Annotated in this window: 51 protein-coding genes and 3 pseudogenes (1 of these 54 only partly in view); 32 read left to right on the top strand and 22 right to left on the bottom strand. The window is 72.1% G+C overall.

What is annotated here, in order from left to right:
* From pcaB to R2S09_RS25825, 6 genes and pseudogenes are all read right to left on the bottom strand, one after another.
* Positions 1-1291, bottom strand: the 5' portion of a protein-coding gene (gene pcaB, locus R2S09_RS25850; protein ID WP_316743532.1) for a 3-carboxy-cis,cis-muconate cycloisomerase. The gene continues 62 nt to the left of window position 1, outside the view; 1291 of the gene's 1353 nt are visible here — the first part of the coding sequence; its start codon is at positions 1289-1291; its stop codon lies off the left edge, out of view.
* Complete coding sequence (pcaG, locus tag R2S09_RS25845; protein WP_316743530.1) at positions 1288-1890, bottom strand: protocatechuate 3,4-dioxygenase subunit alpha; 603 nt, start codon at positions 1888-1890, stop codon at positions 1288-1290. The genes pcaB and pcaG overlap by 4 nt, the downstream gene beginning before the upstream one ends.
* A gap of 5 nt (positions 1891-1895) precedes the next feature.
* The gene (gene pcaH, locus R2S09_RS25840) at positions 1896-2669 is read right to left on the bottom strand and encodes a protocatechuate 3,4-dioxygenase subunit beta (protein ID WP_316743529.1); all 774 of its coding nucleotides are present in this window, start codon (positions 2667-2669) and stop codon (positions 1896-1898) included.
* A gap of 19 nt (positions 2670-2688) precedes the next feature.
* Positions 2689-2870: pseudogene (locus tag R2S09_RS25835) on the bottom strand (3-oxoadipyl-CoA thiolase); the annotation flags it as partial.
* Positions 2871-3013: 143 nt separating this feature from the next.
* A complete protein-coding gene (locus R2S09_RS25830; protein ID WP_316743528.1) occupies positions 3014-3661 on the bottom strand; it encodes a CoA transferase subunit B in 648 nt (215 codons plus the stop codon).
* Positions 3661-4443 carry a CoA transferase subunit A gene (locus tag R2S09_RS25825; protein WP_316743527.1) on the bottom strand — a complete coding sequence of 261 codons (783 nt, stop codon included), beginning with the start codon at positions 4441-4443 and terminating at the stop codon, positions 3661-3663. The genes R2S09_RS25830 and R2S09_RS25825 overlap by 1 nt, the downstream gene beginning before the upstream one ends.
* A gap of 179 nt (positions 4444-4622) precedes the next feature.
* On the opposite strand from R2S09_RS25825, the gene R2S09_RS25820 reads away from it, so the two are divergent.
* Together R2S09_RS25820 and R2S09_RS25815 are read left to right on the top strand one after the other, a co-directional pair.
* Positions 4623-5087, top strand: coding sequence for a MarR family transcriptional regulator (locus R2S09_RS25820; protein ID WP_316743526.1), 465 nt, complete (start codon positions 4623-4625; stop codon positions 5085-5087).
* Positions 5088-5203: 116 nt separating this feature from the next.
* Positions 5204-6394, top strand: a complete 1191-nt coding sequence (locus tag R2S09_RS25815; protein ID WP_316743525.1) for a zinc-dependent alcohol dehydrogenase — start codon at positions 5204-5206, stop codon at positions 6392-6394.
* 15 nt (positions 6395-6409) lie between these two features.
* On the opposite strand, the gene R2S09_RS25810 is transcribed toward R2S09_RS25815, so the two are convergent.
* Positions 6410-7483 carry an ATP-dependent DNA ligase gene (locus R2S09_RS25810; RefSeq protein WP_316743523.1) on the bottom strand — a complete coding sequence of 358 codons (1074 nt, stop codon included), beginning with the start codon at positions 7481-7483 and terminating at the stop codon, positions 6410-6412.
* 74 nt (positions 7484-7557) lie between these two features.
* On the opposite strand from R2S09_RS25810, the gene ligD reads away from it, so the two are divergent.
* Together ligD and R2S09_RS25800 are read left to right on the top strand one after the other, a co-directional pair.
* Positions 7558-8586: a non-homologous end-joining DNA ligase gene (gene ligD, locus R2S09_RS25805; RefSeq protein ID WP_316743521.1), complete on the top strand. Its 1029-nt coding sequence runs from the start codon at positions 7558-7560 to the stop codon at positions 8584-8586.
* 93 nt (positions 8587-8679) lie between these two features.
* Entirely contained in the window at positions 8680-9717 is a 1038-nt protein-coding gene (locus tag R2S09_RS25800; protein WP_316743519.1) for a LacI family DNA-binding transcriptional regulator, read from the top strand.
* Positions 9718-9727: 10 nt separating this feature from the next.
* Here the strand turns inward: R2S09_RS25800 and R2S09_RS25795 are convergent, their stop codons facing one another.
* Positions 9728-10519 (bottom strand): VOC family protein, encoded by a 792-nt coding sequence (locus R2S09_RS25795; RefSeq protein WP_316743518.1) that lies wholly within the window; start codon positions 10517-10519, stop codon positions 9728-9730.
* A gap of 208 nt (positions 10520-10727) precedes the next feature.
* Between R2S09_RS25795 and R2S09_RS25790 the strand changes: the two genes are divergently transcribed.
* Entirely contained in the window at positions 10728-10973 is a 246-nt protein-coding gene (locus tag R2S09_RS25790; RefSeq protein ID WP_316743516.1) for a WhiB family transcriptional regulator, read from the top strand.
* 40 nt (positions 10974-11013) lie between these two features.
* On the opposite strand, the gene R2S09_RS25785 is transcribed toward R2S09_RS25790, so the two are convergent.
* From R2S09_RS25785 to R2S09_RS25770, 4 genes are all read right to left on the bottom strand, one after another.
* Positions 11014-11988: an acyl-ACP desaturase gene (locus R2S09_RS25785; protein ID WP_316743515.1), complete on the bottom strand. Its 975-nt coding sequence runs from the start codon at positions 11986-11988 to the stop codon at positions 11014-11016.
* Positions 11989-12218: 230 nt separating this feature from the next.
* Positions 12219-12995 (bottom strand): dimethylargininase, encoded by a 777-nt coding sequence (gene ddaH, locus R2S09_RS25780; protein ID WP_306192161.1) that lies wholly within the window; start codon positions 12993-12995, stop codon positions 12219-12221.
* Between the two features lie 260 nt (positions 12996-13255).
* Positions 13256-14881 (bottom strand): ABC-F family ATP-binding cassette domain-containing protein, encoded by a 1626-nt coding sequence (locus R2S09_RS25775; protein ID WP_316743513.1) that lies wholly within the window; start codon positions 14879-14881, stop codon positions 13256-13258.
* Between the two features lie 381 nt (positions 14882-15262).
* On the bottom strand, positions 15263-15679 hold the full coding sequence (locus R2S09_RS25770; protein WP_306192163.1) for an SsgA family sporulation/cell division regulator: 417 nt from the start codon (positions 15677-15679) through the stop codon (positions 15263-15265).
* Between the two features lie 433 nt (positions 15680-16112).
* Here R2S09_RS25770 and R2S09_RS25765 point away from each other — a divergent pair, with 433 nt between their 5' ends.
* Together R2S09_RS25765 and R2S09_RS25760 are read left to right on the top strand one after the other, a co-directional pair.
* Entirely contained in the window at positions 16113-16406 is a 294-nt protein-coding gene (locus tag R2S09_RS25765; protein ID WP_306192164.1) for a plasmid stabilization protein, read from the top strand.
* Between the two features lie 59 nt (positions 16407-16465).
* Positions 16466-17188, top strand: coding sequence for an endonuclease V (locus R2S09_RS25760; protein WP_399144651.1), 723 nt, complete (start codon positions 16466-16468; stop codon positions 17186-17188).
* A 39-nt stretch (positions 17189-17227) separates the two neighbouring features.
* Here R2S09_RS25760 and R2S09_RS25755 read toward each other — a convergent pair whose 3' ends face one another.
* Complete coding sequence (locus R2S09_RS25755; RefSeq protein WP_316743510.1) at positions 17228-18406, bottom strand: saccharopine dehydrogenase NADP-binding domain-containing protein; 1179 nt, start codon at positions 18404-18406, stop codon at positions 17228-17230.
* A gap of 247 nt (positions 18407-18653) precedes the next feature.
* On the opposite strand from R2S09_RS25755, the gene R2S09_RS25750 reads away from it, so the two are divergent.
* Genes R2S09_RS25750 through R2S09_RS25740 form a run of 3 tightly spaced genes read left to right on the top strand, consistent with a single transcriptional unit; the run spans position 18654 to position 23262 of the window.
* Entirely contained in the window at positions 18654-19811 is a 1158-nt protein-coding gene (locus tag R2S09_RS25750) for a CaiB/BaiF CoA-transferase family protein (RefSeq protein WP_316743508.1), read from the top strand.
* Positions 19812-19822: 11 nt separating this feature from the next.
* Positions 19823-21037 carry an acetyl-CoA C-acetyltransferase gene (locus R2S09_RS25745; RefSeq protein ID WP_030169164.1) on the top strand — a complete coding sequence of 405 codons (1215 nt, stop codon included), beginning with the start codon at positions 19823-19825 and terminating at the stop codon, positions 21035-21037.
* 44 nt (positions 21038-21081) lie between these two features.
* Complete coding sequence (locus R2S09_RS25740) at positions 21082-23262, top strand: 3-hydroxyacyl-CoA dehydrogenase NAD-binding domain-containing protein (RefSeq protein WP_316743506.1); 2181 nt, start codon at positions 21082-21084, stop codon at positions 23260-23262.
* A gap of 9 nt (positions 23263-23271) precedes the next feature.
* Here R2S09_RS25740 and R2S09_RS25735 read toward each other — a convergent pair whose 3' ends face one another.
* Positions 23272-24036, bottom strand: a complete 765-nt coding sequence (locus R2S09_RS25735) for a MerR family transcriptional regulator (RefSeq protein ID WP_316743504.1) — start codon at positions 24034-24036, stop codon at positions 23272-23274.
* 220 nt (positions 24037-24256) lie between these two features.
* Between R2S09_RS25735 and R2S09_RS25730 the strand changes: the two genes are divergently transcribed.
* Together R2S09_RS25730 and R2S09_RS25725 are read left to right on the top strand one after the other, a co-directional pair.
* On the top strand, positions 24257-25723 hold the full coding sequence (locus R2S09_RS25730; protein ID WP_306192170.1) for an amino acid permease: 1467 nt from the start codon (positions 24257-24259) through the stop codon (positions 25721-25723).
* A gap of 42 nt (positions 25724-25765) precedes the next feature.
* Entirely contained in the window at positions 25766-26245 is a 480-nt protein-coding gene (locus R2S09_RS25725) for a macro domain-containing protein (protein WP_316743502.1), read from the top strand.
* Positions 26246-26314: 69 nt separating this feature from the next.
* Here the strand turns inward: R2S09_RS25725 and R2S09_RS25720 are convergent, their stop codons facing one another.
* Both R2S09_RS25720 and R2S09_RS25715 read right to left on the bottom strand, forming a co-directional pair.
* On the bottom strand, positions 26315-27808 hold the full coding sequence (locus R2S09_RS25720) for a M1 family metallopeptidase (RefSeq protein ID WP_316743500.1): 1494 nt from the start codon (positions 27806-27808) through the stop codon (positions 26315-26317).
* A gap of 188 nt (positions 27809-27996) precedes the next feature.
* A complete protein-coding gene (locus R2S09_RS25715; protein WP_306192173.1) occupies positions 27997-28962 on the bottom strand; it encodes an FAD-dependent oxidoreductase in 966 nt (321 codons plus the stop codon).
* 94 nt (positions 28963-29056) lie between these two features.
* Between R2S09_RS25715 and R2S09_RS25710 the strand changes: the two genes are divergently transcribed.
* Together R2S09_RS25710 and R2S09_RS25705 are read left to right on the top strand one after the other, a co-directional pair.
* Positions 29057-30697 carry an ABC-F family ATP-binding cassette domain-containing protein gene (locus R2S09_RS25710; RefSeq protein ID WP_316743498.1) on the top strand — a complete coding sequence of 547 codons (1641 nt, stop codon included), beginning with the start codon at positions 29057-29059 and terminating at the stop codon, positions 30695-30697.
* Between the two features lie 105 nt (positions 30698-30802).
* Positions 30803-31015: a hypothetical protein gene (locus R2S09_RS25705; protein WP_316743497.1), complete on the top strand. Its 213-nt coding sequence runs from the start codon at positions 30803-30805 to the stop codon at positions 31013-31015.
* A 498-nt stretch (positions 31016-31513) separates the two neighbouring features.
* Here R2S09_RS25705 and R2S09_RS25700 read toward each other — a convergent pair whose 3' ends face one another.
* Positions 31514-33883 (bottom strand): Tex family protein, encoded by a 2370-nt coding sequence (locus tag R2S09_RS25700; protein ID WP_316743496.1) that lies wholly within the window; start codon positions 33881-33883, stop codon positions 31514-31516.
* A gap of 153 nt (positions 33884-34036) precedes the next feature.
* Complete coding sequence (locus R2S09_RS25695) at positions 34037-34168, bottom strand: LPFR motif small protein (RefSeq protein WP_316743538.1); 132 nt, start codon at positions 34166-34168, stop codon at positions 34037-34039.
* Between the two features lie 401 nt (positions 34169-34569).
* Here R2S09_RS25695 and R2S09_RS25690 point away from each other — a divergent pair.
* Positions 34570-34758 (top strand): annotated as a pseudogene (locus tag R2S09_RS25690) (DJ-1/PfpI family protein); the annotation flags it as partial.
* Positions 34759-35022: 264 nt separating this feature from the next.
* On the opposite strand, the gene R2S09_RS25685 reads toward R2S09_RS25690, so the two are convergent.
* Entirely contained in the window at positions 35023-35778 is a 756-nt protein-coding gene (locus tag R2S09_RS25685; RefSeq protein WP_316743494.1) for an enoyl-CoA hydratase/isomerase family protein, read from the bottom strand.
* Between the two features lie 263 nt (positions 35779-36041).
* On the opposite strand from R2S09_RS25685, the gene R2S09_RS25680 reads away from it, so the two are divergent.
* A complete protein-coding gene (locus R2S09_RS25680) occupies positions 36042-36545 on the top strand; it encodes an ATP-binding protein (RefSeq protein WP_316743537.1) in 504 nt (167 codons plus the stop codon).
* A gap of 123 nt (positions 36546-36668) precedes the next feature.
* Here the strand turns inward: R2S09_RS25680 and idi are convergent, their stop codons facing one another.
* The 3 genes from idi to galE form a co-directional block, all read right to left on the bottom strand.
* Complete coding sequence (gene idi / locus R2S09_RS25675) at positions 36669-37259, bottom strand: isopentenyl-diphosphate Delta-isomerase (RefSeq protein WP_030168821.1); 591 nt, start codon at positions 37257-37259, stop codon at positions 36669-36671.
* A gap of 211 nt (positions 37260-37470) precedes the next feature.
* Positions 37471-38403, bottom strand: coding sequence for a cation diffusion facilitator family transporter (locus R2S09_RS25670; RefSeq protein WP_306192179.1), 933 nt, complete (start codon positions 38401-38403; stop codon positions 37471-37473).
* A 139-nt stretch (positions 38404-38542) separates the two neighbouring features.
* Entirely contained in the window at positions 38543-39514 is a 972-nt protein-coding gene (gene galE / locus R2S09_RS25665) for a UDP-glucose 4-epimerase GalE (protein WP_306192180.1), read from the bottom strand.
* Positions 39515-39815: 301 nt separating this feature from the next.
* On the opposite strand from galE, the gene R2S09_RS25660 reads away from it, so the two are divergent.
* The 16 genes and pseudogenes from R2S09_RS25660 (at position 39816) to ispG (ending at position 56887) form a co-directional block, all read left to right on the top strand.
* On the top strand, positions 39816-41624 hold the full coding sequence (locus R2S09_RS25660; protein WP_306192181.1) for a DUF5941 domain-containing protein: 1809 nt from the start codon (positions 39816-39818) through the stop codon (positions 41622-41624).
* Positions 41621-42373: a phosphocholine cytidylyltransferase family protein gene (locus R2S09_RS25655; protein WP_316743492.1), complete on the top strand. Its 753-nt coding sequence runs from the start codon at positions 41621-41623 to the stop codon at positions 42371-42373. Before R2S09_RS25660 ends, R2S09_RS25655 begins: the two co-directional genes overlap by 4 nt.
* A complete protein-coding gene (locus R2S09_RS25650; protein WP_306192183.1) occupies positions 42361-43422 on the top strand; it encodes an iron-containing alcohol dehydrogenase family protein in 1062 nt (353 codons plus the stop codon). Before R2S09_RS25655 ends, R2S09_RS25650 begins: the two co-directional genes overlap by 13 nt.
* Positions 43400-44179: a CDP-alcohol phosphatidyltransferase family protein gene (locus tag R2S09_RS25645; protein ID WP_306192184.1), complete on the top strand. Its 780-nt coding sequence runs from the start codon at positions 43400-43402 to the stop codon at positions 44177-44179. Before R2S09_RS25650 ends, R2S09_RS25645 begins: the two co-directional genes overlap by 23 nt.
* Before the next feature lie 44 nt (positions 44180-44223).
* Entirely contained in the window at positions 44224-45069 is an 846-nt protein-coding gene (locus R2S09_RS25640) for a glycosyltransferase family 2 protein (RefSeq protein WP_372337822.1), read from the top strand.
* A gap of 103 nt (positions 45070-45172) precedes the next feature.
* The gene (locus tag R2S09_RS25635) at positions 45173-46102 is read left to right on the top strand and encodes an ABC transporter permease (RefSeq protein WP_306192186.1); all 930 of its coding nucleotides are present in this window, start codon (positions 45173-45175) and stop codon (positions 46100-46102) included.
* Complete coding sequence (locus tag R2S09_RS25630; RefSeq protein WP_306192187.1) at positions 46095-46907, top strand: ABC transporter ATP-binding protein; 813 nt, start codon at positions 46095-46097, stop codon at positions 46905-46907. The genes R2S09_RS25635 and R2S09_RS25630 overlap by 8 nt, the downstream gene beginning before the upstream one ends.
* Positions 46908-47266: 359 nt before the next feature.
* A complete protein-coding gene (gene hpnC / locus R2S09_RS25625; protein ID WP_306192188.1) occupies positions 47267-48163 on the top strand; it encodes a squalene synthase HpnC in 897 nt (298 codons plus the stop codon).
* Positions 48160-49110, top strand: a complete 951-nt coding sequence (gene hpnD, locus R2S09_RS25620; RefSeq protein WP_306192189.1) for a presqualene diphosphate synthase HpnD — start codon at positions 48160-48162, stop codon at positions 49108-49110. Before hpnC ends, hpnD begins: the two co-directional genes overlap by 4 nt.
* Positions 49110-49250 (top strand): DUF6380 family protein, encoded by a 141-nt coding sequence (locus R2S09_RS40640; RefSeq protein WP_399144640.1) that lies wholly within the window; start codon positions 49110-49112, stop codon positions 49248-49250. The genes hpnD and R2S09_RS40640 overlap by 1 nt, the downstream gene beginning before the upstream one ends.
* Positions 49244-50758 (top strand): annotated as a pseudogene (hpnE, locus tag R2S09_RS25615) (hydroxysqualene dehydroxylase HpnE); the annotation flags it as partial. The gene R2S09_RS40640 and the pseudogene hpnE, both read left to right, overlap by 7 nt.
* Complete coding sequence (locus R2S09_RS25610; RefSeq protein WP_306192191.1) at positions 50755-51894, top strand: polyprenyl synthetase family protein; 1140 nt, start codon at positions 50755-50757, stop codon at positions 51892-51894. The pseudogene hpnE and the gene R2S09_RS25610, both read left to right, overlap by 4 nt.
* A gap of 116 nt (positions 51895-52010) precedes the next feature.
* Positions 52011-54035, top strand: coding sequence for a squalene--hopene cyclase (shc, locus tag R2S09_RS25605; RefSeq protein ID WP_316743490.1), 2025 nt, complete (start codon positions 52011-52013; stop codon positions 54033-54035).
* Positions 54035-54679: a 1-hydroxy-2-methyl-2-butenyl 4-diphosphate reductase gene (locus tag R2S09_RS25600; RefSeq protein WP_306192193.1), complete on the top strand. Its 645-nt coding sequence runs from the start codon at positions 54035-54037 to the stop codon at positions 54677-54679. Before shc ends, R2S09_RS25600 begins: the two co-directional genes overlap by 1 nt.
* A gap of 5 nt (positions 54680-54684) precedes the next feature.
* Entirely contained in the window at positions 54685-55707 is a 1023-nt protein-coding gene (gene hpnH, locus R2S09_RS25595; protein WP_306192196.1) for an adenosyl-hopene transferase HpnH, read from the top strand.
* 4 nt (positions 55708-55711) lie between these two features.
* Entirely contained in the window at positions 55712-56887 is a 1176-nt protein-coding gene (ispG, locus tag R2S09_RS25590) for a flavodoxin-dependent (E)-4-hydroxy-3-methylbut-2-enyl-diphosphate synthase (RefSeq protein ID WP_316743489.1), read from the top strand.
* Position 56888 lies beyond the last annotated feature (1 nt).

Below are 56888 nucleotides of genomic sequence, written 5' to 3'. Positions count from 1 at the left end.
CGGTGGTCCGGCCGGGGTCGATGTCCTTCAACTCCGGCTGTTCGGCGAAGAGTTCATTGAGGTGGCGGCCTTCCGTGTAGGTGCGGCGCGCGAGTTCGGTGAGCAGCTCCTTGGCGCGGGCGCGGCCGAGCAGCGGGGCCAGCTCGGCCGACAGCCGCTCGGAGACGATCAGCCCGTGGGTGAGACCGAGATGGGCGCGCATGGCATCGGAGTCCACCCGCAGCCCCTCCGTCAGCTCCGCCGCGTCGCGGGCCGCGCCGCCGACCAGCCGCAGCAGGTCGCGCAGCGGCTCCCACTCGGCGTGCCAGGCGCCCGCCGGGCGCTCGTCCTCCGCCGCGAGCGAGCCGTACAGCGTGGCCGCGAGCTGCGGGGCGCGCCGGGCGGCCGCCGCGATCAGGGTGGCGCGCACCGGGTTCGCCTTGTGCGGCATGGCCGAGGAGCCGCCGCCGCTGCCCTCCGCCAGCTCCGCGATCTCCGTACGGGAGAGCACCAGCACGTCCGCCGCCGCCTTCCCCAGCGCCCCGGCCGTGAAGGCGAGGCATCCGGCGAGGTCGGCGACGGGGGTGCGCAGCGTGTGCCAGGGCAGCAGCGGTGCGCACAGGCCGAGTTCCCGGGCGTAGGCCGCCGTCAGCGCCGTCGTGTCGTCGGCGCCGTACGCGGCGAAGGCCGCCAGCGTCCCGGCCGCGCCGCCGAGTTGGGCGGGCAGCGTGTCCCGTACCCGGGTGATCCGGTCCCGGGCGTCCAGCACCAGCGACCGCCAGCCGGCCGCCTTCAGGCCGAACGTGGTCGGCACGGCGTGCTGGGTCAGCGTCCGGCCGGGCATCACCGTGCCGCGGTGCTCGCGGGCCAGCCGGGCCAGCGCCGCCTCGGTGCGGGCCAGGTCGGCGAGGACCGGGTCCAGGGTGCGTACGGCCACCAGCATCGTCGCCGTGTCCATGATGTCCTGGCTGGTCGCGCCCCGGTGGACATGGGGGCCGTACTCCTCGCCCACGGCCCGGGTCAGGTCCGCGACCAGCGGGATCACCGGGTTGCCGCCCGCGCGGGCGCGCTCGGCGAGCGCGCGCACGTCGAAGCGGGCCGGGTCGGCCGCCCGGGTCACCGCGTCCGCCGCCTCGGCCGGGGCCAGACCGAGCGCGGCCTGCGCCCGGGTGAGGGCGGCCTCCGCGTCGAGCAGCGCCCGCAGGAAGGCGGTGTCGCTCGTCGCGGACGCGGCGGGGGAGCCGGCCCAGCCGGGCCCGAGCAGTCCCGCATCGGCCTCGGCGGACGATGCCGGTGATGCCGGTGATGTCACTGGAACTCCAGGAAGACCGTCTCGCCCTCGCCCTGAAGGCGGATGTCGAAACGGTAGGTCCCGTTGCCCTCGTCCCCGGCGATCAGCGTGCCGCGTCGCCGCTCGTCCAGCCGGGAGAGCAGCGGGTCGGCCGCCGCCGTCGCGTCGCCCGGCAGATAGATCCGGGTGAACAGGTGCACGAGCAGGCCGCGCGCGAACACGCACACGCTGAGGTAGGGCGCGTTCTGCCCGCGCGCGCCGGGCCGCAGCGTCCGTACGTACCAGTGGCCGTCGGCGTCGGTCTGGATCCGCCCGAACCCGGTGAACTCCACGCCGTTGCGGCCGAGGAAGCCACCGGACGCCGGGTCGCGCCGCATCGAGCCGTCGACGGCCGGCAGCCTGCCGTCCGGGCCGGGGCCCCACACCTCCAGCAGCGCGTCGGGCAGGGGGCGCCCCTCACCGTCGTACACGTACCCGTGCACGGTGATCGTGTCCGGATGGCCCAGGGGCGCGATCTCCTCGCCGCCGCGGAACGGGAGCGCGTAGCCGTAGAAGGGGCCCACCGTGTGCGACGGAGTGGGCAGCACGTCCTCCGGGCCGCTGGTGTCGATCTTCGTCATGGCAGTCAGCGTCCTTCTTCGATCCAGGTGGCGTGCGGGCCGTCCAGCACGATGTCCCAGTGGTAGCCGAGCGAGAACTCCGGCACCGACAGGCTGTGGTCGTAGGTGGCGACCAGCCGCTGCCGGGCGGCGTCGTCCGTGACGGACTGCAGGATCGGGTCGTAGGGGAAGAGCGGGTCGTTCGGGAAGTACATCTGCGTCACCAGCCGCTGGGTGAACGCCGAGCCGAAGACCGAGAAGTGGATGTGCGCCGGACGCCAGGCGTTGACGTGGTTGCGCCACGGGTACGGGCCCGGCTGGACGGTGGTGAAGCGGTAGCAGCCGTCCGCGTCGGTCAGGGTGCGGCCCACGCCGCTGAAGTTGGGGTCGAGCGGGGCGTCGTGCTGCTCGCGCTGGTGGGCGTAGCGGCCGGCGGAGTTGGCCTGCCAGATCTCGACGAGCTGGCCGCGCACCGGGCGCCCGGCGCGGTCCAGCAGCCGCCCGGAGACGGTGATCCGCTCGCCGACCGGCTCCCCGGTGTGCTGCCGGGTGAGGTCGTTGTCGATCCCGGTGATGTCCCGCTCGCCGAAGGCGGGCGAGGACAGCTCGACCAGCTCGGGGTCCTTGCTGACGTCGATGGCGACCGGCGGCTGCTCGGGGTGGCGGAGCACGGAGGAGCGGTAGGGCGCGTAGTCGCGGCGCGGGTGGTGCTCGACCGGCGCGCCTTCGGCGAGGCGCTTGTCGTACGCGGCGTGCTCGGCCGCGATCTCCTGGTCGATGTCGTGCTGCGTGAGAGCCATGGGGGTACCTGACGCTTCCTTAGCGTTCGAGGACGAGGGCCAGGCCCTGGCCGACGCCGATGCGGAGGGTGGCGACGCCGGTTCCGGAGCCCTTGCGGGCGATCTGGTGGCGACGGTGCCGGCGAGCCGGGCGCCGGAGGCGCCGAGGGGGTGGCCGAGGGCGATCGCGCCGCCCCGCGGGTTGAGGATCGCCGGGTCGAAGATCCGCGCCGGGTCCAGCCGTGGGCTGCCGGCGAGGAGTTCGCGGACGGCGTGGGCGGCCAGGCCGTCCGGGCGCACACTCGCCAGGCCGCCGTTGTAGCGGCCGATCGGGGTGCGGACCGCGTCGACGAGACAGACGTCCTTCATCGCTGGAGCTCCTGCGGGACACGGACCTTGGCGTGGGTCCTGGCGGTGATCTCCTCGACGGAGACGCCCGGCGCGGTCTCGACGAGGACGAGTCCGTCGGCGGTGACGTCCAGGACGCCGAGGTCGGTGATGATCCGGTCGACGCAGGCCTTGCCGGTCAGGGGCAGGAGGCATCGCTCGAGAATCTTCGGTGAGCCGTCCTTCGCGGTGTGCGTCATGACGACGATGACGGTACGGGCGCCGTGGACCAGGTCCATCGCACCGCCGATCCCGGTGATCATCTTGCCGGGGACGGCCCAGTTCGCCAGGTCGCCGGTGGCGGAGACCTGCATGGCGCCCAGCACGGCGACGTCGATGTGCCCGCCCCGGATCATCGCGAAGGACAGCGCGGAGTCGAAGAACGAGGCCCCCGGCAGGACCGTGACGGTCTCCTTGCCCGCGTTGATCAGATCGGGGTCGACTTGCTCCTCGGTGGGGTACGGGCCGGTGCCCAGGATGCCGTTCTCCGACTCCAGGATCACCTCGACGCCCTCGGGCAGGTGGTTGGGGATCAGGGTGGGCAGTCCGATGCCCAGGTTGACGTACTGGCCGTCGCGCAGCTCGCGCGCCGCACGGGCGGCCATCTCCTCACGCGTCCAGGCCATCACGCACTCACCGTCCCTCGCGCCTCGGGCGCGGAAACCGTCCGCTTCTCGATCTGCTTCTCCGCCGCCTGCTCCGGGGTCAGCGCGACCACGCGCTGCACGAAGACGCCCGGCAGATGCACCGCGTCCGGGTCCAGCTCGCCGGGTTCGACCAGTTCCTCCACCTCGGCGATCGTGACCTTGCCGGCCATCGCGGCCAGCGGGTTGAAGTTGCGGGAGGACTTGTTGAAGACCAGGTTGCCGTGACGGTCGCCCCTCGCCGCCCGGACCAGGGCGAAGTCGGTGCGGATGCCGCGCTCCAGCACGTACTGGACGCCGTCGAACTCGCGCACCTCCTTGGGCGGCGAGGCGAGCGCCACCCCGCCCTGTCCGTCGTAGCGCCAGGGCAGTCCGCCGTCGGCGACCTGGGTGCCGACGCCGGCCGGGGTGAAGAAGGCGGGGATGCCCGCGCCGCCGGCCCGCAGCCGCTCGGCCAGCGTGCCCTGCGGGATCATCTCCACCTCCAGTTCACCGGCCAGGTACTGGCGGGCGAACTCCTTGTTCGCGCCGATGTAGGAGCCGGTCACCCGGGCGATCCGCCCGGCCGCGAGCAGCACCGCGAGACCGGAGTCCAGGGCACCGCAGTTGTTGGAGACGACCGACAGGCCGCCGATCCCGCGCTCGTACAGCGCCTGGATCAGCACGTTCGGCACGCCGCTCAGCCCGAATCCGCCCACCGCCAGCGACGCGCCGTCCGGCACGTCGGCCACCGCCTCCACGGCCGTGGCGACCACCTTGTCCATCCGTGAAGCCCATCTCTCCGCGATTAATCAGGGCACTGAGTAATTCAGCGATATGGCCTCACGTTGCCACCGGAGGTCAGCACCGTCAAGACGTTGAAGAATCTCTGATCCAGGTGCACGACAGGAGGGGGATCGCCGAGTATTGTTCAGTGCACCGATGAATCGATCAGGGAGTGCATATGGCCGCGGTGGACCTGACCACCCACCCCGGGCACCTGGCCCGGCGGCTCCAGCAGGCCCACTACCTGCTGTGGAACACGATGGTCTCCGAGGAGATCACCTCGCCGCAGTTCGCGGTCCTGAACGCGCTCGTCGCCGAGCCCGGGCTCGACCAGCGCACGGTGGGGGAGCGGGTGGGCCTCGACCGGTCCACCATCGCCGAGCTCATCAGCAGGCTCTGCCGCCGGGGACTGCTCGACAAGGTCCGCGACCCGCAGGACGGCCGCCGCTTCCTGCTGCGGTTGACCGAGGAGGGCGAGCGGACCCACCGCAAGCTCACCGTCCGCACGGCCCGGATGAACCAGGTCTTCCTGGCCCCGCTCAGCGCCGAGGAGCAGACCCGGTTCTTCGACCTCATCCGCAGGGTCGCGGACGCGGCCGAGGAACTGCGCAACCCGGGGGAACGCACGGCCGCGCCGTTCTGACTCCGTCGCCGCCCGTCCCGGACTCCTCCCCACCCCTCTCGCCGGTTCGCCCGTCTCCGCCCGGGTACCCGGGCGTGCGCGAAGGCGACGGACCACGGCGGAAAGGGGCGCCACACATGAAGGCAGTGACCTGGCAGGGCAAGCGCGACGTCCGGGTGGACGACGTTCCCGATCCGAAGATCCAGGAGCCGACGGACGCCGTCATCCGGATCACCTCGACCGGCCTGTGCGGCTCGGACCTGCACCTGTACGAGGTGCTCACCCCGTTCATGACACCGGGCGACGTCCTCGGCCACGAGCCGATGGGCATCGTCGAGGAGGTGGGGCCGGAGGTTCCGAATCTGAAACCCGGCGACCGGGTCGTCGTGCCGTTCCAGATCTCCTGCGGCCACTGCTTCATGTGCTCCGCCGGCCTGCAGACCCAGTGCGAGACCACCCAGGTCACCAGCGAGGGCATGGGCGCCGCATTGTTCGGCTATACCCGTCTGTACGGCGCCGTACCGGGCGCCCAGGCCGAGTATCTGCGTGTCCCGCAGGCGCACTACGGCCCGATCAAGGTTCCCCAGGGGCCGGCCGACGACCGTTTCGTCTACCTCTCCGACGTCCTGCCCACCGCCTGGCAGGCCGTCGCCTACGCCGACGTCCCCAGGGGCGGCACCGTCGCCGTACTGGGCCTCGGCCCGATCGGGGACATGGCCTGCCGGATCGCCAAGGCGCGCGGCGCCGAGCGGGTGTTCGGCGTGGACCTGGTCCCGGAGCGGCTGGCACGGGCGCGCCGGCGCGGAGTGGAGACGTACGACCTGCGCGACTTCGATCACGAGAAGGAACTCGTGGCCGCGATCCACGACGAGACCGGCGGGCGCGGCCCCGACGCCGTGATCGACGCCGTCGGCACCGAGGCGCACGGCAGTCATGTCGCCCGGCTCGTCCAGCAGACGGCGTCCGCCATGCCGCGGGTTCTGAGCGGCCCGCTCTCCGAACGCTTCAGCGTGGACCGGCTCTCCGCCCTCCACATGGCCATCGACCTGGTGCGCCGCGGCGGCACCCTCTCGCTCACCGGTGTCTACGGCGGCTCGGCCGACCCGATGCCGATGCTCACCCTCTTCGACAAGCAGCTCCAGATCCGGATGGGCCAGGCCAACGTACGCCGCTGGATCGACGACATCCTGCCCTACCTCACCGACGAGGACCCGCTCGGTGTCGACGACTTCGCCACGCACCGGCTGCCGCTCGCGGACGCGCCGCACGCGTACGAGATGTTCCAGCGCAAGCAGGACGGCGCGATCAAGGTGCTGATGACACCCTGACGACGACGCCCCGGCTCAGCGGGGCCGGGAGCCGAGGATCTCCGCGAGGTCGTAGCGGACCGGCTCCTCCAGCTGGGCGTAGGTGCAGCTTTCCGGGGTGCGGTCCGGGCGCCAGCGGCGGAAGCGCGCCGTGTGCCGGAACCGCGCCCCGTTCTCCATGTGGTCGTACGCCACCTCCGCCACCCGCTCCGGCCTGAGCGGCACCCAGGACAGGTCCTTCCTGCCCGACCAGCGGCTCGGCGCGCCCGGCAGCCGGGCCGACTCGTGGGCCGCCTCGTCGGACCAGGCCGCCCACGGGTGCCCCGCCACATCGTCCATCCGCAGCGGCGCCAGCTCCTCGATCAGCTCGGCGCGGCGCTTCATCGGGAACGCGGCCGACACGCCCACATGCTGGAGCCTGCCGTGGTCGTCGTACAGGCCGAGCAGCAGCGAACCGACCACGGGACCGCTCTTGTGGAGCCGGTATCCGGCGACCACCACATCCGCCGTGCGCTCGTGCTTGACCTTGAACATGGCCCGCTCGTCCTGGAGGTAGCGCACCTCCGGCGGCTTGGCGATCACCCCGTCCAGACCCGCCCCCTCGTACTCCTCGAACCACCGCCGCGCTACCTCGACGTCGGTCGTCGCGGGTGCCACGTGCACCGGGGCGGTCGCCTCCGCCAGCGCCCTGACCAGCAGCGCCCGCCGGTCCGACAGCGGCACGTCGAGCAGCGACTCGTCGTCCAGCGCGAGCAGGTCGAACGCCACGAAGGACGCGGGGGTCCGCTCGGCCAGCATGCGCACCCGCGAGTCGGCCGGGTGGATGCGCTCGGTCAGCGCGTCGAAGTCCAGATGGCCCTCCCGGGCGATCACGATCTCCCCGTCCAGCACGCAGCGCTCGGGCACACGCTCCTTCAGGGCCTTCACCAGCTCCGGGAAGTACCTGGTCAGCGGCTTTCCGGTGCGGCTGCCCAGCTCGACCTCGGCGCCGTCGCGGAACACGATCGCCCGGAACCCGTCCCACTTAGCCTCGTACTGCATGCCCGCCGGGATCTTCGCCACCGACTTGGCGAGCATCGGCTTCACAGGGGGCATCACGGGCAGATCCATGCTGAGATTGTGCGCGATTGCGATGCCGTTCGCCCGGTGTGCGAGGTGTGCGGCGTACGCCTACCGTGGCTCGCATGGGTGATGCGGTGGAACTTGACGTGGCCGGCCGGACGGTACGGCTGTCCAGCCCGGACAAGGTCTTCTTCCCGGAGCGCGGCTACACCAAGCTGGACGTCGCCCGCTACTACCAGGCGGTCGCCCCCGGCATCCTGCGCGCCCTGCGCGACCGCCCCACCACCCTGGAGCGCTACCCCGACGGCATCACCGGGGAGTGGTTCTTCCAGAAGCGGGCGCCCAAGGGCATGCCCGACTGGATCCCGACCGCCCACATCACCTTCCCCAGCGGCCGCAGCGCCGACGAGATGTGCCCCACCGAGGAGGCCGCCGTGGTGTGGGCCGCCCAGTACGGCACCCTCACCTTCCACCCCTGGCCGGTACGGCGCGACGACGTCGACCACCCCGACGAACTGCGCATCGACCTCGACCCGCAGCCCGGCACCGACTACGACGACGCCGTCCGCGCCGCCCACGAACTGCGCGGAGTGCTGGAGGAGTTCGGCGGCCTGCGCGGCTGGCCCAAGACCTCCGGCGGCCGCGGCCTGCATGTGTTCGTGCCCATCGAACCCCGCTGGACCTTCACCCAGGTGCGGCGGGCCGCCATCGCCCTCGGCCGGGAGATGGAGCGGCGGATGCCGGAGCAGGTGACGATCAAGTGGTGGAAGGAGGAACGCGGGGCCCGCATCTTCGTCGACTACAACCAGACCGCCCGCGACCGCACCATCGCCTCCGCCTACTCCGTACGCCCCCGCCCCGACGCCCCCGTCTCGGCCCCCCTGCGCTGGGACGAGGTGGGCGCCGCCCGCCCCCAGGACTTCGACATCGCGACCATGCCCGCCCGGTACGCCGAACTGGGCGACGTGCACGCCGACATGGACGACCACGCCTTCTCCCTGGAGGCGCTGCTGGAACTGGCCGCGCAGGACGAGCGCGACCACGGCCTCGGCGACCTGCCCTATCCGCCGGAGTACCCGAAGATGCCGGGCGAGCCCAAGCGGGTGCAGCCGAGCCGGGCCCGGCGCGCGAAGGCCTCCCCGGAGCCGTAGGGCCCCTGCCGGTCGCCTGGTGCGAGAGCGCTCTCAGGATCGCCGCGGGCCGGGGCTATCCTGATCCGCAACCGCCGGTGAGGAGAGCCCGAAGTGACCGAGACAGCGTCGCGTCCCACGCTGGAGGCCGTGGCCGCGCGGGCGGGGGTGTCGCGGGCCACCGTCTCCCGGGTGGTGAACGGGTCGGACGGAGTCAGGCAGCCGCTGGCCGAGCGGGTCCGGCGGGCCGTGGAGGAACTGGGATACGTGCCGAACCAGGCGGCCCGCAGCCTGGTGACCAAGCGCCACGACGCCGTCGCCGTCGTCATCGCCGAACCGGAGACCCGCGTCTTCGCCGACCCGTTCTTCGCGCTCCAGCTGCGCGGGATCAGCAAGGAACTGACGGCGCACGACTCCCAGCTCGTGCTCCTGCTCACCGAGGGGCGTGACGACCACACCCGGGTCGGCCGCTACCTCGCGGGCGGCCACGTCGACGGCGCGCTCGTCTTCTCCCTCCACCTCGACGACCCGCTGCCCGGCCTGATCCAGCGCGCCGGGGTGCCGACCGTGTTCGGCGGGCGGCCCGGCTGGAGCGAGGGCACCCGGGACGTGGTGTACGTCGACAGCGACAACCGGGGCGGCGCGCGGCAGGCGGTACGGCACCTCGTCGAGCTCGGCCGGACGCGGATCGGGCACATCTCCGGCGTCCTGGACCAGACCTCGGCGGTGGACCGGCTGGACGGTTACCGGGACGTCACGGCCGGCGCCGACCCTCGGCTGATCGTGGAGAGCGACTTCACGCCCGCCGGAGGCGAGCGCGCCATGCGGGAGCTCCTGGACCGCTGCCCCGACCTCGACGCGGTGTTCGCCGCCAACGACCTGACCGCCGCCGGTGCCCTGCGCGTGCTCCGCGAGCGCGGGCTGCGGGTGCCGGAGGACGTCGCGGTGGTCGGTTTCGACGACATGCTGCCCGTCGCCGAGCAGACCGACCCACCGCTGACGACCGTCCGTCAGGGCATCGAGGAGATGGGCCGGCTGATGGCCCGTCTGCTGCTGCGCGGCCTCGACCGGCAGGGCGCCGGAGAGGCGACGGCGGCCGCGCCCGCCAGTGTCGTCCTGCCGACCACCCTGGTGCGGCGCGCCTCCGCGTAGACCGGGACCCTCATGCCTGCTGCGGGGCGCTCTTGATGACCGCGAAGCGCGCGCCGTAGGGGTCGGCGAGGCGGGCGATGCGGCCGACGCCCGGGACGTCGGCGGCGGCCCGGCGGACCGTGCCGCCCCGCTCCAGGGCCCGGGCGACCGTGGCGTCCGCGTCCTCGACCTCGAAGTACGGCAGCCAGTACGGGCCGGCCTCCGCCTCGGTCGGGTCGTCGGCCAGCGGGACGAGGCCGCCGAACACTGCGTCCTCGCCGCCCTCGGCGGGGTTGACACATGTGTACGTGCCGCCGGGGAAGGGGGCGGCAGAGGTCTCCAGGCGCAGGACCTTGTGGTAGAACGCGGCGGCCGCCGCGATGTCCGGCGTGTACAGCTCGACCCAGCACAGCGAGCCCGGGTCACCGGCCAGGTCCACACCCCTGATCCGCCCCGGCTGCCAGAGACCGAACGGCACGCCCGCCTGGTCGGCGAGGATCGCCATGTGGCCCTCGCCCATCACGTCCATGGGCCGCACCAGCACCCTGCCGTGCGCCTGTTCGGCCGTCTTCGCGGTCGCCTCCGCGTCGGAGCTCTGGAAGTACACGGTCCAGGCGGGCGGACCCTGCTCGGCCGTGGTCTGCATGCCGCCGGCCACGGTCCGGCCGTCCAGCTGGAAGAAGCCGTAGCCGCCAGCCTCGGGCCCCGCGGACCGGAACTGCCAGCCGAACAGCGCGGCGTAGAAGGAGCGGGCGCCGTCGATGTCGGGGGTGCCGACATCGATCCAGTTCGGAGCGCCGTCCACGAAACGGGTGGTGAGCATCGCTGCCCTCCTTGGGAAGAGACCCGTTGTCTGCTCTGCCGAGTCTCGCACCGCCCACTGACGATCGCGTGTCGCCCGCCTTCCTCGGGCGCGCCGCCGTGCGCGGGCCCCGGTCGCGGCGCCATCATCGAGACTGCGGGCGGCCTCTGTTCGCGGTGTTGATCCGGCGTTGATCGAACGTTTTTCGCCGTCCGGCACGATCTCGCTCATGCACATCGAGACCCTCACTCCGGCCGACCCCGCCTGGCAGGCCCAGGCGCTGTGCGCGCAGACCGGGGCCGACTTCTTCTTTCCCGAGCCGGGCAGCTCCGTGCGCGAGGCCAAGCGCATCTGCGGCATGTGCGAGATGCGCTCGGCCTGTCTGGAGTACGCGCTGGCGAACGACGAACGCTTCGGAGTCTGGGGCGGACTGTCCGAAAAGGAACGGCAGAGCCTGCGGCGGGTGACCCCCTAGGGGGCACTGAGCGGTTCGGCCGCGGTTCCGGCCGATTCGCTCAGGCCCCGGCGCGGGCCGCCATGCGCGCCTTGCGGGCGGCCAGCTTCTCGTCGAACCTGGCCGCCTCCGCGTTCAGACCGCCCAGGAACAGGCCGAGTTCCTCCTGTGCCTGCCGCCCCTCGGGGCCGAGACCGTCGATCTCCATGACCTTCAGGAAGCGCAGCACCGGCTGGAGCACGTCGTCGTGGTGGATGCGCAGGTTGTAGACCTCGCCGATGGCCATCTGCGCCGCCGCCCGCTCGAACCCGGGGATGCCGTGGCCCGGCATGCGGAAGTCGACCACCACGTCCCGCACCGCCTGCATGGTCGGGTCGGGGGCGATCTCGAAGGCAGCCTTGAGCAGGTTGCGGTAGAAGACCATGTGCAGGTTCTCGTCGGTCGCGATCCGGGCCAGCATGCGGTCGCAGACCGGATCGCCGGACTGGTGGCCGGTGTTGCGGTGCGAGATGCGGGTGGCGAGCTCCTGGAAGGCGACGTAGGCGACCGAGTGCAGCATCGAGTGCCGGTTGTCGGACTCGAAGCCCTCGCTCATGTGCGCCATGCGGAACTGCTCCAGCTTGTCCGGGTCGACCGCGCGCGAGGTGAGCAGGTAGTCGCGCATCACGATGCCGTGCCGGCCCTCCTCGGCCGTCCAGCGGTGCACCCAGGTGCCCCAGGCGCCGTCGCGCCCGAACAGGGTGGCGATCTCGTGGTGGTAGCTGGGCAGGTTGTCCTCGGTCAGGAGGTTGACGACGAGGGCGATCCGGCCGACCTCCGTGACCTTGGACTGCTCCTTGTCCCAGGCCTCGCCGTCCGCGAACTGCCCGGGGAAGTTGCGGCCCTCGCTCCAGGGCACGTACTCGTGCGGCATCCAGTCCTTGGCGACCTTCAGGTGCCGGTTGAGTTCGTTCTCGACCACTTCCTCCAGTGCGTACAGCAGCCGGGCGTCGGTCCAGGCGGACGGGCTGCCGAGGTGCGGGGAAGTGATCGTCACGGGAACTCCAGGGGGACGCACAAGAAAGGGGGACGTACCGGCGAGCGGTGCCGGAACCTACGGGATCGTAGGCTACGAAGCCGTAGGTTACGAACCCGTAGGTTAAGTTCGCCGTAAAGACCGCTGATCAGGCCGCCGAGCCGGGGGAGTTGGCCCTGCCTGCCGCGCAGGCGGAGCGGCCCCGGGGACCCGCAGGTCCCCGGGGCCGCTCGAGGAATCGGCTCACCCGGTCACGCGTACAACTCCCGAAGCCGCACCGAGAGGCATGTCACACACCCCTCCAGCTTCTCGAACTCGCTGATGTCCACCAGGACCGGTTCGAAGCCGAGGTCGCCCAGCAGTTCGGCCGTCTTCGGCGCGCTCGCGGCCATCAGCAGCCTGCCGCCGCCGAGCAGCACCACATGGCCGCCGGACTCCTCCGGCACAGGCAGGAAGCGCGGGTACAGCGACGGCGTGTCCACCTTCGGGATGTGGCCGATGACGGTGCCGTCCGGGAGCGCCGTCACCGCCGACTTCAGGTGCAGCACCTTGCTGACCGGGACGGCCACGACCCGCGCGCCCAGCGGCTCGAACACGGCCCGCAGCTGCTGCACCCCGGCCGCGTCGGTACGCCCGCCACGGCCCACGTAGATCGTGTCGCCGACCTTCAGCACGTCGCCGCCGTCCAGGGTGCCCGGCTCCCAGACCCAGTTGACCGAGCAGCCCAGCCGTGCCACCGCCTCCTCGACCCCTGGGGTCTCCGCGCGCCGCGACTCGGCGCCGGGACGGGTGATCAGAGCAACGTTCTTGTACATCACGACGGTGTCCTCGACGAACACCGCGTCGGGGCAGTCGTCGGCCGGCTCGACCTCGGTCGTCTCCCAGCCGTTCGCCCGCAGCGCCTCGACGTACGCCTCCCACTGCCGTGCCGCGAGCTCCACGTCGACCGTCTCCCGCTCGATGTGCGTCACCAGCCCTTCGGCGAGGCGCGGGCCGGGGCGGCGGACGAGGGCCTTCTGGCTGGGCACGAGGGTCTCCGTATCGAGCGGGGCGGTACTGGTGTGGTGGTGCCGGTGCCCTGCGGACGCGAGGCGCGGCAGGGCACCGACTGGCCATCATGCGTCACCGGAGCGCGCGGACTGAACCCCCCGTTGCCGGGCTGTGGCCCTCCTGAGACGCGCTCCTTCAGGTGCGCACTCCCGCGCCGGCGGCTCCAGGGGGTGTCTCGCCGATCATGCCGGGCTCGCGGCGCCTGGTGCCTGATCCGGCCCGATCGACGAGACGCTCCCTACGCCGGGTCCCCGACGGCCTCCCGGTCGGTCTCCGTCAGCTCTCCCTCCTCCAGCAGCAGCCAGCGTGTGATGCGGATCGACTCCAGGAACGGCAGGTCGTGGCTGGCCACGATCAGCGCGCCCTCGTAGGACTCCAGGGCGGTCGTCAGCTGCCGCACGCTCGCCATGTCGAGGTTGTTCGTCGGCTCGTCGAGCATCAGCAGCTGCGGCGCGGGCTCGGCCAGCATCAGCGCCGCCAGCGCGGCCCGGAAGCGTTCGCCGCCGGACAGTGTCGCCGCCTTCTGGTCGGCCCGGGCGCCCCGGAACAGGAAGCGGGCGAGGCGGGCCCGGACCCGGTTGTTGGTGGCTTCCGGCGCGAACCGGGCCACGTTCTCCGCGACGCTCAGCTCGCCGTCGAGGACGTCCAGGCGCTGCGGCAGGAACCGCATCGGGACGTGCGCGGCCACCGTGCCCGACTCCGGCACCAGCTCCCCGGCGATCGTGCGCAGCAGGGTCGTCTTGCCCGCGCCGTTGCGCCCGATCAGCGCGACGCGCTCCGGACCGCGCAGGTCGAGACCGCCGTCCACGCGCGCGCCGTAGGCCAGCCGGAGGTCCTGGAGGGTGAGGACGGTACGGCCCGGCGGCACGGCCGTGTAGGGAAGGTCGACGCGGATCTCGTCGTCGTCCCGTACCGCCTCCACCGCCTCGTCGAACCGTTCCCGGGCCTCGGCGAGCCGCTCCTCGTGCATGATGCGGTGCTTGCCCGCGGACTCCTGGGCCGCGCGTTTGCGGGCCCCCATGACGATCTTCGGTTCGCGTTTGCTGTCCCACATCTTCTGGCCGTACCGCTTGCGGCGGGCCAGCTTGACCTGTGCGTCGGCCAGCTCGCGCTTCTGCTTGCGCAGATCGGCCTCGGCGACCCGCACCATCCGCTCGGCGGCCTCCTGCTCGATCGCGAGGACCTCCTCGTACGCCGAGAAGTTGCCGCCGTACCAGGTGACCCCACCGGAGCGCAGATCGGCGATCTGGTCGACCAGCTCCAGCAGTTCGCGGTCGTGGCTGACCACGACCATCACCCCGGGCCAGGCGGCGACGGCCGCGTACAGCCGCCGGCGCGCGTACAGGTCGAGGTTGTTGGTCGGTTCGTCCAGCAGCAGGACGTCGGGGCGGCGCAGCAGCAGCGCGGCCAGGCGCAGCAGCACCGACTCGCCGCCCGACACCTCGCCGATGGTGCGGTCCAGGTCGATGTGGCCGAGTCCGAGCTCGCCGAGCGTGGCCAGGGCGCGTTCTTCCACGTCCCAGTCGTCGCCGACGGTCTCGAAGTGCTCCTCGGCCGCGTCGCCGGCCTCGATGGCGTGCAGCGCGGCCCGCTGCGCGGCGATGCCGAGCGCCTCGTCGACGCGGAGCGCGGTGTCGAGCGTGACGTTCTGCGGCAGGCAGCCGACCTCGCCGGTGACCCGCACGGTGCCGTCGGACGGCGCGAGCTCACCGGCGATCAGCTTGAGCAGGGTGGACTTGCCGGACCCGTTGACGCCGACGAGCCCGGTCCGGCCGGGGCCGAAGGCGATGTCGAGGCCGCTGAAGACGGTGGTGCCGTCGGGCCAGGCGAAGGACAGGGAGGTGCAGGTGATGGATGCGGACATGGGCGCCTCGCGGTTGCTGTGGGTGCGGTGAGGGGGCAAACGCGTGTCGAGACACCGCAAGGCGAAGATCACCGTATGGGGGGGGAGGGCCCACGGGGCATGAGAAAAGCCCTGGCCGGATTCCCGGAGGACGGCTCGGACGCCGAGGTCGCACGCGACGCACACACCTGTTCGGTGTGACGCGGTGTCTCAGGACCTCAGACGAGCAACGTCCTTCTCCAATCGACGGCAACAGGACCGCTGTACACCGTACGAGAGCGTGAGACGGCTGTCAACGTAATACCGGGCCGCGCCGGGCACCCACCGGCGCGAACATCCGAGAGGCCCGGTCCGGGTCCGACGAGCCCGCTCCGGGGCCGGGAACCCGTTGCGGGCCGGACGTCAGCAGGCGTCGCGCATCAGCTCCACCAGGTCGCGGTCCAGGTCGAGCTGGAGGTGCTCCAGGCCCACCGGCACCAGCTCGCTCGTGGCGCGCAGGAACCGCCGTATCTGCTCGCTGCGCACATGCACCACGGCGGTGCCCTCCGGCGCGTGGAACTCCAGGACGGTCCGGTCGTAGCCGTACGGCCGCACGCGTACGTCACCGTGGCCCTCGGGCTCGTGCTGGCCGGCCGCGAGCAGGTCGCGCGCGAAGGTCCAGCAGACCTCCACGCCCTCGAGGGTGGCCGGGGCCGGGAAGGTCATGCGGACGGCGAACGGGTCGCGCCGGTCGTAGTGGAGTGTGGCGGGAATGCTGGGCATCCGCGGTGCGGCGGCGACCAGACGCGCCTCGACGGTCTGCTCGATGACGGTGGACAACGCCTTGCTCCCTTGTGGCATATGACGATCACGATCACACAGGACGATCACATCGGACGGCTGGACGGACGTCCGCACGGACGAGGCCGTGCACTGGGAGAGACGTCGGAACCAGCTGATCCGTGCACACGAAGTGCGAGTGACCTCTGTCACCGCGTTCATTCACAGAAGTCACGAGCGGTGTCTGTCCGGTGGACCGGCGGCACGGCGCTCCGGCCGTGCGCGGCGCGGGAGTTGAGGCCGTGGTCCACGGTCCGGCGCTCCTGCGGTCGGCGCGGGCGCGTACGACGGCGTCGACCGCCCGGGGTCCGTGGGTGCCGGGCATCCGGCGGCAGGGGACGGGTCGCTCGACTGGAGGAGTGGATATCGCCTGAAATGACGAACTGTTTCAGGATGCGGGTATCCGTTCCTTGACAGAGAGGAAGTGAACGGCATGCCACGCGGTTCCAGTTCCAAACGGGAGCGCCAGTACGAGCACATCAAGGAGAGCGCTCAGGACCGGGGGGAGAGCGCAGGCCGTGCCAAGGAGATCGCCGGGCGCACGGTGAACAAGGAGCGCGCCCGCTCGGGCGAGTCCAAGACCTCGAGCCGGTCCGGACAGCGCTCCGGCCGGGGCTCCGAGGGCCCCACCTACGACCAGCTCTACGAGGAGGCCAAGCGGCGCAACATCCACGGCCGCTCGGACATGAACAAGCAGCAGCTGCGGCAGGCCCTGGGCAAGAGCTGACCCGCGCCCGGGGCGGGGCGGGCCGACCCCGCCCCGCCCCGGCGTCCCCGGCGGACACGATGCGCCGTACCCTCGTCGGCACCATGACGACGACCGCAGGCATTCCCGCCGGCTGGCCCGTGACCGAGGAGCAGGCTCGCGCCGTGCAGGACGAGTTGCGCGCCCGCGTGGTGCTGGACGAGCGGGGGCCGGAGCCCGGCGTGGGGCACGTCACGGGCGTCGACGTCGCCTACGACGACGAGCGGGACGTCGTCGCGGCGGCGGCCGTCGTGCTGGAGGCGGCCACACTGCGGGTCGTCGCCGGGGCCACCGCCGTCGGCCGGATCTCCTTCCCCTACGTGCCCGGGCTGCTCGCCTTCCGGGAGATCCCCACGGTGCTCGCCGCGCTCGACGCCCTGGACAGCCCGCCCGGCCTGGTCGTCTGCGACGGCTACGGGCTCGCCCACCCCCGCCGCTTCGGCCTGGCCTGCCACCTCGGCGTGCTCACCGGACTGCCGACGATCGGCGTCGCCAAGAACCCCTTCACCTTCACCTACGACGACCCCGGAACCCCGCGTGGCAGTGCCTCCCCGCTCCTGGCCGGCTCCGACGAGGTCGGCCGCGCCCTTCGCACCCGGGACGGGGTGAAGCCGGTCTTCGTCTCCGTGGGCCACGGGGTGACCCTGGACAACGCCTGCGCCCACACCCTCGCCCTCACCCCGGCCTACCGCCTGCCGGAGACGACCCGCAGGGCCGACGCACTGTGCCGCCGGGCCCTGAGGGAGGCCACGGCGCGCGCATAGCAGGTGTCTCGCGCCGGGGCCGGGACATGGGGCGCCGCGCTAACGGCTCGCCGCCGTGCGGAAGGTGATGCCGGCCGCGCGCAGGCGGTCGATGAGCGCGTTGCCCATGGCCACCGCCGTGGTCACCTGGCCGGCCGTGTGCGGCAGGTCGTCGAAGGCGAGGGACAGCGCCGCCTCGGCGAACATCTTCGCCGTCTCGTCGTACCCGGGGTCGCCGCCCGCGACCTCGGTGAACACCCGCCTGCCGCCTCCCTCGCCGACGAAGCGCAAGGAGAACCAGCTCCGGGCCCGCTTCTGAGCGCTCGGCCCCTCGCCGGGCCTGAGCCGGCCGGACAGCCAGCGGCGGGCGGGCGGCAGTTGGGCCGCCGCCGCGAGCGTGCCGACAGCCGCGACGCCGCCCAGCGCGACCGGCAGGTGCCGTACGGCCGCGTAGTGGCGGTAGCGGAAGTCCGGGCCGTACCGTTCCAGCGCCCGCGCGGAGCGCACCACGATCTGCGGGTCGATGGTCGGCAGTGGCAGCGCCCACGCGCCGATCTCCCCGGCGAACCGCGGCGCGCCCACCGGCGCGGACGCCCGCCGCCCCATCAGCCGCGGCTCGTGGCGTGCGCGGTCCCGGGCCGCCGCCCGCATCCGCAGCGGACGCGCGAACTGGTTGAGCGCCGAGGCGAACGTCCCGCCCGAGAAGGCCGCGTCCGCCCGCACATACCCGTCCACCGCGAGCGGCACGCCCTCCGGCAGCTGCTGCACGGTGAAGTACACGCCCAGGTCGTGCGGCACCGAGTCGAACCCGCACGCGTGCACCAGACGCGATCCGGTCTCCCGCGCGCGCGTGTCGTGCCGGACGTACACCAGGTCGACGAACTCGGGCTCGCCGGTCAGGTCCAGGTAGTCCGTGCCGCTGTCCGCGCAGGAGGCGACCAGTTCCTCCCCGTACGTCACATAGGGACCCACGGTGGTGGCCACCACGCGCGACTGCCGGGCCAGTTCCCGCAGGGAGTCCGGTTCGGCCACGTCCGCCCGCAGCACCCCGACGGACGCACCGCCGGGAAGCCGTTCGCGCAGCTGCCGAAGCCTCTGCTCGCTGCGGCCGGCGATCGCCCAGCGCAGCCCTTCGGGGGCGTGGGCGGCGAGGTACTCCGCGGTGAGCGTCCCCACGAAGCCCGTGGCTCCGAAGAGCACGATGTCGTACGGACGCTCCGACCTTTTCAGCCTGCTCATGACACCCCTCGTTGTCGCTCCCGCAGCCCACATGCCCGCGCCGCTGTCGGTGGCCGAGGCTAGCGTGAAGGACGGCGGAACCCGACGGCGAGGGGTGATGAGCGGTACGGCCACCGCCGTACCGGGTACATCTCGCCATGGCTCGGCTAAGCGCTTGCTCGTTCAGGGCTTGTGCGCGGTGGAACACGTTCTTAGCATCGTCGGTGTGACATCAGTTGTGTCACGTCGGTCGCGGCAAGGGGGCTCGATGGCAACGGCACAGGCACCAGGGCGGCACGGACCGCTCACCGGCGTGCGCGTGGTCGAGCTGGCCGGCATCGGCCCCGGACCGTTCGCCGCGATGCTGCTGGCCGACCTGGGAGCCGACGTGGTGCGGGTGGACCGCCCCGGCGGCGCCGGACTCGGCATCGACCCCGCCCACGACCTCACCAACCGCAACAAGCGCTCGGTGATCGTCGACCTGAAGTCGCCGGACGGCCCCGCCCGCGTCCTCGACCTCGCCGCCCGCGCGGACGTCCTCATCGAGGGCTACCGCCCCGGCGTCGCCGAACGCCTCGGCGTCGGCCCCGAGGACTGCCACGCCCGCAACCCCCGGCTCGTCTACGGCCGGATGACCGGCTGGGGCCAGGACGGACCGCTCGCCCCGCGCGCGGGACACGACATCGCCTACATCGCCGTCACCGGCACCCTCGGCATGATCGGCGAGGCGGACGGGCCCCCGGCCGTGCCCGTCAACCTCCTCGGCGACTACGCGGGCGGTTCCCTGTACCTCGTCATCGGCGTCCTCGCCGCCCTGCACCACGCCCGCGCGACCGGCACGGGCCAGGTGGTGGACGCCGCCATCGTGGACGGCGCCGCCCACCTGTCCACGATGATCCACGGCATGCTCGCCGCCGGCGGCTGGCAGGACCGCCGCGGCTCCAACCTCCTGGACGGCGGCTGCCCGTACTACGGCACGTACGAGACCTCCGACGGCGGACACATGGCGGTCGGGGCGCTGGAACAGCGGTTCTACGACGAGTTCCTCCGCCTCCTCGGCCTGGCGGACCTCGCCGGGGCGCACGGCGACATCACCCGGTGGGAGGAACTGCGCAAGGCGGTCGCCGACCGCTTCAGATCCCGCACCCGCAATGAGTGGACCACCGTCTTCGAGGGCTCCGACGCCTGCGTGGCCCCCGTGCTGTCGCTGCGCGAGGCCCCGCGCCACCCGCACCTCGCCGCCCGCGCCACGTTCACCGAGCACGCCGGCCTCACCCAGCCCGCCCCCGCGCCCCGCTTCTCCGCCACCCCCACCGCCGTCCGCACCGGCCCCGCCCGGCCGGGCGCCGACACGGCGGACGTGGCCCGCGACTGGAACCTGCCGGTCCTCGCCCCCCGACCTCACCGCACCGAGAACCCTCGCTGAAAGGCTTGCCCGTGACCACCGAAGCGTACGTGTACGACGCGATCCGCACCCCGCGCGGGCGCGGCAAGGCAGGCGGCTCCCTGCACGGCACGAAGCCCATCGACCTGGTCGTCGGCCTCATCCACGAGATCCGCGACCGCTTCCCCGGCCTGGACCCGGCCGCCGTCGACGACATCGTCCTCGGCGTCGTCGGCCCCGTGGGCGACCAGGGCTCCGACATCGCGCGCATCGCCGCCGTCGCCGCCGGACTGCCCGACACGGTGGCCGGCGTGCAGGAGAACCGCTTCTGCGCCTCGGGCCTGGAGGCCGTCAACCTGGCCGCCGCCAAGGTGCGTTCCGGCTGGGAGGACCTGGTCCTCGCCGGCGGCGTCGAGTCGATGTCGCGGGTGCCCATGGCCTCCGACGGCGGCGCCTGGTTCAACGACCCGATGACCAACCTCGCCGTCAACTTCGTGCCCCAGGGCATCGGCGCCGACCTGATCGCGACCATCGAGGGGTTCACCCGGCGCGACGTCGACGAGTACGCCGCCCTGTCCCAGGAGCGCGCGGCCACCGCCTGGAAGGAGGGCCGCTTCGACCGCTCGGTCGTCCCCGTCAGGGACCGCAACGGCCTGGTCGTCCTCGACCACGACGAGCACCTGCGCCCCGGCACCACCGCCGACTCCCTCGCCAAGCTGAAGCCGTCCTTCGCGGACATCGGCGACCTGGGCGGCTTCGACGCCGTCGCCCTGCAGAAGTACCACTGGGTCGAGAAGATCGACCACGTCCACCACGCCGGCAACTCCTCCGGCATCGTGGACGGCGCCTCCCTCGCCGCCATCGGCTCCAAGGAGGTCGGCGAGCGCTACGGCCTCACCCCGCGCGCGCGGATCGTCTCCGCCGCCGTCTCCGGCTCCGAGCCCACCATCATGCTCACCGGGCCCGCCCCCGCCACCCGCAAGGCGCTCGCCAAGGCCGGCCTGACCATCGACGACATCGACCTCGTCGAGATCAACGAGGCGTTCGCGGCGGTCGTGCTGCGTTTCGTGAAGGACATGGGCCTGTCCCTGGACAAGGTCAACGTCAACGGCGGCGCCATCGCCATGGGCCACCCGCTCGGCGCCACCGGCGCGATGATCCTCGGCACCCTCGTCGACGAACTGGAGCGCCAGGACAAGCGCTACGGCCTCGCCACGCTCTGCGTGGGCGGCGGCATGGGCATCGCCACGATCGTCGAGCGCGTCTGACCCCCTCCCAACGGATCACCACGGACCATCACGGAGCACCTTCCATGAGCACTGAGCCCACCACCATCCGCTGGGAACAGGACGACACCGGCGTCGTCACCCTCGTCCTCGACGACCCCCACCAGTCCGCGAACACCATGAACCAGGCGTTCCGCGACTCCCTCGCCGCGGTCACCGACCGGCTGGAGACGGAGAAGGACTCGATCCGCGGCGTCATCCTCACCTCCGCCAAGAAGACCTTCTTCGCCGGCGGCGACCTGCGCGACCTGATCCGGGTCACGCCCGAGACCGCCCAGGACCTGTTCGACGGCGGTCTCGCCATCAAGCGGAACCTGCGCCGCATCGAGACCCTCGGCAAGCCGGTCGTCGCGGCCATCAACGGCGCCGCCCTCGGCGGCGGCTACGAACTGGCCCTCGCCTGCCACCACCGGATCGCACTCGACACCCCCGGCACGAAGATCGGCTGCCCCGAGGTGACCCTGGGCCTGCTCCCCGGCGGCGGCGGAGTGGTCCGTACCGTACGGCTGCTGGGCATCACCGACGCCCTGCTGAAGGTGCTCCTCCAGGGCACCCAGTACAACGCCCGCCGCGCCCAGGAGAACGGCCTCGTCCACGAGGTGGCCGAGACCCCCGGGGAACTGCTCGCCAAGGCCCGCGCCTTCATCGACGCCCACCCCGAGTCGCAGCAGCCCTGGGACCGCCCCGGCTACAAGATCCCCGGCGGCACCCCGGCGAACCCCAAGTTCGCCGCCAACCTGCCCGCCTTCCCGGCCAACCTGCGCAAGCAGACGAACGGCGCCCCCTACCCGGCGCCGCGCAACATCCTCGCCGCCGCCGTCGAGGGCGCCCAGGTCGACTTCGAGACCGCCCAGGTCATCGAGGCCCGCTACTTCGTGGAGCTGGCCGCCGGGCAGATCTCGAAGAACATGATCCAGGCGTTCTTCTTCGACCTCCAGGCCGTCAACTCCGGCGCCAACCGGCCCCAGGGCGTCGAGCCCCGCCAGGTCCGCAAGGTGGCCGTCCTCGGCGCCGGGATGATGGGCGCGGGGATCGCCTACGCCTGCGCCCACGGCGGCATGGAGGTCGTCCTGAAGGACGTCTCCCTGGAGGCCGCCGTCCGCGGCAAGGGCTACTCCGAGAAGCTGTGCGCCAAGGCCGTCGCCAGGGGCCGTACGACGCAGGACAAGGCGGACGCGCTGCTCGCCCGCATCACGCCCACCGCCGAGGTCGCCGACCTCGCCGGCTGCGACGCGGTGATCGAGGCCGTCTTCGAGGACCCGGCCCTCAAGCACAAGGTGTTCCAGGAGATCGAGGCCGTCGTCGCGCCGGACGCGCTGCTGTGCTCCAACACCTCCACCCTGCCCATCACCGCGCTCGCCGAGGGCGTCCAGCGCCAGGCCGACTTCATCGGGCTGCACTTCTTCTCGCCCGTCGACAAGATGCCGCTGGTGGAGATCATCAAGGGCGAGCGCACCGGCGAGAAGGCGCTGGCGCGCGCCTTCGACCTGGTCCGGCAGATCAAGAAGACCCCGATCGTGGTCAACGACTCGCGCGGGTTCTTCACCTCCCGGGTGATCGGCCACTTCATCAACGAAGGCGTGGCGATGGTCGGCGAGGGCATCGAGCCCGCGTCGGTGGAGCAGGCCGCGGCCCAGGCGGGCTACCCGGCCAAGGTGCTCTCCCTGATGGACGAGCTGACGCTCACCCTGCCCCGCAAGATCCGCAACGAGTCCAGGCGCGCCGTCGAGGAGGCGGGCGGCACCTGGCCCGCGCATCCGGCGGAGGCGGTCATCGACCGCATGATCGACGAGTTCGGGCGCACCGGCCGCAGCGGCGGCGCGGGCTTCTACGACTACGACGAGAACGGCAAGCGGGCCGGGCTGTGGCCGGGCCTGCGCGAGCACTTCTCCAGGCCGGGGTACGAGATCCCGTTCCGGGACATGCAGGAGCGCATGCTCTTCGCCGAGGCGCTCGACACCGTCAGGCTCCTGGAGGAGGGGGTGCTGACCTCCGTCGCCGACGCCAACATCGGCTCGGTCTTCGGCATCGGCTTCCCCGGCTGGACCGGCGGCGTGCTGCAGTACATCAACGGCTACGACGGCGGGCTGCCCGGTTTCGTGGCCCGCGCACGGGAGCTCGCCGAGCGCTACGGCGAGCGGTTCACCCCGCCCGCCCTGCTGGTGGCCAAGGCGGAGAAGGGGGAGACCTTCACCGACGCGAGCTGAGGCCCGCGCTCAGGCGGACGACGCGCCCCGGGAGGTCCCGTCCCGCGACGCGCCGTCCGCCTCCGTCCCTGTCTCCGCAGAGCCCACCCACTCCCGCAGCTCCTCCCTCAGCGACCGCTGGAAGGTGGTCAGCAGGGCCTGCACCACCAACGGGTGCATATGGGCCGACAGGGACTTCACATCCCGGGTGTCACGCTCGGCGACCGCGTCGCGCAGCAGCCCCGACAGCTCGCGGGCGGCGGCGCGCGCGTGGCCGGTCAGCGCCGTGCGCGCGGCGAGGATCGTCTCCTGGGACAGCGGGACGTCCAGAAGCTCCACCCCGAGCCGGAACAGCCCCGCGTCGACGCGGAACGCGTCCTCCCCCTCCCGAACGACCACGTTCATCGCCGCGAGCCGCTCCACGTCCTCGTCGGACAGCGGCCGCCCGGCCCGGCGTCCGAGCTCGCGGCGGGACACCGTCTCAACGCTCTCCGGCGCCCAGGAGGCGACGACCGCGCGGTGCACGGCCAGGTCGTGCGGGCTGAGGTCCGGCGGCAGCTGCCGCAGATGGCGCTCGATCGCGGCGAGTGTCATGCCCTGGTGCTGCATCTCCTCGATCAGCGCCAGGCGCGCCAGGTGGTCCCCGCCGTAGCGGCCCACCCGGCGCGGACCGATCACGGGCGGCGGCAGCAGACCGCGGCTGCTGTAGAAGCGGACCGTGCGCACGGTGACGCCGGCCCGCGCGGCCAGCTCGTCGATCGTGAGGGCCGGCTCGTCGCTGTCCGTCGTCGTCATGTGCAGCAGTATCGCTGTCGCACCAATGGTGTGAAAGACGGTGACCGATCTGCGTGGGTCGTGTGAGAAGTCCCGCTCTGTGACGTACGCCATCGCATGACGGCCGATCTCCCTGGAAAGGTGCCGTGCTGGTCTGTACCGCGTCACGGGTGGTGCGGGCCGCGACTTGTACGGACGACCGGGCACACCCCGCCCGGCGCACCAGAGAGTGGAACCACCCTTGAGCAAGGACGCCGTGCACACGGCCCAGGTCGCCGACCATCCCCAGGCGGCCGCGATGCCCGCCGACGCGGGCGACGCCGGATACAGCAAGGACCTCAAGCACCGCCACGTCAACATGATCGCCATCGGCGGAGCGATCGGCACCGGACTCTTCCTGGGCGCCGGCGGCCGCCTGCACAGCGCGGGCCCGGCGCTGGCACTGGCCTACCTGGTGTGCGGCGTCTTCGCGTTCTTCGTGGTCCGGGCCCTGGGCGAGCTGGTCCTGTACCGGCCCTCCTCCGGATCCTTCGTGTCGTACGCGCGCGAGTTCCTCGGCGAGAAGGGCGCCTACGTCGCCGGCTGGATGTACTTCCTGAACTGGTCGACGACCGGTATCGCCGACATCACCGCGATCGCGCTGTACACGCACTACTGGAGCCTGTTCACACCCGTCCCGCAGTGGGTGCTGGCGCTGGTCGCACTCGCCGTCGTGGTCGCCGTGAACCTGATCTCGGTGAAGATCTTCGGCGAGATGGAGTTCTGGTTCGCGATCGTCAAGGTGGCCACCCTGGTCGCCTTCATGCTGGTCGGCATCTTCCTGCTGGCCACGCAGCACCCGGTGGACGGCCGGACCCCCGGCCTGAGCGTGATCAACGACCACGGCGGGATCCTGCCGCACGGCGTGATGCCGGTCGTGATCGTCATGCAGGGCGTGATCTTCGCGTACGCCGCGCTGGAGCTGGTCGGTGTCGCCGCCGGCGAGACCGCCGAGCCGGAGAAGGTCGTCCCGCGCGCGGTGAACTCGATCATGTGGCGCGTGGGCCTGTTCTACGTCGGCTCGGTCGTGCTCCTGGCCCTGCTGCTGCCCGGCTCGGTGTACTCGGCCGACGAGAGCCCCTTCGTGACGGTGCTGTCGAAGATCGGCGTCTCCGGGGCGGGCGACGTGATGAACCTCGTGGTCCTCACCGCCGCCATGTCGTCGCTGAACTCCGGCCTGTACTCCACCGGCCGCATCCTGCGCTCCATGGCCGTGGCGGGTTCCGCGCCGAAGTTCACCCGGGTGATGAGCCGCAACCAGGTCCCCTACGGCGGCATCCTGCTGACCTGCGCGATCTGCGTGCTCGGTGTCGGCCTGAACTACCTGATGCCCAGCCAGGCCTTCGAGATCGTGCTGAACGTCGCCTCCCTCGGCATCGTCAGCACCTGGGTGATCATCATGATCTGCCACCTGATCTTCGTCCGTCGCGCCAAGGCGGGCCTGGCCACCCGGCCGCACTTCCGCCTCCCGGGCAGCCCGGTCACCGAGATCGTCACGATCGCCTTCCTCCTGGCCTGCCTGGGCCTGATGTGGAACGACCCCGAGGTGGGCCGCAAGACCCTCCTGCTCATCCCCGTGGTCGCCCTCCTGCTGGTCGCCGGCTGGTTCGGCGTCCGCCGCCGGGTCGACCAGCAGACGGACCAGGAACTGTCCCAGCTCACGAAGTAGCAGCTCACCGCCACTGTCAGTGGCAGCCCGTACGGTGGCGTCATGTCGGAGATCTCCTACATCCGAGGTGACGCCACCGCGCCGTCGGCCAAGGGCGTCAAGGTGATCGCCCATGTCTGCAACGACATCGGGGGCTGGGGGAAGGGCTTCGTCCTGGCCCTCTCCCGGCGCCGGCCCGAGCCGGAGGCGGCCTACCGGGCCTGGCACCGCGACCGCGCGAGCAACGACTTCGGCCTGGGCGCCGTCCAGGTCGTCCCCGTCGACCGGTACCTGTGGGTGGCCAACATGATCGGCCGGCGCGGGATACGCAGAGGCAGCCAGGGCGTGCCCGTGCGGTACGCGGCGATCGATGCGGCGCTGGACCGGCTCCCGGACCGGGCCGTCGAGCTCGAGGCCTCGGTGCACATGCCCCGCATAGGCTGCGGGCTCGCCGGAGGCAGCTGGGAGCGGGTCGAGCCGCTGATCGTGCAGCGGCTGGTGCGGCGGGGGATCGCGGTCACGGTGTACGACCACGACGGCTGAACCGGACCGCCCGAGGCGTGAGCCGGACCGCCCGGGGCGGAGTGGACCGGCGGGCGGTCCGGCCCTCACTCACCTGCCGTGCACGTCGTTCGTCGCCTCGATCTTCTTCCACGACTTCGGCTGCCCCTCGGCCGCAGGCGTCGCGGCGAGGGACGCGGCGCGGGCCGCCGGGGCGGCCGGCTTCAGCGGCTGGAACAGCCAGGTGTCGAAGAGCGCGGCCAGAGGCCGGCCCGAGACCTGTTCCGCGTACTTCTGGAAGTCGGCCACGGAGGCGTTGCCGTAGGCGTGCTGCTGCGGCCAGCCCTTCAGGACGGCGAAGAACGCCTCGTCGCCGATCTCGTTGCGCAGCGCCTGGATGGCGAGGGCGCCCCGGTCGTAGACCGCCACGTCGAACTGGTCGTCCGGACCCGGGTCACCGGGCTTCACCGTCCAGAAGGCGTCGTCGGCCGGGTGCGAGGCGTAGACGTAGTCCGCCAGCTCCTGTGCCGTGCCCTCGCCCTCGTGCTCCGACCACAGCCACTGCGCGTAGCGGGCGAAGCCCTCGTTGATCCAGATGTCCTTCCAGCCCTTGAGCGACACGCTGTCGCCGTACCACTGGTGGGCCAGCTCGTGCACCACCACGGAGGTGTTGGATCCGTTCGCGAACTGCTTCGGGCTGTAGTACACGCGGGTCTGGGTCTCCAGCGCGTACCCGGTCGTCGTGTTCGGCACATAGCCGCCCGCCGAGCTGAACGGATACGGCCCGAAATAGCCGCTCAGCCAGTCGACGATCTCACCGGTGCGCTCCACGCTCGCCCGCGCCGCCCCGTCGTTGTCGCCGAGGTCCTTGCTGTAGGCGTTGATCACCGGCACGCCGCCTTCGGAGGTGCCGGTGGTGATGTCGAACCTCCCGAGCGCGAGCGTGGCCAGATACGTCGCCTGCGGCTTGTTCTGGCGCCAGTTGTAGCGGGTCCAGCCCCGCTGCGAGCTGGTCGACTGCAGCGTGCCGTTGGAGATCGCCCGCGTGCCGTCCGGGACCGCCACCGACACGTCGTAGGTGGCCTTGTCACCGGGGTGGTCGTTGCTCGGGAACCACCACCAGGCGGCCTCGGGCTCGTCCGCCGCCACCGCGCCGTCCGGGGTGCGGTGCCAGGTCGTGAAGCCGTACGCGCTCTTCGTGGACGGCACCCCGCTGTAGCGGACCACCACCGTGATCGGCGTGCCCTTGGCCAGCGGGTGCTTCGGCGTGACCACCAGTTCGTGCTGCCCCGAGGTGGTGAAGGCGGCCCGCGCGCCGTTGACCCGTACCTCGCTGACGTCCAGCAGGAAGTCCAGGTCGAAGCTGGACAGGTCCTGCGTGGTCCGCGCCGAGACGGTCGCCGTGCCCGCCAGCTCGTCCGTGGCGGGCCGGTACGTCAGCCTCAGGTCGTAGTGCGAGACGTCGTAGCCGCCGTTGCCGTAGTACGGGTAATAGGGGTCGCCGATGCCCGGCGCGCCGGGGGAGTAGCTCGCGGCCGATGCCGGGATCGCCAGCAGCAGGGAGGCCGCCGCCAGTGCGCCCGGCACGATGATTCTGCGGTGCACGTCAGCTCCAAGTCATAGGTGGACGAAGGCTGTTCGGAGCCTATTGAGTCCCTGTGACCGCAGGCATGTCCATGGCCACCGCGGTCACACGATCGTCATCCGGCCGTCATGAGTGCCGTGCTTCCCCGGCATCGGCGCCGCCGATCTCCGCATGACTGCGGCCGATCTCCGGCCGGGCGCTCGTGCGTTCAGGCCGCCGGACTCGCCAGCGCGGCCGCCTCACGCGCGCATCCCCACGCCACGGTGACCCCGGCCCCGCCGTGTCCGTAGTTGTGCACCAGCACCCGGCCGTCCGGCAGCTCCGCGCGCTCCAGCCGCACCGCGTGCCGCGCCGGACGCAGCCCCACCCGGTGCTCCAGCACCCGCGCCCCGGCGATCTCCGGCCGCAGCGCCGCGCACCGCGCCACGATCCGCTCGGCCACCGCCGGGTCGGGCGTCAGGGACCAGGCGTCCTCCTCGGCCGTACCGCCGAGCAGCAGTCCGCCCGGCTGCGGAAGGAAGTACGTGGAGGAGTGCGACACCTGGTCGACGGAGGTCAGCCATGTCGTGATCCCCGGGTTCTCCACGACCACGAGCTGTCCCCGCACCGGGTGCACGCCGGGGTCCGGTACGAGATCGCGGGCGCCCAGGCCCGTGCAGTTCACCACCACCGGGGCGTCGACCGCGGCCAGATCCGTCACCGCGCGCTCCTCGACCACTCCGCCGGCCGACAGCAGCCGCTCGCGCAGCCAGGGCAGATGAGTCGACATGTCGATCAGTGGCAGCCGCGCCCACAGCGCCGTCCCCGGGTACTCCCCGGCATGTGCCACCCGGAGCCCGGGCACCCGCGCGGCCCACGGTCCGAGCGCCTCCGGCCGGGTCTCGCCGTGCACCCCCTCGACCATCCGCACACCCGTCTCGTCCGGACGCGCGGCCAAGCCCTGGTACACGGCCAGCGAGTCGAGCGCCCACTCCCCGACGAGCGCGTCCGGCTCGATCCGGTAGGGCCACCACAGTCCGCCCGCCACGGCCGAGGTCGACCGCTCGGCCGGCTCCCTCGTCCACACGCGCACCCGCCGGCCGCCCTCGGCCAGCACGATCGCGGTGGTCAGCCCGATGACCCCGCCACCGACCACCACGACCTCGTCACTCGGTCCACCCGGTTCACCAACCATGCCGGGACCGTAGCGGAGCACGTCATGCCGCACGGACACCGGCCCTGCGCCGGAACCACTCCCGTCAGGCGCTCCCGTTAGGATCGGCGACCTGATGACTGCCACCCTCGTCGCCAAGAACCTCGCCGCCGGACACGGTGACCGCACGCTGTTCTCCGGGCTCGACCTCGTCGTCGCGCCCGGCGATGTGATCGGCCTGGTCGGTGCCAACGGCGCGGGCAAGTCCACGCTGCTCAGGTTGCTCGCCGGGCTGGACGCGCCCGAGCAGGGCGAACTCACGCTCTCCCCGCCGGCGGCGACCGTCGGCCACCTCCCGCAGGAACCGGATCGCCGCCCGGGCGAGACCGTACGCCGGTTCCTGGCCCGCCGCACCGGAGTGGCCGAGGCCCAGCGGGCGATGGACGAGGCCACCCAGGCGCTCGTCGACGGGGTCCCCGGTGCGGACGACCGGTACGCGAGCAGCCTGGAGCGCTGGCTCGGCCTCGGCGGCGCCGACCTCGACGAGCGCGCCGAGGAGGTCGCCGACTCCCTCGGTCTGGCCGTCGACCTCGACCAGCCCATGACGTCCCTCTCCGGCGGCCAGGCGGCGCGCGCCGGCCTCGCGTCCCTGCTGCTCTCCCGCTACGACGTCTTCCTGCTCGACGAGCCGACCAACGACCTCGACCTGGACGGCCTGGAGCGGCTGGAACGCTTCGTGACCGGGCTGCGCGCCGGCACGGTCGTCGTCAGCCACGACCGCGAGTTCCTCGCCCACACCGTCACCAAGGTCCTCGAACTCGACCTCGCCCAGCGGCAGATCAACCTCTACGGCGGCGGCTACGCGGGCTACCTGGAGGAGCGGGAGGTGGCCCGCCGGCACGCCCGGGAGGACTACGAGGAGTACGCGGACAAGAAGGCGGCCCTCCAGGACCGGGCGCAGATGCAGCGCGCCTGGATGGACAAGGGCGTGCGGAACGCCCGGCGCAAGGCGGGCAACGACAACGACAAGATCGGCCGCAAGTTCCGCAGCGAGGCCAGCGAGAAGCAGGCCGCCAAGGCCCGCCAGACACAGCGCATGATCGAACGGCTGGAGGTCGTCGAGGAGCCCCGCAAGGAGTGGGACCTGCGCATGGAGATCGCGGCGGCCCCGCGCTCCGGCGCGGTCGTCGCCACGCTGCGCGACGCCGAGGTGCGGCGCGGCAGTTTCGTCCTCGGCCCGGTGTCCCTGCAGATCGACTGGGCGGACCGGGTCGCGGTCACCGGCGCGAACGGCGCCGGAAAGTCGACGCTGCTGGCCGCCCTGCTGGGGCGGATCCCGCCGGACGCGGGGCACGCGGCCCTGGGCTCGGGTGTCCTGGTAGGCGAGGTCGATCAGGCCCGCCGCCTCTTCCACGGCCCCGAGACGCTGCTGGAGGCCTTCCGCGCGGCGGTCCCGGACGCCGAACCGGTGGACGTGCGCACGCTGCTCGCCAAGTTCGGCCTGAAGTCCGGCCATGTGCTGCGTCCCGCCGCGACCCTCTCGCCGGGGGAGCGCACCCGGGCCGCCCTCGCCCTCCTCCAGGGCAGGGGCGTCAACCTGCTGGTCCTGGACGAACCCACCAACCACCTCGACCTGCCGGCCATCGAACAGCTGGAGTCGGCCCTGGAGTCCTACGAGGGCACGCTGCTGCTGGTCACCCACGACCGCCGCATGCTGCAGGCGGTGCGGACCACCCGCCATCTGGAGGTCGCCGACGGCAAGGTGACCGAACGTTAGCCGCTCGGAGGCACCGGGTGCCATGAGCGCGGCGGACGCGGGGCTTTACACTCGGCAACCGTTGCCTCGCGCAGCGAGACTCCCGACCGAAAGGCCTGGTTGCCCATGTTCCAAGACGCCCCCATCTACCACCAACTCGTTGCCGAGCGCGGCGATGTGCCCGCACGAGTGCGTGACGCGGCCACGAGCGTACGCCGGGAACTCGACGAGGTGATGCGTACGGGGCAGCCGTCGGGCGCCTTCCAGTTGGGTCCCTCGTCCGCCAACGCGGCCCCGCGACCGCATTCGGCCCTACCACCGGGCCCGCACCCTCGGTAACGCCCCGCGGGCACGTGGCCGCGGCGGCCCCATGCCTCGCGATGCGCGCCTCGCCCGCCGCGGGCATACGGTCGCCGTCGGCACATGCCGGCCGCCGGCACATGCCCGTCGTCGGCACATGGCCGCCGTCGGCCGCGGCCCTCACCGGCACATGATCGTCGGCGCGTGACACGGTCGAGCCGATCCCGGCCGGATACCACCCGCCAGGACGGGGCTGACCGGGACGGGGATGACCGGGACGGGCCTGATGGGACGAGAGCGGACCGGTCCTGACGGCCTCGCACCCGGAGGGTCTCCACCAAGCCCGGTGCCTGAACCGTCCGGCCGGGCCCGACTGGCCTGGGGCCCGTATGGGCCGTGACTGCCGGAACCGTCCGGGCCCCGCCCGGCCCGGTACGGCTCACCGCCGGGACCGCTCGCTCACGCGGCGGGCCCCGGCGGCGCCGGTTCGCGGGCCAGGCCCCGGCGGCGCCGGTTTCCGGCCCCAGGCGGTTGCCGTCAGCGGCGGCCGTTCTTCGAGTCGAGCAGGCCCGCGCGGCGCAGGGCGTCGGCCATCGCGCTGTTGGCGGGCGGCGGCGCCTGGCGCGAGCCACCGCCGCCACCGCGGCCCTGGCGCTGCTGCGGCGGACGGCCGCCGCGCTGCCGGCGCTCGCCGCCGCCCTGCCGCTCCTGCGGCGCCGCCTCGTCCTCCAGGCGCAGCGTCAGCGAGATCCGCTTGCGCGGGATGTCGACGTCCAGCACCTTCACCTTGACGATGTCGCCCGGCTTGACCACGTCCCGCGGGTCCTTGACGAACGTCTTCGACATCGCCGAGACGTGCACCAGACCGTCCTGGTGGACGCCGACGTCCACGAACGCCCCGAAGGCCGCCACGTTCGTGACCACGCCCTCCAGGATCATTCCGGAAGACAGGTCGGAGATCTTCTCCACGCCCTCCTTGAACGTGGCCGTCCTGAACGCGGGCCGCGGGTCGCGGCCGGGCTTCTCCAGCTCGCGCAGGATGTCGGTGACCGTCGGCAGGCCGAACGTGTCGTCGACGAACTCGGCCGGCTTCAGCGAGCGCAGCACCCCGGTGTTGCCGATCAGTGAGGCCACCTGCTGGCCGGTGGTCTTCACCATCCGCCGGACCACCGGATACGCCTCCGGGTGCACGCTGGAGGCGTCCAGCGGGTCGTCGCCGCCGCGGATGCGCAGGAAGCCGGCGCACTGCTCGTAGGCCTTCGGGCCGAGCCGTGGCACCTTCTTCAGCTCCGCGCGGGACCGGAACGGCCCGTTGGCGTCCCGGTGCGCCACGATGTTCTCGGCGAGCCCGGAGGTGATGCCGGAGACCCGCGCGAGCAGTGGCACGGACGCTGTGTTGACGTCCACGCCCACGCCGTTCACACAGTCCTCGACCACCGCGTCCAGCGAGCGGGACAGCTTCACCTCGGACAGGTCGTGCTGGTACTGGCCGACGCCGATCGACTTCGGGTCGATCTTGACCAGTTCGGCCAGCGGGTCCTGCAGGCGGCGCGCGATGGAGACCGCGCCACGCAGCGACACGTCCATGTCCGGCAGCTCCCGCGAGGCGTACTGCGACGCCGAGTACACCGACGCGCCCGCCTCCGACACCATCACCTTGGTGAGCTTCAGCTCCGGGTGCCTGCTGATCAGCTCACCGGCGAGCTTGTCCGTCTCCCGGGACGCCGTGCCGTTGCCGATCGCGACCAGATCGACCGAGTGCTCCTTGGCGAGGCGGGCCAGCCTGGCGATCGCCTCGTCCCAGCGGTTGGCCGGGACGTGCGGGTGGATCACGTCCGTGGCGACGGCCTTGCCGGTCGCGTCCACCACGGCGACCTTCACACCCGTACGGAAGCCCGGGTCCAGGCCCAGCGTCGCGCGGGTGCCGGCCGGGGCGGCCAGCAGCAGGTCGCGCAGATTGGCCGCGAACACGTTCACCGCCTCGTCCTCGGCGGCCGTACGCAGCCGCAGGCGCAGGTCGATGCCGAGGTGGACCAGGATCCGGGTGCGCCAGGCCCAGCGGACCGTGTCCGTGAGCCACTTGTCGGCGGGCCGGCCACGGTCGGCGATCCCGAACCGGTTGGCCACGATGCCCTCGTACGACGACGGGCCGTCGGTGGGCTCCTCCGGCTCCAGGACGAGGTCGAGGACCTCCTCCTTCTCGCCGCGCAGCATCGCGAGGATCCGGTGCGAGGGCAGCTCGGTGAACGGTTCGGCGAAGTCGAAGTAGTCGGCGAACTTCGCGCCCGCCTCCTCCTTGCCCTCCCGCACCTTGGCGGCCAGCCGTCCGCGCACCCACATGCGCTCGCGCAGCTCGCCGATCAGGTCCGCGTCCTCCGAGAACCGCTCGGTGAGGATCGCCCGGGCCCCCTCCAGCGCGGCCTGCGGATCGGCCACTCCCTTGTCCGGGTCCACGAAGGCGGCCGCGGCGGCGAGCGGCTCCACGGCCGGGTCGCCGAGCAGGCCCTCCGCCAGCGGCTCCAGGCCCGCCTCGCGGGCGATCTGCGCCTTGGTCCGCCGCTTGGGCTTGTACGGCAGGTAGATGTCCTCCAGCCGCGCCTTGGTCTCGGCGCCCCGGATCCGCGCCTGAAGCTCGTCGGTGAGCTTGCCCTGCTCGCGCACCGACTCCAGGATCGTCGTCCGGCGGTCCTCGAGCTCCCGCAGATAGCGCAGCCGCTCCTCGATCGTGCGCAGCTGCGCGTCGTCGAGCATCTCGGTCGCTTCCTTGCGGTAGCGGGCGATGAAGGGCACCGTCGAACCGCCGTCGAGCAGCTCCACGGCGGCCTTCACCTGCCGCTCCCGTACGCCGAGCTCCTCGGCGATCCTGCCTTCGATGGACCCTGCTACGAGGGACCCGGGTGTCGTCACGTTCCCGTACCGCCTTCTCCGCTTCGACTTGCGCGGCAATTGTGACAGGCCCCACCGACAACCGGGCGGACAGGGCGCGGCCCGGCGGGGCGGATCCCCGGCCCGGCGCCCGCTTCTGGGCAGCGGGCCGCCCCGCGGGCCGCTCCGGGCCGGTCACGCCCCGCTGCGGCGTGCCGTGGCGGACGCTCCGCCGAAGAGCCGGGCCAGGGCGCGGAACGGCAGCGTGACCACCGTGGCGATCGCCGCACCGATCTGCCGCAGCACATCTGCGATGGCACGGAACACGGACATCTCCCTTCCTTCTGGGGTTCCTTCCTGCTCCGGTCCGGAGGGGACCGGACAGGCACGGGTACCGCCGGGACCATGAGTCATGCGCGCGCATCACGTCGTCCGTCACGACGCCCATCACGTCGTGCATGAGGTCGGGGACCACGTCGCGCATGGCAGGAAAGGTGGGAAATCCGCCGTTGCCGCCATCGGCGGGGCCGCGAAGGACCGGAGCCACGGCGCAGCGAACCCTCCTCGTCGTCCTCTTCGACGGCGTGCAGAGCCTGGACGTCACCGGACCCGTGGAGGTCTTCTCCGGTGCCGAGCGGCACAGCCCGGGGACCTGGGGCCTTTCGTTTGGATCACGCCGGGCTCGCGGGGTCTGGCACCGCACCTCGCCGCGTTGTCGTCGGTTGCCATGGCTCCGCCATGACGCCCTCCTCCGGGCCGAACCGGCGGACGAGCGGGTGGCCGTCGACGGCAAGTACGTCACCGCGGCCGGCGTGTCCTCCGGCATCGACATGGGCCTGACCCCGCTGGGCACCCTCGCGGGCGACGACTACGCCATGTCCGTCCAGCTGCTGACCGAGTACGACCCGCAACCGCCTTAGGGGTCCTTGCACTATGCCCGCCCGGGTCGCGCGGCCTGGCACCGCACCTCGCCGCGTTGCCGAAACGCCCTGGTAGCTCCGCTACCAGGGCGCTCCGGCGCCTTGCGATGCTCCCCCACTGCCTGAACGGCGTGGGAGGTACCCCCAGCACCAGACCACGCGACCTGATCGGACGCTCATAGTGCAAGGACCCCTTAGACGCGGGCTCCCCGCGCAAGGCGCCGGCCCGCCTCGTCGAGGAGTGGCGCCCCAGGAGCCGCTTCATCCTGTCGTAGGCACTCTCCAGCTGAAGCGCGGCCGTCTGCCCTCCAGGAACGCGGCGACCCCCTCGGAGGTGTCGCCGCTGCCGGCCGCCTGTTCGACCCAGTGCGCGTCCCGGTCCGTCCGGCCGTTCGCGAACTCCTTGGCCGCGGCCTGGGTCAGCTGGGAACGGGACACCAGGATCCGGGTCAGCTCGGCGACGCGCTTGTCCAGTTCGCCCTCGGGCAGCACCTCGTCGACGAGTCCGGTGCGCAGCGCCCGCTCCGTGCCGATCAGCTCGCCGGTGAACAGCAGGTACTTCGCGGTGGCCGGCCCCACCAGCGACACCAGCCGCCGGGTGGAGGACGCCGGGTAGACGATGCCGAGCTTCGCGGGGGTCACCCCGAACAGCGCCCCCTCCTCGGCCAGCCGCAGGTCGCAGGCCGCCGCGAGCTGGGCGCCGCCGCCGACGCAGTGACCGCGCACGGCGGCGAGCGTCGGCTTGGGGAACGCGGCGAGGGCCTCCTCGGCCGCCACCGACAGCCCCTGTGCCTCCTGTGGCGAGCCCTGGAGCGTGGAGATGTCGGCACCCGCGCAGAAGGTCGTGCCCTCCCCGGTCAGCACCAGCGCCCGTACCGCCGGGTCACGGGCCAGCCCGTCCAGCAGCGGCGGCAGCGCCCGCCACATCGCGGCCGTCATGGCGTTGCGCTTGGCCGGATGGCGGACGACGACGGTGGCGACCGAGCCGGCGACCCGGTGGGACAACTGGGGCTCCATGGGCCGGATGCTATCCGCCCGGCCAAGCGCTTGCTCACAGGGGGTGCCGGGCCGGGGCGGGGCGATGACGGCACGTACAACCCGAAGAGTTCCCGAAGGCGGCGCGGACCGGGCGGAAACGGTCGCCGCGGCGACGCAGTGATGCGCAAACGGTCGGAAAGTGCTGGAAACCAGCCGACTTGCGTTCAGTCCTTGGGGCCGGGCGCCGCGTTACCAACACTCGACGTGTGGTGACAATCGAGCGCGAGGGCGGCGACTGGGCGATGGACAACCACGGGCGCGGCGACGGGCCGCGCCCAGCGGGTGGCGCGGAGGCCTACCTGGACGCCCCGCCGCCGGATCCGCCGCCGTACGAGGGGGTCTGGCGGTTCACCGCGCCCGCCGTCGACGCCTCGGTCCCGCAGGCCCGGCACGCCGTGCGGGACCTGCTGCGCCGCCAGGGGGTACCGGCCTCGGACGACCTGGTCCACGGGCTGCTGCTGATCGTGTCCGAACTGGTCACGAACGCCGTGCGGCACGCGGCGGTGCTGTCACCGATGCTCGCGGTGGAGGTCGCCGTCGGCGCCGAGTGGCTGCGGGTGTCCGTGGAGGACAACCACCCCTACCGGCCGACCGCGCTGGAGACCGACCACGGACGCACCGGCGGGCGCGGACTGCTGCTGGTCCGGGAGATCGCCCGGGAGGCGGGCGGGGTCTGCGACGTGGAGCACACGGCGAGCGGCGGCAAGGTGATCTGGGCCGCCCTGCCGCTCAAACCCGTCCTGTGACCACGCCACCTCGTTCTGTGACCACGCCATCCGGTCGAGTGACCGCGCCACCCGGTCGCGTGACCGTGCCCCTCGGTCCGGTGACCGCTTCCCCCGGTCCGGTGAGTGTTCCGCCCCGTGCGCTCACCAGCCCGCCGGGCCCGTCAGCTCCCTGATCGCGGGACGCGCGGCGTCCAGCACCGTCATGAACCAGGACGAGAACGTCTCCGTGGCGTGCCGCTCCATGAGCTCCGCGGGCGTCACGAACGCCGTCGCGCCGACCTCCTCCGGGTCCGGCCGCAGCGCGGCCTGCACCAGGCCGACGAAGAGGTGGTTGTACTCCTGCTCCACCAGACCCGACACCGGGTCCGGGTGGTTGTAGCGGACGGTGCCCGCCTCGGCCAGCAGCGAGGGGGAGACCCCGAGCTCCTCGTAGGTCCGCCGGGCCGCCGCCGCGAAGGGCGCCTCGCCCGGGTAGGGGTGGCCGCAGCATGTGTTGGACCAGACCCCCGGGGAGTGGTACTTGCCGAGCGCCCGCTGCTGGAGCAGCAGCCGGCCGTGCTCGTCGAAAAGGAACACGGAGAAGGCGCGGTGCAGCCGCCCCGGCGGCTGATGGGCGGCGAGCTTCTCCGCGGTGCCGATCGTCACGCCGTCCTCGTCGACGAGTTCCAGCAAGATCGCGTCCGCGGTCCCGTTCGACGAGCTGTGCGTCGCGGTGGCAGGTGTGATCGGCATACCCATCCTTCACATCGGTCCTCGAGCCCCAAGTCTGCCGCACGAATCCGGCACTCCCGGCACTTCCCGGCACACCCGCATGTCCCACGCCGCAGCCGTGGGCGGCGGCCGTCACCGGTGGGACGCCGGAAGCGGGATCCGGTAAGTGATCGTGCCCGGCCGGGCCCGCCCGGAACCGTCCGGGCATCTCCGGTACGACCCGAACACGGCTTCAGTGGCACAGGCGCGCCTCGTGCTCCGCGTGCCCGCTCGGCTCCAGCTGGAAGGTGCAGTGCTCCACGTCGAAGTGGTGGCCGAGGCAGCCCTGCAACTCGTGCAGCAGCTTCTCGTGGCCGATGGCGCTGAGCACCTCGGAGCTGACGACCACGTGCGCGGACAGCACCGGAAGGCCGGAGGTGATCGTCCAGGCGTGCAGGTCGTGCACGTCCTCGACGCCGCCCAGGGCCAGGATGTGCGCCCGTACCTCGGCCATGTCGACGTTCTTCGGGGCCGCCTCCAGCAGCACTTCGAGGGTCTCGCGCAGCAGCTTGACGGTGCGCGGCACGATCAGCAGGCCGATGGCGAGGGAGGCGATGGGGTCGGCGGCCTGCCAGCCGGTGAGCAGGATCACCGCCGCGGAGATCATGACCGCCAGCGAGCCGAGCGCGTCCGCGGCGACCTCCAGGAACGCGGCGCGCACGTTCAGGCTCTCCTTCTGGCCGCGCATCAGCAGCGTCAGGGAGACCGAGTTCGCCACCAGGCCGAACAGACCGAACACGATCATCAGCCCGCCATGGGTGCCGGCCGGGGACAGGAACCGCTGGACGGCCTCGTACAGGACGTAGCCGCCGACGCCGAGCAGCAGCAGGCAGTTGGCGAGCGCGGCGAGGATCTCGGCCCGCGCGTAGCCGAAGGTGCGGTTCCGGCTCGGCGGCCGGTTCGCGAAGTGGATCGCCAGCAGCGCCATGCCGAGCCCGAGGGCGTCCGTCGCCATGTGGGCGGCGTCCGCGACCAGCGCGAGCGAGTCCGCGAGCACACCACCGACGATCTCCACCACCATCACGGCGAGCGTGATCCCCAGCGCGACGCGCAGCGTGCCGCGGTGCGCCGCCGCGACCGTACCGCCCGCGCCGTGTGTGTGCCCGTGGTCGTGACCGGCCCCCATGAGACTGACCGCCCTCCTGTGTTCCGTCCCGGGATCACAGTGAACTACGGGTGGGGGGTATCGGGCAACGCGGCACTGAACACCGTTGTCATGAGCCCTGACCTGCGTAAACGAAGCGCAGGTCAGGACGCGTGACCGCTCAGCCGCCGTGGTGCAGCCTCCACCCCCGCCACGCCGAGGAGACCATCTCGAGTACCCCGCGCCGTGCCCGCCAGCCCAGCTCCGCGGCGGCCCGCTCGGCCGAGGCGACGGCGCGTGGCGCGTCCCCCGGGCGGCGGCCTTCGACCAGTGGTGCCCGCCGGTCCCCGGTGACCTCGCCGACGACCGCGATCAGCTCACGCACCGACACGCCCTCACCGCGCCCGACGTTCAGCGTCAGATCGCCGGTGACGTCCGGGCCGGCGAGCCGCCGGGCGGCTGCCAGGTGCGCGTCGGCGAGGTCGGCCACGTGAATGTAGTCGCGCACGCACGTGCCGTCCGGCGTCGGGTAGTCGTCGCCGAAGATCCGCGGGGCCTCACCACGGGTGAGACGGTCGAAGACCATGGGCACGATGTTGAAGACACCGGTGTCGGCGAGTTCCGGGGCGGCGGCGCCGGCCACGTTGAAGAAGCGCAGACAGGTGGTCGCGATGCCGTGCGCCTGCCCCGCCGCCCTGACCAGCCACTCCCCGGCGAGCTTCGTCTCACCGTAGGGGTTCACCGGGGCGCACGGGGTGTCCTCCGTGATGAGGTCCACGTCCGGGTTGCCGTAGACGGCCGCGGAGGAGGAGAACAGCAGGCGCCGGATTCCGGCCTCGGCCACCGCGTCGAGCAGGATCGCGAGGCCGCCGACGTTCTCCTGGTAGTAGCGGGCCGGCTCCGCCACCGACTCGGCGACCTGCTTGCGCGCGGCGAGGTGCACCACACCGGTCACCTCGTGCTCGGCCAGCACCCGCTTGAGCAGCTGCCGGTCCAGCGACGACCCCCGGACGAGCGGTACGTCCGCCGGAAGTCGCGCCGCGTGCCCGGCCGACAGGTCGTCGAGCGCGACCACCCGTTCCCCGGCCCCGGCCATGACCCTGGCCACATGTGCCCCGATGTACCCGGCTCCGCCGGTGATCAGCCATGTCATGGTCGTCCACCCTATTCCGGACCCTCGTCCGATCCGGGAAGCAGGGGCCGGCGGTGGACATATGCGGAGGTATGCCTGATCTCGTACGGAGCTTGTGGCCCGACCTCCCGATCGACGATGATGATCGCGGCCAAGGCCTGCGGCACGCCCCGTCGATCGGCCCGTGAACGGCCGGTGAACGAGGGCTTCCGGGTATCCGATAGCCTCTGCCGACATGCCGCCCGGGTGCCATCAGGCCAACGGCGCCCCCCACCATGCACATGACCGGCGCGGACGCGTCGGCACCAGGGAGTGAGTTCGGTTGTCGACCGCCATCCTCACCGGCCGGCCGGTGCCCGGATCGTCGATCGAGGACGATCTGCGGTCCCTCGGCTTCGACGTGCGGATCGCCGTCGACGTCTCCGCCGCCGAGACCCTGCTCGCGCGGGTGCCCGGCGACCAGCGGGTCGCCGTCGTCGACGCCGGGTTCGTCGGCCATCCGCACGCCCTGCGCCTGGGGCTGACCGACCCCCGCTACCCGCTCGCCGCCGTCCCCGGCGCCGTGACGGCGCAGCCGGACGGCCGGCAGGCGCTGACCCGCGCGATGGCCCGGGAGAACTCCGCCGGCGGCGGCACCGCGGTCGCGGTCGACAGCCTCGCCGACCGGATCACCGCCGCCCTGGAGGCCGACGGCGCCGGCGTGCACCACCCCGTACTCGGCAGCCTCGTCGCCGTCGTCCCCGCCGACCCGCAGGCCCGCAACGAGGCACGGCAGGCCGTCGCCGCCGTGGACGACGAGGCGGTCCGCCTGAAGTCGGCCGTCAAGGCCCACGACGGCTTCTTCACCACCTTCTTCATCAGCCCGTACTCGCGCTACATCGCCCGCTGGTGCGCACGCCGCGGCCTGACCCCCAACCAGGTCACCACCGCGTCCCTGCTCACCGCGCTCATAGCGGCCGGCTGCGCCGCCACCGGCACCCGCGGCGGGTTCGTCGCCGCCGGAGTGCTCCTGATCGCCTCGTTCGTCCTGGACTGCACGGACGGACAGCTCGCCCGCTACTCGCTGCAGTACTCCACCCTCGGCGCCTGGCTGGACGCCACCTTCGACCGGGCCAAGGAGTACGCCTACTACGCCGGACTCGCCCTCGGCGCCGCCCGCGGCGGCGACGACGTGTGGGCCCTCGCGCTCGGCGCCATGGTCCTGCAGTCCTGCCGGCACGTGGTCGACTTCTCCTTCACCGAGGCCAACCACGACGCCACCGCCAACACCAGCCCCACCGCCGCCCTCTCCGACAAGCTCGACAGCGTCGGCTGGACGGTCTGGCTGCGCCGGATGATCGTCCTGCCCATCGGCGAGCGCTGGGCGATGATCGCGATCCTCACGGCGGCCACCACCCCCCGCATCACCTTCTACGCGCTGCTCATCGGCTGCGCCTTCGCGGCCGCGTACACGGCCGCGGGCCGCGTCCTGCGCTCGGTGGCCCGCAGGGCCACCCGCACCGACCGCGCCGCGGAGGCGCTCGCCGACCTCGCCGACGGCGGACTGCTGACCGAGGGCCTGAGCCGTCTGTTCGGCAGGGCCGCCGGCCGGCTGCCCGGCTTCGTCCCGCCGGCCGCCGCCCTCCTCGGCGGCCTCGCCGTCACCGGCACCGCCGCCCTGACCGGTTTCGGCGGCCCCTGGCCGGTCCTCGGCGCCGTCGTGTACGTCCTCACCTCGGCCCTCGCCGTCGCGCGCCCCCTCAAGGGCACCCTGGACTGGCTGGTCCCGCCGTTCTTCCGCGCCGCCGAATACGGCACCGTGCTGGCACTGGCCGCCGAAGCCGACGTGAACGGAGCCCTGCCGGCGGCTTTCGGGCTGGTTGCGGCCGTCGCCTACCATCACTACGACACGGTGTACCGCATCCGCGGCGACGCCGGAGCGCCACCGGCCCTGCTGGTGCGCGCCATAGGGGGGCAGGAGGGGCGGACGTTGCTCGTCACCGTGCTTGCCGCACTGCTCACCGCTGCTCAGTTCAAGGTCGCGCTCACGGCTCTCGCCGTGCTCGTGGCCGTGGTGGTGCTCACCGAGAGCATCCGCTTCTGGGTGTCCGCAGGGGCGCCCGCTGTACACGACGAAGGAGAACCCGCATGATCGGCCTCGTGCTGGCGGCCGGCGCCGGACGGCGCCTGCGCCCCTACACCGACACCCTGCCCAAGGCGCTGGTGCCGGTGGGGCCCGAGGGCACGGAGGACAGCCTGACGGTGCTGGACCTCACGCTGGGCAACTTCGCCGAGGTGGGCCTGACCGAGGTCGCCGTCATCGTCGGCTACCGCAAGGAGGCCGTGTACGAGCGCAAGGCGGCCCTGGAGCAGAAGTACGGGGTGAAGCTCACCCTGATCGACAACGACAAGGCCGAGGAGTGGAACAACGCCTACTCCCTGTGGTGCGGCCGTGACGCCCTGAAGGACGGCGTGATCCTCGCCAACGGCGACACCGTCCACCCGGTCTCCGTCGAGAAGACCCTGCTGGCCGCCCGCGGCGACGGCAAGAAGATCATCCTGGCCCTGGACACGGTCAAGCGGCTCGCCGACGAGGAGATGAAGGTCGTCGTCGACCCCGACAAGGGCGCCCGGAAGATCACCAAGCTGATGGACCCGGCCGAGGCGACCGGCGAGTACATCGGCGTCACGCTGATCGAGGGCGAGGCGGCCGGGGAGCTGGCCGACGCGCTGAAGGCGACCTTCGAGCGCGACCCGCAGCTGTACTACGAGGACGGCTACCAGGAGCTCGTCAACCGCGGCCTGAAGATCGACGTGGCCCCGATCGGCGACGTGAAGTGGGTCGAGATCGACAACCACGACGACCTCGCCAAGGGCCGGGAGATCGCGTGCCAGTACTGACCCGGCTCATTCCGACGCCGGTCGCCGTCGACATCCGTCCGGGCGCCCTGAACGACCTGGCGAGCGTGCTCGCCGACGAGCGCGTCTCGCACTCGGGGCGCCTGGCCGTCGCGGTCAGCAACGGCTCGGGCGCCCGGCTGCGCGAGCAGATCGCCCCGTCGCTGCCCGGTGCCACCTGGTACGAGGTCGGCGGCGGCACCCTCGACGACGCCATCCGGCTGGCCGGCCAGATGAAGTCCGGCCGCTACGACGCCGTGGTCGGCCTCGGCGGCGGGAAGATCATCGACTGCGCCAAGTTCGCCGCCGCGCGCGTCGGCCTGCCGCTGGTCGCCGTGCCCACGAACCTCGCCCACGACGGCCTGTGCTCTCCGGTCGCCACCCTCGACAACGACGCGGGCCGCGGCTCGTACGGCGTGCCGAACCCGATCGCGGTGGTCATCGACCTGAACGTGATCCGCGAGGCACCGGCGCGCTTCGTGCGCTCCGGCATCGGGGACGCCGTCTCGAACATCTCCGCGGTCGCGGACTGGGAGCTGGCCAACCGGGTCAACGGCGAGAAGATAGACGGCCTCGCCGCCGCCATGGCCCGGCAGGCCGGCGAGGCGGTGCTGCGCCACCCGGGCGGCATCGGCGACAACGGCTTCCTGCAGGTGCTCGCCGAGGCGCTGGTGCTCAGCGGCATCGCCATGTCGGTGTCGGGAGACTCACGGCCGTCCTCCGGGGCCTGCCACGAGATCAACCACGCCTTCGACCTGCTGTACCCGCAGCGCGCCGCGAGCCACGGCGAGCAGTGCGGACTGGGCGCGGCCTTCGCGATGTACCTGCGCGGGGCCCACGAGGAGTCGGCCTTCATGGTCGATGTGCTGCGCCGCCACGGGCTGCCCGTGCTGCCGGAGGAGATCGGCTTCACCGTGGACGAGTTCGTCCGCGTCGTGGAGTTCGCCCCGGAGACCCGGCCCGGCCGCTACACGATCCTCGAACACCTCGACCTGAAGACCGACCAGATCAAGGACCTCTACGCCGACTATGTCAAGGCCATCGGTAGCTGAACTCAGACCGGTCGTCCACCCCGCGGGGGTCAAGGACCGGCGCAGCGGCGAACACTGGGCGGGACGCCTCTACATGCGCGAGGTGTCCCTGCGGATCGACCGCTACCTGGTGGGCACCACGGTCACGCCCAACCAGCTCACCTACCTGATGACCGTGTTCGGCGTCCTGGCGGCCCCGGCCCTGCTGGTGCCGGGGATCTGGGGCGCCGTGCTCGGCGTGGTGGCGGTCCAGCTGTACCTGCTGCTGGACTGCGTCGACGGTGAGGTGGCGCGCTGGAAGCAGCAGTTCTCGCTCGGCGGCGTCTATCTCGACCGGGTCGGGGCGTATCTCACCGACGCGGCGGTCCTCGTCGGGCTGGGGCTGCGCGCCGCCGACCTGTGGGGAGGCGGGCGGATCGACTGGCTGTGGGCCTTCCTGGGGACCCTGGCCGCGCTCGGCGCGATCCTGATCAAGGCCGAGACCGACCTCGTCGGCGTCGCCCGCCATCAGGGCGGGCTGCCGCCGGTGAAGGAGGCCGCGGCCGAGCCGCGCTCGTCCGGGATGGCGCTGGCCCGCCGGGCCGCGGCGGCGCTGAAGTTCCACCGGCTGATCCTCGGGATCGAGGCCTCGCTGCTGATCCTGGTCCTCGCGATCGTCGACCAGGCCCGGGGGGATCTGTTCTTCACGCGGCTCGGGACCGCGGTGCTGGCCGGCATCGCGCTGGTGCAGACGCTGCTGCACCTGGTGTCCATCCTCGCCTCCAGCAGGCTGCGGTGAGCGCCGTGGCCAGGTCGCCGAAGGTCGGGGCCGTCGTCATCACCATGGGCAACCGTCCCGACGAGCTCAGGGCACTGCTCGACTCGGTCGCCAAGCAGGACGGCGACCCGGTCGAGGTGGTGGTCGTCGGCAACGGCTCGCCCGTGCCGGACGTCCCCGAGGGCGTCCGGACCATCGAGCTGCCCGAGAATCTGGGCATCCCCGGTGGCCGCAACGTCGGCATCGAGGCCTTCGGCCCGGGCGGCCGCGACGTCGACATCCTGCTGTTCCTCGACGACGACGGCCTGCTCGCCCGGCACGACACCGCCGAGCTGTGCCGTCGGGCGTTCGCGGCCGATCCGGAGCTGGGCATCATCAGCTTCCGTATCGCCGACCCGGAGACCGGGCAGACCCAGCGCCGCCATGTGCCGCGGCTGCGGGCCTCCGACCCGATGCGCTCCTCCCGGGTCACCACCTTCCTCGGCGGCGCCAACGCCGTCCGTACGAAGGTCTTCGCGGACGTCGGCGGCCTGCCGGACGAGTTCTTCTACGCGCACGAGGAGACCGACCTGGCCTGGCGGGCCCTCGACGCGGGCTGGATGATCGACTACCGGTCGGACATGGTGCTGTACCACCCGGCGACAGCGCCCTCGCGGCACGCGGTCTACCACCGCTTGGTCGCCCGCAACCGGGTCTGGCTGGCCCGCCGGAACCTCCCGGCCCCGCTGGTGCCGGTCTACCTGGGAGTCTGGCTGCTGCTCACCCTCGCCCGCCGCCCCTCGCGCCCGGCCCTGAAGGCCTGGTTCGGGGGCTTCAGGGAGGGGTGGACCGCGCCGTGCGGGCCGCGCCGGCCCATGAAGTGGCGTACGGTGTGGCGGCTCACCCGACTGGGCCGGCCGCCGGTCATCTGACAAGCTCGTTCCCTGGGAGCACCGGCCGGCCACCGCCGGCCGTGCTCGCGCCAGGCCCGTGGCCCGCACGGGCTGCGCATCTCGAAGACGAAAGTATCCACTTGTGAGTGAGACAACGCATGACGGCGGCGTCGCCCTCGGCGCGGCGCCGTCGCCCGACGAGGGACTCCCGGCGGCCCGGCTCGCCGCCAAGTACGGGCTGTCCGTCAGCGGCGCCCGGCCCCCGCTCATGGAGTACGTACGCCAGCTGTGGGGCCGGCGCCACTTCATCCTGGCCTTCTCCCAGGCGAAGCTGACCGCCCAGTACAGCCAGGCCAAGCTCGGCCAGGTCTGGCAGGTGGCCACCCCGCTGCTGAACGCGGCCGTCTACTACTTCATCTTCGGCGTCATCCTCAAGGCCAGCCGGGGCATGGGCCACGACACGTACATCCCGTTCCTGGTGATCGGTGTGTTCGTGTTCACCTTCACCCAGAGCTCGGTCATGGCGGGCGTGCGGGCCATCTCCGGCAACCTCGGCCTGGTGCGCGCGCTGCACTTCCCGCGCGCCTCCCTGCCGATCTCGTTCGCGCTCCAGCAGCTCCAGCAGCTGCTGTTCTCGATGATCGTGGTGTTCCTCGTCGCGGTCGGGTTCGGCAACTTCCCGCGCCTGTCGTGGCTGCTGATCGTGCCGGCGCTGGTGCTGCAGTTCCTGTTCAACTCCGGCCTGGCCCTGGTCCTGGCCCGGATGGGGGCCAAGACCCCCGACCTCGCCCAGCTGATGCCGTTCATCATGCGCACCTGGATGTACGCCTCGGGCGTGATGTTCTCCATCAGCGGCATGCTGGCCGGCAAGCCGGAGTGGGTGATCCGCGCGATGCAGGCCAACCCCGCCGCGGTCTACATGGACCTCGTGCGCTTCGCGCTGATCGACGGCTACGGCGCCTCGCACCTCCCGCCGCACGTGTGGGGACTCGCCCTGTTCTGGGCCGTGGTCGTCTTCGTGGGCGGCTTCGTGTACTTCTGGAAGGCGGAGGAGAGGTACGGCCGTGGCTGAGCAGAGGTCCGGCAGGGACGCCGCGCGCAGGGACGGGGCACGGGTGCCCACCGTCATCGCGGACGAGCTGCACATCGTCTACCGCGTCAACGGTGCCAAGTCCGGCAAGGGCAGCGCCACCGCCGCCCTCAGCCGCATCGTCAAGCGGGGCCCCGCCGACTCGGCGCGGGGCGTGCGCAAGGTGCACGCCGTGAAGGGCGTGTCCTTCGTCGCCTACCGCGGCGAAGCCATCGGTCTGATCGGCTCCAACGGCTCGGGCAAGTCCACCCTGCTGCGTGCCATCGCCGGCCTGCTGCCCGCCGAGAAGGGCAGGGTCTACACCGACGGCCAGCCCTCGCTGCTCGGTGTGAACGCGGCGCTGATGAACGACCTCACCGGTGAGCGCAACGTCATCCTGGGCGGTCTCGCCATGGGCATGTCCCGCGAGGAGATCAGGTCCCGCTACCAGCAGATCGTCGACTTCTCCGGCATCAACGAGAAGGGCGACTTCATCACGCTGCCGATGCGGACGTACTCCTCCGGCATGGCGGCCCGGCTGCGGTTCTCCATCGCCGCCGCCAAGGACCACGACGTCCTCATGATCGACGAGGCGCTGGCCACCGGTGACCGCGCCTTCCAGAGGCGGTCCGAGGAGCGGATCCGGGAGCTGCGCAAGGAGGCCGGCACCGTCTTCCTGGTCAGCCACAACAACAAGTCGATCCGGGACACCTGCGACCGGGTGTTGTGGCTGGAGCGCGGGGAACTCCGCATGGACGGGCCCACCGAAGAGGTGCTGAAGGAGTACGAGAAGTTCACGGGCAAGTAGTCCGCGCCTCACGGGCCCCACTGGAACTGTTCCGGTGGGGCCCGGCGTCTGCAAAGGAAAGGTCAACTCCCGTGGAGCCAAGGAATCTTGACATCGATCGGTGTGTTGTTGTGATCTGCGGGACACCCCCGTGAGGCTCGCTGCGTTGTACAACGTAAGCTGTACCGGTCCCGGAAAGCGGCAAGTGGGGAGATAATGCGCGACACCCTCCGCCAGGGCCGCCGCCCGGGCGGCCGGGCGGCGTGTCCGAAATAGTGTGTGTTGGGTCGGCAGTGTAGAACGGGAGATGTGACGGCAATGGCTACGGAAACTCCCCAGCTCAACGCAGCATGTGCCGTCCACGCCCCGGGCAGCGGACGATGACGCGAACAACAGCGGCGCTCCACCCGGAGCGCGCCACCCTAGACAAGGCCGCGGGCGAGAACTTCCCCGTGGCACCGTTCTTCCTGCCCCGTGACTGGCGCCTCGACCTCATGGCCGTCTACGGCTTCGCCCGACTGGTCGACGACATCGGCGACGGCGATCTGGCCCCCGGCGGCGCCGACGCCCGCCTGCTCGGCGTGTCGCCCGAGGAGGCCTCGGACCGGCTGGTCCTGCTCGACGCCTTCGAGACCGATCTGCGCCGGGTCTTCGGCGGCACGCCGCGCCACCCCCTGCTGCGCCGGCTCCAGCCCACCGTCCGTCGCCGCGCGCTGAGCCCCGAGCCGTTCCTCGGCCTGATCGCCGCCAACCGCCAGGACCAGCTCGTCTCCCGCTACGAGACCTACGACGACCTCCTCGCCTACTGCGAACTGTCCGCCAACCCCGTCGGCCGCCTCGTCCTCGCCGTCACCGGAACCTCCACCCCCGAGCGGATCCGCCGGTCCGACGCGATCTGCACCGCCCTGCAGATCGCCGAGCACCTCCAGGACGTCAAGGAGGACCTCGGCCGCGACCGCGTCTACCTGCCCGCCGCGGACATGAAACGCTTTCACGTCCAGGAGGCGGATCTCGCCGCGCCCACGGCGGGCGCATCGGTGCGCGCCCTGGTCGCCTACGAAGCGGAACGCGCCCGTGAACTCCTGAATGAAGGCGCCCCCCTGGTGGGTAGCGTCCACGGCAGGTTGAAGCTGCTGCTCGCAGGGTTCGTGGCGGGGGGAAGGGCGGCGATCGGCGCGATCGCCGCCGCCGAATACGACGTACTTCCCGGCCCGCCCAAGCCCGGCAAGGTCCAGTTGCTGCGCGAGGTGGGCGTGACTCTGCGAGGAGAGGGGTGATCCGGGCCGTGGAGTCGGAACAGCACGCGTCCGCACCGGTACTCGCCGCCTACAGCTACTGCGAGGCCGTGACCGGACAGCAGGCCCGCAACTTCGCCTACGGCATCAGGCTGCTGCCCACGCCCAAGCGCCGCGCGATGTCCGCGCTGTACGCGTTCTCCCGGCGCGTCGACGACATCGGTGACGGCGCGCTGGCGGACGAGGTCAAGGTCGCCCGGCTGCAGGACACACGGGCGCTGCTCGACCGCATCCGCGACGGCGCCGTCGAGGACGACGACACCGACCCCGTCGCGGTCGCCCTCGCCCACGCCTCGCGCGCCTTCCCGATCCCGCTCGGCGGCCTGGACGAACTCATCGACGGCGTCCTGAAGGACGTGCGCGGCGAGACCTACGAGACCTGGGACGACCTGAAGGTCTACTGCCGCTGCGTGGCCGGCGCCATCGGACGGCTCTCGCTCGGCGTCTTCGGCACCGAACCGGGCGCGCGCGGCGCCGAACGCGCCCCCGAGTACGCCGACACGCTCGGCCTGGCGCTGCAACTGACCAACATCCTCAGAGACATCCGCGAGGACGCCGCGGGCGGCCGCACCTACCTGCCGGCCGACGACCTGGCCAAGTTCGGCTGCTCGGCCGGATTCCACGGCCCGACCCCGCCGGAGGGCTCCGACTTCGCCGGCCTGGTCCACTTCGAAGTACGGCGCGCCCGCGCCCTGTTCGCCGAGGGCTACCAGCTGCTGCCCATGCTGGACCGGCGCAGCGGGGCATGCGTGGCCGCCATGGCCGGCATCTACCGCCGCCTGCTCGACCGCATCGAGCGCGATCCGGAGGCCGTGCTGCGCGGCCGGGTCTCCCTGCCCGGACGCGAGAAGGCGTACGTCGCCGTCCGCGGGCTGTCCGGACTGGACACCCGGCACGTGACCCGGCAGACCCTCAGGAGGCGCGCCTGATGGCCGAGCGCATCCGGACCGGCACCCCGGCCGGCGACCCGTGGGCAACCCCGCGGACCCGGACCGCGTCACTGACGGCGACGGCCGGCCGCGGCGCACCCGCGCACCGCGGCGGACGCACAGGGGAGGGCGCGCGATGACCGACGGCACACGACCGGACGCCGGCCTCACCACGGCCTCAGCGCCCTCCGGACGGCATGCGGTGGTGATCGGCGGCGGACTGGCTGGCCTGACCGCCGCTCTCGCGCTCGCCGACGCCGGTGTGCGCGTGACCCTGCTGGAGGGCCGGCCTCGCCTGGGCGGCCTCGCCTTCTCCTTCCGGCGCGGCGACCTCACCGTCGACAACGGCCAGCACGTGTACCTGCGCTGCTGCACCGCCTACCGCTGGTTCCTCGACCGCATCGGCGGTGCCGCGCTCGCCCCGCTGCAGGACCGCCTCGACGTGCCCGTCCTCGACCTGGACCGGCCCGAGGGACGCAGGCTCGGCAGACTGCGGCGCGACGCGCTGCCCGTACCCCTGCACCTGGGGCGCAGCCTCGCCACCTACCCGCACCTGTCCCTGGCCGAGCGCGCCCGCGTCGGGCGTGCCGCGCTCGCCCTGAAGGCCCTCGACCCGGCCGACCCGGCCCTGGACGCCCAGGACTTCGGCAGCTGGCTGACCGCGCACGGCCAGTCGGCGCGTGCCGTCGAGGCACTGTGGGACCTCGTAGGGGTCGCCACCCTCAACGCGGTCGCCTCCGACGCCTCACTGGGGCTGGCCGCGATGGTGTTCAAGACCGGTCTGCTGTCCGACCCGGGAGCGGCCGACATCGGCTGGGCCCGCGTCCCGCTGGGCGAACTGCACGACCGTCTGGCCCGCAAGGCGCTCGACTCCGCGGGCGTTCGTACCGAGGTCCGTTCACGCGTCACCTCCGTCTCCACAAACGAAAACGGCGGCTGGAGCGTTCAGGTTCCCGGCGAGCGGATCGACGCCGACGCGGTCGTCCTCGCCGTACCGCAGCGCGAGGCGTACGACCTGCTGCCGCCGGGCGCCCTGGACGCCCCCGAGCGGCTGCTGGACATCGGCACCGCGCCGATCCTCAACGTCCACGTCGTCTACGACCGCAAGGTGCTCGCCCGGCCCTTCGTCGCCGCCCTCGGCACCCCCGTGCAGTGGGTCTTCGACCGCACCGAGGCCTCCGGGCTGAAGCGCGGTCAGTACCTGGCGCTGTCCCAGTCGGTGGCCCAGGACGAGATCGACGCGCCCGTCGCCGTGCTGCGCGAGCGCTATCTGCCCGAGCTGAGGCGGATGCTGCCCACCGCACGCGACGCCGAGGTGCTCGACTTCTTCGTGACCCGGGAGCGCACGGCGACGTTCGCCCCGTCCCCCGGCGTCGGGCGGCTGCGGCCCGGCGCCCGCACCAAGGCCCCCGGCCTGTACCTGGCCGGAGCGTGGACCGCCACCGGGTGGCCCGCGACCATGGAGAGTGCGGTCCGCAGTGGTGTCGGCGCGGCGGACGCCGCGCTGGGCGCCCTGGGCCGGCCCCGACCGAGCCGTCTCTTCGCGTTCGAGGAGACGGCCTCCCGGCCCTCGCCGGGAGACATCCCCCGGCCTCCCGGCCGACGCCCGGACGTGACCGGAGCGTCCGTGCGAGGGGGGATCCGATGAAGGTCGACCAGCAACCCGCGGCAGGCCCCCGCACCTCCGGCACCGCGACAAGAGGAGAGACTGTGCCCACTGAGTCCCCGGCCCCGACGGCCGCTCGGAGGACCGCGGTGGACGTGACCGCGCTGTTGGAGCGCGGCCGGACCCTGGCCACGCCGGTCCTGCGGGCCGCCGTCGACCGACTGGCCCCTCCCATGGACACCGTTGCCGCCTACCACTTCGGCTGGATCGACGCCGCGGGCAACCCGGCGCACGGGGACGGCGGCAAGGCCGTGCGCCCCGCCCTGGCCGTGCTCTCCGCCGAGGTCACCGGCGCCGCCCCCGAGGCCGGCGTGCCGGGCGCGGTCGCCGTCGAACTCGTCCACAACTTCTCGCTGCTGCACGACGACCTGATGGACGGCGACGAACAGCGCCGCCACCGCGACACCGTCTGGAAGGTGCACGGCCCCGCCCAGGCCATCCTCGTCGGCGACGCCCTGTTCGCGCTGGCCAACGAGGTCCTGCTGGAGCTCGGCACCGTCGAGGCCGGCCGCGCCACCCGCCGGCTGACCAGCGCCACCCGCGCCCTGATCGACGGTCAGGCCCAGGACATCTCCTACGAGCACCGCGACCGGGTCAGCGTCGCCGAGTGCCTGGAGATGGAGGGCAACAAGACCGGCGCCCTGCTCGCCTGCGCCTGTTCCATCGGCGCGGTGCTCGGCGGCGCGGACGACGCCACCGCCGACACGCTGGAGAAGTACGGCTACCACCTCGGCCTGGCCTTCCAGGCCGTCGACGACCTCCTCGGCATCTGGGGCGACCCGGACGCCACCGGCAAGCAGACCTGGAGCGACCTGCGCCAGCGCAAGAAGTCCCTGCCGGTCGTGGCCGCCCTCGCGGCGGGCGGAGAAGCCTCCGAGCGGCTCGGCGAGATCCTCGCCGCCGACGCCAAGAGCAGCGACTTCGAGAACTTCTCCGAGGAGGAGTTCGCGGCCCGCGCCGCCCTCATCGAGGAGGCGGGCGGCCGCGAGTGGACGGCCGAGGAGGCGCGCCGCCAGCACACCATCGCCATCGAAGCCCTCGACGCCGTCGACATGCCCGACCGGGTACGGGCCGCGTTCACGGCGCTCGCCGACTTCGTCGTCGTACGAAAGAGATGATCACTATCGGTCGAAGCACCCTCGCGTAGTCGCCGGCCGGTGCCGGAAGGTATCGGGCACCGGCCGACGGCGGACCCACAGCAGCACGACTTGCACGACTGCACGAAGGGGAAGCCATGACAGCGACGACCGACGGAAGCACCGGGGCGACACTGCCGACCCGCGCTGCCGCGGCCAGCGACACCGCACTCACCACCCCCGAGGCGACCGGGGTACACCAAGCCGCCGCCCACGCCGTCCGGCGCGCCACCGACTTCCTGCTCTCGCAGCAGGACACCGAGGGCTGGTGGAAGGGCGACCTCGAGACCAACGTCACGATGGACGCCGAGGACCTGCTGCTGCGCCAGTTCCTGGGCATCAGGGACGAGGAGACCACCCGCGCCGCCGCCCTCTTCATCCGCGGCGAGCAGCGCGAGGACGGCACCTGGGCCACCTTCTACGGCGGCCCCGGCGAGCTGTCCACCACCATCGAGGCCTACGTCGGCCTCCGCCTGGCCGGCGACGCCCCCGACGCCCCCCACATGGCGAAGGCCTCGGCATGGATCCGCGAGCAGGGCGGCATCGCCGCCTCCCGCGTCTTCACCCGGATCTGGCTCGCCCTGTTCGGCTGGTGGAAGTGGGAGGACCTGCCCGAACTCCCGCCGGAACTCATCTACTTCCCGACCTGGGTGCCGCTCAACATCTACGACTTCGGCTGCTGGGCCCGGCAGACCATCGTGCCGCTCACCATCGTCTCCGCCAAGCGGCCGGTGCGCCCCGCGCCCTTCCCGCTCGACGAGCTGCACACCGATCCCCGCGTGCCCAACCCACCCCGGCCGCTCGCCCCGGCCGCGAGCTGGGACGGCGCCTTCCAGCGCATCGACAAGGCTCTGCACGCCTACCGCAGGGTCGCCCCGAAGCGGCTGCGCCGGGCCGCCATGAACACCGCCGCCCGCTGGATCATCGAACGGCAGGAGAACGACGGCTGCTGGGGCGGCATCCAGCCCCCGGCCGTGTACTCGGTCATCGCGCTGCACCTGCTGGGCTACGACCTCGAGCACCCGGTGATGCGCGCGGGCCTTCAGTCGCTGGACCGTTTCGCCGTGTGGCGCGAGGACGGCGCCCGGATGATCGAGGCCTGCCAGTCGCCGGTGTGGGACACCTGCCTGGCCACCATCGCGCTCGCCGACGCGGGTGTGCCCGCCGACCATCCGCAGTTGGTGAAGGCCGCCGACTGGATGCTCGGCGAGCAGATCGTGCGCCCGGGCGACTGGTCGGTGCGCCGCCCGGGGCTGCCGCCGGGCGGATGGGCGTTCGAGTTCCACAACGACAACTACCCCGACATCGACGACACCGCCGAGGTCGTCCTCGCGCTGCGCCGGGTCAGGCACCACGACCCGGAGCGGCTGGAGAAGGCGATCGGGCGGGGCGTCCGCTGGAACCTCGGGATGCAGTCGAAGAACGGCGCCTGGGGCGCCTTCGACGTCGACAACACCAGTCCCTTCCCCAACCGCCTGCCCTTCTGCGACTTCGGCGAGGTCATCGACCCGCCGTCGGCCGACGTCACCGCGCACGTGGTGGAGATGCTCGCGGTCGAGGGCCTCGGCCACGACCCGCGCACCCGGCGCGGCATCCAGTGGCTGCTGGCCGAACAGGAGCCGGACGGCTCGTGGTTCGGCCGCTGGGGCGTCAACTACGTGTACGGCACCGGGTCCGTCGTCCCCGCCCTGACCGCCGCCGGCCTGCCCGGCTCCCACCCGGCGATCCGCCGCGCGGTGGCCTGGCTGGAGAGCGTGCAGAACGACGACGGCGGCTGGGGCGAGGACCTGCGCTCCTACAAGTACGTCAAGGAGTGGAGCGGCAAGGGCGCCTCCACCGCCTCGCAGACCGCGTGGGCGCTGATGGCCCTGCTCGCGGCGGGGGAGAAGGAGTCCAAGACGGTCGAGCGCGGCATCGAGTGGCTCGCCGCCACCCAGCGGGAGGACGGCTCCTGGGACGAGCCGTACTTCACCGGCACCGGCTTCCCCTGGGACTTCTCCATCAACTACCACCTCTACCGGCAGGTCTTCCCGCTCACCGCGCTCGGCCGGTACGTCCACGGCGAACCCTTCGCCGACCGGCTCCGAGGGGAGAAGCCCCCCGCCGAGGCCAAGGGGAGCTGATGACCACACAGCCCGCCCCGGCCCCGCTGCTGATCGCCTGCGCGCTCGGCATCGAGCACCTCGCCCTGCGCATGAGCGACAGAAGCGGGGCAGGCGGGCCGGTGACCGTCCTGCGCACCGGCATGGGACCCAGGGCGGCGGAACGGTCCGTCACCGGGGTCCTCGGCGACCCGGTGCTGAGCCGGGCCGCCGTGCTGGCCACGGGTTTCTGCGCCGGACTCGCCCCCGGCATGCACCCCGGCGACCTGGTCGTCGCCGAGGAGACCCGGGACCCGCTCGGCACCGTCCCCTGCGTCGGCACCGAACTGCTCGTCAAGGAACTCGCCCGCACCCTGCCCGGCCGCGCCGTCCACACCGGGCCGCTCACCGGCTCCGACCACGTGGTCCGCGGTCACGACGAGCGGTCCGAACTGCGCGCCACCGGCGCGATCGCGGTCGACATGGAGTCCGCGGCCACGCTTCTGAGCGCCGTGCGCACGGGCGCGCGGCCGGTTGCGGCCGTCCGAGTGGTCGTGGACGCTCCGGAACATGAACTCGTCCGTATCGGCACGGTGCGCGGTGGTATATCGGCTTTCCGCGTTCTTCGTTCCGTCCTACCGACTTTCTTTGAATGGCACCGTAATGTGCTGCTCCCCAGGAGGTGAGCCAGATGGCCATGCCGCTGCGCCAGTCCATCAAGGTCGCTACATACCTTGCCGAACAGAAGCTGCGCAAGCGGGACAAGTTTCCGCTGATCGTGGAGCTTGAACCGCTGTTCGCCTGCAATCTGAAGTGCGAGGGCTGCGGCAAGATCCAGCACCCGGCCGGGGTGCTCAAGCAGCGCATGCCGGTCGCCCAGGCCGTGGGAGCGGTCCTGGAGTCGGGTGCGCCGATGGTGTCCATCGCGGGCGGTGAACCGCTGATGCACCCCCAGATCGACGAGATCGTGCGCCAGTTGGTGGCCAAACGGAAGTACGTCTTCCTGTGCACCAACGCCATGCTGCTGCGCAAGAAGATGGACAAGTTCAAGCCCTCCCCCTACTTCGCCTTCGCCGTGCACATCGACGGGCTGCGCGAGCGGCACGACGAGTCGGTGGCCAAGGAAGGCGTGTTCGACGAGGCGGTGGAGGCCATCAAGGAGGCCAAGCGGCGCGGCTTCCGGGTGACCACCAACTCCACCTTCTTCAACACCGACACCCCGCAGACCGTCGTCGAGGTGCTCAACTTCCTCAACGACGACCTCAAGGTGGACGAGATGATGATCTCGCCCGCCTACGCCTACGAGAAGGCGCCCGATCAGGAGCACTTCCTGGGCGTGACACAGACCCGGGAGCTGTTCAAGAAGGCCTTCGCGGGCGGCAACCGCCGCCGCTGGCGGCTCAACCACTCCCCGCTGTTCCTCGACTTCCTCGAGGGCAAGGTCGACTTCCCCTGCACGGCCTGGGCCATCCCGAACTACTCGCTGTTCGGCTGGCAGCGCCCCTGCTATCTGATGAGCGACGGCTACGTCCCGACGTACCGGGAACTCATCGAGGAGACCGACTGGGACAAGTACGGCCGGGGCAAGGACCCGCGCTGCGACAACTGCATGGCGCACTGCGGCTACGAGCCCACCGCGGTGCTGGCCACCATGGGATCCCTGAAGGAGTCCCTGCGCGCCATGCGCGAGACCGTCTCCGGAAACCGGGACTGACGCCATGACCGCCATTCCCTTGGGCGTCCCCGAGGTACCGGCCCGCCCGATCGCCGAGCGCCGCGTGTCGCGGCAGATCCACGTCGGGCCGGTGGCGGTCGGCGGGGACGCTCCGGTGTCGGTGCAGTCGATGACGACGACGCGTACGTCGGATGTCGGTGCCACGTTGCAGCAGATCGCCGAACTGACGGCGTCGGGTTGTCAGATCGTGCGGGTGGCCTGTCCGACGCAGGACGACGCGGACGCGCTGGCGACCATCGCGCGCAAGTCGCAGATCCCGGTGATCGCGGACATCCACTTCCAGCCGAAGTACGTCTTCGCGGCCATCGAGGCGGGCTGTGCGGCGGTGCGGGTCAATCCCGGGAACATCAAGAAGTTCGACGACCAGGTCAGGGAGATCGCCAAGGCGGCCGGGGACCACGGCACGCCGATCCGGATCGGTGTGAACGCCGGGTCGCTGGACAAGCGGCTGATGCAGAAGTACGGCAGGGCGACGCCGGAGGCGCTCGTGGAGAGCGCGCTGTGGGAGGCGTCGCTGTTCGAGGAGCACGACTTCCGGGACATCAAGATCTCCGTGAAGCACAACGACCCGGTCGTGATGATCGAGGCGTACCGGCAGCTGGCCGCCCAGTGCGACTATCCGCTGCACCTGGGGGTAACGGAGGCGGGTCCGGCCTTCCAGGGCACCGTCAAGTCGGCCGTCGCCTTCGGCGCGCTGCTCTCCCAGGGCATCGGCGACACCATCCGGGTGTCGCTGAGTGCTCCGCCGGCCGAGGAGGTCAAGGTCGGCATCCAGATCCTGGAGTCTCTGGGGCTGCGTCAGCGCCGTCTGGAGATCGTGTCGTGTCCGTCGTGCGGGCGGGCGCAGGTCGACGTCTACAAGCTGGCCGAGGAGGTCACCGCCGGGCTGACCGGCATGGAGGTGCCGCTGCGGGTGGCCGTCATGGGCTGTGTCGTCAACGGCCCCGGCGAGGCCCGTGAGGCCGACCTCGGGGTCGCCTCCGGCAACGGCAAGGGGCAGATCTTCGTCAAGGGCGAGGTCATCAAGACCGTCCCGGAGTCCAAGATCGTGGAGACCCTGATCGAGGAGGCGATGAAGATCGCCGAGGAGATGGAGCGGAACGGAGTCGCGCCAGGCGCCCCCACCGTCACGGGGACACCGACAGTGACAGCGAGTTGAT

It is taken from the genome of Streptomyces sp. MK7 (assembly GCF_032658145.1).
Taxonomy (GTDB): Bacteria; Actinomycetota; Actinomycetes; order Streptomycetales; family Streptomycetaceae; genus Streptomyces; species Streptomyces spiralis.
This window is presented reverse-complemented; position numbering and strand designations above follow the sequence as displayed.

Coding starts and splice junctions, on each gene's coding strand:
- R2S09_RS25640 (WP_372337822.1), top strand. CDS start 44,224: ATGGGCAACCGTCCCGACGAGCTCAGGGCACTGCTCGACTCGGTCGCC.
- pcaH (WP_316743529.1), bottom strand. CDS start 2,669: ATGGCTCTCACGCAGCACGACATCGACCAGGAGATCGCGGCCGAGCAC.
- R2S09_RS25790 (WP_316743516.1), top strand. CDS start 10,728: ATGCACATCGAGACCCTCACTCCGGCCGACCCCGCCTGGCAGGCCCAG.
- shc (WP_316743490.1), top strand. CDS start 52,011: ATGACAGCGACGACCGACGGAAGCACCGGGGCGACACTGCCGACCCGC.
- R2S09_RS25600 (WP_306192193.1), top strand. CDS start 54,035: ATGACCACACAGCCCGCCCCGGCCCCGCTGCTGATCGCCTGCGCGCTC.
- R2S09_RS25610 (WP_306192191.1), top strand. CDS start 50,755: ATGAAGGTCGACCAGCAACCCGCGGCAGGCCCCCGCACCTCCGGCACC.
- R2S09_RS25705 (WP_316743497.1), top strand. CDS start 30,803: ATGTTCCAAGACGCCCCCATCTACCACCAACTCGTTGCCGAGCGCGGC.
- R2S09_RS25715 (WP_306192173.1), bottom strand. CDS start 28,962: ATGGTTGGTGAACCGGGTGGACCGAGTGACGAGGTCGTGGTGGTCGGT.
- R2S09_RS25830 (WP_316743528.1), bottom strand. CDS start 3,661: ATGGCCTGGACGCGTGAGGAGATGGCCGCCCGTGCGGCGCGCGAGCTG.
- hpnH (WP_306192196.1), top strand. CDS start 54,685: ATGGCCATGCCGCTGCGCCAGTCCATCAAGGTCGCTACATACCTTGCC.
- R2S09_RS25760 (WP_399144651.1), top strand. CDS start 16,466: ATGCGCCGTACCCTCGTCGGCACCATGACGACGACCGCAGGCATTCCC.
- R2S09_RS25765 (WP_306192164.1), top strand. CDS start 16,113: ATGCCACGCGGTTCCAGTTCCAAACGGGAGCGCCAGTACGAGCACATC.
- R2S09_RS25710 (WP_316743498.1), top strand. CDS start 29,057: ATGACTGCCACCCTCGTCGCCAAGAACCTCGCCGCCGGACACGGTGAC.
- R2S09_RS25645 (WP_306192184.1), top strand. CDS start 43,400: ATGTCAAGGCCATCGGTAGCTGAACTCAGACCGGTCGTCCACCCCGCG.
- R2S09_RS40640 (WP_399144640.1), top strand. CDS start 49,110: ATGGCCGAGCGCATCCGGACCGGCACCCCGGCCGGCGACCCGTGGGCA.
- R2S09_RS25725 (WP_316743502.1), top strand. CDS start 25,766: ATGTCGGAGATCTCCTACATCCGAGGTGACGCCACCGCGCCGTCGGCC.
- R2S09_RS25685 (WP_316743494.1), bottom strand. CDS start 35,778: ATGGAGCCCCAGTTGTCCCACCGGGTCGCCGGCTCGGTCGCCACCGTC.
- R2S09_RS25755 (WP_316743510.1), bottom strand. CDS start 18,406: ATGAGCAGGCTGAAAAGGTCGGAGCGTCCGTACGACATCGTGCTCTTC.
- R2S09_RS25735 (WP_316743504.1), bottom strand. CDS start 24,036: ATGACGACGACGGACAGCGACGAGCCGGCCCTCACGATCGACGAGCTG.
- R2S09_RS25750 (WP_316743508.1), top strand. CDS start 18,654: ATGGCAACGGCACAGGCACCAGGGCGGCACGGACCGCTCACCGGCGTG.
- galE (WP_306192180.1), bottom strand. CDS start 39,514: ATGACATGGCTGATCACCGGCGGAGCCGGGTACATCGGGGCACATGTG.
- R2S09_RS25670 (WP_306192179.1), bottom strand. CDS start 38,403: ATGGGGGCCGGTCACGACCACGGGCACACACACGGCGCGGGCGGTACG.
- R2S09_RS25740 (WP_316743506.1), top strand. CDS start 21,082: ATGAGCACTGAGCCCACCACCATCCGCTGGGAACAGGACGACACCGGC.
- idi (WP_030168821.1), bottom strand. CDS start 37,259: ATGCCGATCACACCTGCCACCGCGACGCACAGCTCGTCGAACGGGACC.
- R2S09_RS25795 (WP_316743518.1), bottom strand. CDS start 10,519: ATGCTCACCACCCGTTTCGTGGACGGCGCTCCGAACTGGATCGATGTC.
- R2S09_RS25655 (WP_316743492.1), top strand. CDS start 41,621: ATGATCGGCCTCGTGCTGGCGGCCGGCGCCGGACGGCGCCTGCGCCCC.
- R2S09_RS25680 (WP_316743537.1), top strand. CDS start 36,042: ATGGACAACCACGGGCGCGGCGACGGGCCGCGCCCAGCGGGTGGCGCG.
- hpnC (WP_306192188.1), top strand. CDS start 47,267: ATGACGCGAACAACAGCGGCGCTCCACCCGGAGCGCGCCACCCTAGAC.
- R2S09_RS25820 (WP_316743526.1), top strand. CDS start 4,623: ATGGCCGCGGTGGACCTGACCACCCACCCCGGGCACCTGGCCCGGCGG.
- ispG (WP_316743489.1), top strand. CDS start 55,712: ATGACCGCCATTCCCTTGGGCGTCCCCGAGGTACCGGCCCGCCCGATC.
- ligD (WP_316743521.1), top strand. CDS start 7,558: ATGGGTGATGCGGTGGAACTTGACGTGGCCGGCCGGACGGTACGGCTG.
- R2S09_RS25825 (WP_316743527.1), bottom strand. CDS start 4,443: ATGGACAAGGTGGTCGCCACGGCCGTGGAGGCGGTGGCCGACGTGCCG.
- R2S09_RS25810 (WP_316743523.1), bottom strand. CDS start 7,483: ATGGATCTGCCCGTGATGCCCCCTGTGAAGCCGATGCTCGCCAAGTCG.
- R2S09_RS25775 (WP_316743513.1), bottom strand. CDS start 14,881: ATGTCCGCATCCATCACCTGCACCTCCCTGTCCTTCGCCTGGCCCGAC.
- pcaG (WP_316743530.1), bottom strand. CDS start 1,890: ATGACGAAGATCGACACCAGCGGCCCGGAGGACGTGCTGCCCACTCCG.
- R2S09_RS25815 (WP_316743525.1), top strand. CDS start 5,204: ATGAAGGCAGTGACCTGGCAGGGCAAGCGCGACGTCCGGGTGGACGAC.